Annotated in this window: 50 protein-coding genes and 1 pseudogene (1 of these 51 running past the window's edge); 34 read left to right on the top strand and 17 right to left on the bottom strand. The window is 56.2% G+C overall.

Annotated features, from left to right (window positions below; translation table 11 throughout):
- The 6 genes from hrpB to fhuB form a co-directional block, all read left to right on the top strand.
- Window positions 1-2,116: the 3' portion of an ATP-dependent helicase HrpB gene (hrpB, locus tag EC836_RS21890; protein WP_123337082.1), read on the top strand. Its footprint begins 332 nt before the window's first position; only the last 2,116 of its 2,448 coding nucleotides appear in the window; its start codon lies off the left edge, out of view; the stop codon is at window positions 2,114-2,116.
- 120 nt (window positions 2,117-2,236) lie between these two features.
- On the top strand, window positions 2,237-4,789 hold the full coding sequence (mrcB, locus tag EC836_RS21885; RefSeq protein WP_123337080.1) for a bifunctional glycosyl transferase/transpeptidase: 2,553 nt from the start codon (window positions 2,237-2,239) through the stop codon (window positions 4,787-4,789).
- Window positions 4,790-5,467: 678 nt separating this feature from the next.
- Window positions 5,468-7,669, top strand: coding sequence for a ferrichrome porin FhuA (gene fhuA / locus EC836_RS21880; protein WP_123337078.1), 2,202 nt, complete (start codon window positions 5,468-5,470; stop codon window positions 7,667-7,669).
- A gap of 48 nt (window positions 7,670-7,717) precedes the next feature.
- Window positions 7,718-8,512, top strand: a complete 795-nt coding sequence (gene fhuC, locus EC836_RS21875) for a Fe3+-hydroxamate ABC transporter ATP-binding protein FhuC (RefSeq protein WP_123337076.1) — start codon at window positions 7,718-7,720, stop codon at window positions 8,510-8,512.
- A gap of 9 nt (window positions 8,513-8,521) precedes the next feature.
- The gene (gene fhuD / locus EC836_RS21870; RefSeq protein WP_255416859.1) at window positions 8,522-9,403 is read left to right on the top strand and encodes a Fe(3+)-hydroxamate ABC transporter substrate-binding protein FhuD; all 882 of its coding nucleotides are present in this window, start codon (window positions 8,522-8,524) and stop codon (window positions 9,401-9,403) included.
- A complete protein-coding gene (gene fhuB, locus EC836_RS21865; RefSeq protein ID WP_123337074.1) occupies window positions 9,403-11,379 on the top strand; it encodes a Fe(3+)-hydroxamate ABC transporter permease FhuB in 1,977 nt (658 codons plus the stop codon). The genes fhuD and fhuB overlap by 1 nt, the downstream gene beginning before the upstream one ends.
- 118 nt (window positions 11,380-11,497) lie before the next feature.
- Here fhuB and hemL read toward each other — a convergent pair whose 3' ends face one another.
- Window positions 11,498-12,778, bottom strand: a complete 1,281-nt coding sequence (gene hemL / locus EC836_RS21860; RefSeq protein ID WP_123337072.1) for a glutamate-1-semialdehyde 2,1-aminomutase — start codon at window positions 12,776-12,778, stop codon at window positions 11,498-11,500.
- Window positions 12,779-13,054: 276 nt separating this feature from the next.
- Between hemL and erpA the strand changes: the two genes are divergently transcribed.
- The gene (gene erpA, locus EC836_RS21855; RefSeq protein ID WP_105595431.1) at window positions 13,055-13,399 is read left to right on the top strand and encodes an iron-sulfur cluster insertion protein ErpA; all 345 of its coding nucleotides are present in this window, start codon (window positions 13,055-13,057) and stop codon (window positions 13,397-13,399) included.
- 74 nt (window positions 13,400-13,473) lie between these two features.
- Here the strand turns inward: erpA and EC836_RS21850 are convergent, their stop codons facing one another.
- The 3 genes from EC836_RS21850 to mtnN all read right to left on the bottom strand — a co-directional run bounded on the left by EC836_RS21850 (window position 13,474) and on the right by mtnN (window position 15,361).
- Complete coding sequence (locus EC836_RS21850) at window positions 13,474-13,731, bottom strand: hypothetical protein (RefSeq protein WP_123337070.1); 258 nt, start codon at window positions 13,729-13,731, stop codon at window positions 13,474-13,476.
- Window positions 13,732-13,875: 144 nt separating this feature from the next.
- Window positions 13,876-14,670, bottom strand: a complete 795-nt coding sequence (gene btuF / locus EC836_RS21845) for a vitamin B12 ABC transporter substrate-binding protein BtuF (protein ID WP_123337068.1) — start codon at window positions 14,668-14,670, stop codon at window positions 13,876-13,878.
- Complete coding sequence (mtnN, locus tag EC836_RS21840) at window positions 14,663-15,361, bottom strand: 5'-methylthioadenosine/S-adenosylhomocysteine nucleosidase (protein WP_123337066.1); 699 nt, start codon at window positions 15,359-15,361, stop codon at window positions 14,663-14,665. The genes btuF and mtnN overlap by 8 nt, the downstream gene beginning before the upstream one ends.
- Window positions 15,362-15,450: 89 nt before the next feature.
- Here mtnN and dgt point away from each other — a divergent pair, with 89 nt between their 5' ends.
- Together dgt and degP are read left to right on the top strand one after the other, a co-directional pair.
- Window positions 15,451-16,956 (top strand): dGTPase, encoded by a 1,506-nt coding sequence (gene dgt / locus EC836_RS21835; protein ID WP_123337064.1) that lies wholly within the window; start codon window positions 15,451-15,453, stop codon window positions 16,954-16,956.
- Between the two features lie 146 nt (window positions 16,957-17,102).
- Window positions 17,103-18,551: a serine endoprotease DegP gene (gene degP / locus EC836_RS21830; protein WP_123337062.1), complete on the top strand. Its 1,449-nt coding sequence runs from the start codon at window positions 17,103-17,105 to the stop codon at window positions 18,549-18,551.
- Window positions 18,552-18,650: 99 nt separating this feature from the next.
- On the opposite strand, the gene EC836_RS21825 is transcribed toward degP, so the two are convergent.
- From EC836_RS21825 to map, 4 genes are all read right to left on the bottom strand, one after another.
- The gene (locus EC836_RS21825) at window positions 18,651-19,043 is read right to left on the bottom strand and encodes a DUF3461 family protein (protein WP_123337060.1); all 393 of its coding nucleotides are present in this window, start codon (window positions 19,041-19,043) and stop codon (window positions 18,651-18,653) included.
- 334 nt (window positions 19,044-19,377) lie between these two features.
- Window positions 19,378-20,202: a 2,3,4,5-tetrahydropyridine-2,6-dicarboxylate N-succinyltransferase gene (gene dapD / locus EC836_RS21820; RefSeq protein ID WP_123337058.1), complete on the bottom strand. Its 825-nt coding sequence runs from the start codon at window positions 20,200-20,202 to the stop codon at window positions 19,378-19,380.
- 96 nt (window positions 20,203-20,298) lie between these two features.
- Window positions 20,299-22,956, bottom strand: a complete 2,658-nt coding sequence (gene glnD, locus EC836_RS21815; RefSeq protein ID WP_123337056.1) for a bifunctional uridylyltransferase/uridylyl-removing protein GlnD — start codon at window positions 22,954-22,956, stop codon at window positions 20,299-20,301.
- 86 nt (window positions 22,957-23,042) lie between these two features.
- Complete coding sequence (gene map / locus EC836_RS21810) at window positions 23,043-23,837, bottom strand: type I methionyl aminopeptidase (protein ID WP_123337054.1); 795 nt, start codon at window positions 23,835-23,837, stop codon at window positions 23,043-23,045.
- A 370-nt stretch (window positions 23,838-24,207) separates the two neighbouring features.
- Between map and rpsB the strand changes: the two genes are divergently transcribed.
- From rpsB to EC836_RS21705, 21 genes are all read left to right on the top strand, one after another.
- Entirely contained in the window at window positions 24,208-24,933 is a 726-nt protein-coding gene (gene rpsB, locus EC836_RS21805; protein ID WP_148050401.1) for a 30S ribosomal protein S2, read from the top strand.
- Window positions 24,934-25,253: 320 nt separating this feature from the next.
- Window positions 25,254-26,105: a translation elongation factor Ts gene (gene tsf / locus EC836_RS21800; protein ID WP_123337050.1), complete on the top strand. Its 852-nt coding sequence runs from the start codon at window positions 25,254-25,256 to the stop codon at window positions 26,103-26,105.
- A 156-nt stretch (window positions 26,106-26,261) separates the two neighbouring features.
- Window positions 26,262-26,987, top strand: coding sequence for a UMP kinase (gene pyrH / locus EC836_RS21795; RefSeq protein ID WP_105595442.1), 726 nt, complete (start codon window positions 26,262-26,264; stop codon window positions 26,985-26,987).
- 195 nt (window positions 26,988-27,182) lie between these two features.
- Complete coding sequence (gene frr, locus EC836_RS21790) at window positions 27,183-27,740, top strand: ribosome recycling factor (protein ID WP_123337329.1); 558 nt, start codon at window positions 27,183-27,185, stop codon at window positions 27,738-27,740.
- A gap of 149 nt (window positions 27,741-27,889) precedes the next feature.
- Entirely contained in the window at window positions 27,890-29,095 is a 1,206-nt protein-coding gene (gene ispC / locus EC836_RS21785; RefSeq protein WP_123337048.1) for a 1-deoxy-D-xylulose-5-phosphate reductoisomerase, read from the top strand.
- Window positions 29,096-29,274: 179 nt separating this feature from the next.
- Window positions 29,275-30,027, top strand: a complete 753-nt coding sequence (ispU, locus tag EC836_RS21780; RefSeq protein ID WP_123337046.1) for a (2E,6E)-farnesyl-diphosphate-specific ditrans,polycis-undecaprenyl-diphosphate synthase — start codon at window positions 29,275-29,277, stop codon at window positions 30,025-30,027.
- A gap of 18 nt (window positions 30,028-30,045) precedes the next feature.
- On the top strand, window positions 30,046-30,903 hold the full coding sequence (gene cdsA, locus EC836_RS21775; RefSeq protein ID WP_123337044.1) for a phosphatidate cytidylyltransferase: 858 nt from the start codon (window positions 30,046-30,048) through the stop codon (window positions 30,901-30,903).
- 9 nt (window positions 30,904-30,912) lie between these two features.
- Complete coding sequence (gene rseP / locus EC836_RS21770) at window positions 30,913-32,262, top strand: sigma E protease regulator RseP (RefSeq protein ID WP_123337041.1); 1,350 nt, start codon at window positions 30,913-30,915, stop codon at window positions 32,260-32,262.
- Window positions 32,263-32,358: 96 nt separating this feature from the next.
- Window positions 32,359-34,770, top strand: coding sequence for an outer membrane protein assembly factor BamA (gene bamA / locus EC836_RS21765; RefSeq protein ID WP_123337039.1), 2,412 nt, complete (start codon window positions 32,359-32,361; stop codon window positions 34,768-34,770).
- Between the two features lie 123 nt (window positions 34,771-34,893).
- Window positions 34,894-35,391: a molecular chaperone Skp gene (gene skp, locus EC836_RS21760; protein WP_123337037.1), complete on the top strand. Its 498-nt coding sequence runs from the start codon at window positions 34,894-34,896 to the stop codon at window positions 35,389-35,391.
- Window positions 35,392-35,394: 3 nt separating this feature from the next.
- Window positions 35,395-36,417, top strand: a complete 1,023-nt coding sequence (gene lpxD / locus EC836_RS21755; RefSeq protein ID WP_123337035.1) for a UDP-3-O-(3-hydroxymyristoyl)glucosamine N-acyltransferase — start codon at window positions 35,395-35,397, stop codon at window positions 36,415-36,417.
- Window positions 36,418-36,576: 159 nt separating this feature from the next.
- Window positions 36,577-37,032 carry a 3-hydroxyacyl-ACP dehydratase FabZ gene (fabZ, locus tag EC836_RS21750; protein WP_105595450.1) on the top strand — a complete coding sequence of 152 codons (456 nt, stop codon included), beginning with the start codon at window positions 36,577-36,579 and terminating at the stop codon, window positions 37,030-37,032.
- A gap of 3 nt (window positions 37,033-37,035) precedes the next feature.
- Window positions 37,036-37,824 carry an acyl-ACP--UDP-N-acetylglucosamine O-acyltransferase gene (gene lpxA, locus EC836_RS21745; RefSeq protein WP_123337033.1) on the top strand — a complete coding sequence of 263 codons (789 nt, stop codon included), beginning with the start codon at window positions 37,036-37,038 and terminating at the stop codon, window positions 37,822-37,824.
- Between the two features lie 3 nt (window positions 37,825-37,827).
- On the top strand, window positions 37,828-38,973 hold the full coding sequence (lpxB, locus tag EC836_RS21740) for a lipid-A-disaccharide synthase (RefSeq protein ID WP_123337031.1): 1,146 nt from the start codon (window positions 37,828-37,830) through the stop codon (window positions 38,971-38,973).
- On the top strand, window positions 38,970-39,593 hold the full coding sequence (gene rnhB, locus EC836_RS21735) for a ribonuclease HII (RefSeq protein WP_123337029.1): 624 nt from the start codon (window positions 38,970-38,972) through the stop codon (window positions 39,591-39,593). Before lpxB ends, rnhB begins: the two co-directional genes overlap by 4 nt.
- A gap of 30 nt (window positions 39,594-39,623) precedes the next feature.
- On the top strand, window positions 39,624-43,106 hold the full coding sequence (dnaE, locus tag EC836_RS21730; protein ID WP_123337027.1) for a DNA polymerase III subunit alpha: 3,483 nt from the start codon (window positions 39,624-39,626) through the stop codon (window positions 43,104-43,106).
- Window positions 43,107-43,118: 12 nt separating this feature from the next.
- The gene (gene accA, locus EC836_RS21725; protein WP_123337024.1) at window positions 43,119-44,078 is read left to right on the top strand and encodes an acetyl-CoA carboxylase carboxyl transferase subunit alpha; all 960 of its coding nucleotides are present in this window, start codon (window positions 43,119-43,121) and stop codon (window positions 44,076-44,078) included.
- 105 nt (window positions 44,079-44,183) lie between these two features.
- Window positions 44,184-46,334 (top strand): lysine decarboxylase LdcC, encoded by a 2,151-nt coding sequence (locus EC836_RS21720; protein ID WP_123337022.1) that lies wholly within the window; start codon window positions 44,184-44,186, stop codon window positions 46,332-46,334.
- Between the two features lie 83 nt (window positions 46,335-46,417).
- Entirely contained in the window at window positions 46,418-46,813 is a 396-nt protein-coding gene (locus EC836_RS21715; RefSeq protein ID WP_123337020.1) for a VOC family protein, read from the top strand.
- A 54-nt stretch (window positions 46,814-46,867) separates the two neighbouring features.
- A complete protein-coding gene (gene tilS / locus EC836_RS21710; RefSeq protein ID WP_123337018.1) occupies window positions 46,868-48,169 on the top strand; it encodes a tRNA lysidine(34) synthetase TilS in 1,302 nt (433 codons plus the stop codon).
- A 14-nt stretch (window positions 48,170-48,183) separates the two neighbouring features.
- Window positions 48,184-48,498 carry a cytochrome c gene (locus EC836_RS21705; RefSeq protein WP_123337016.1) on the top strand — a complete coding sequence of 105 codons (315 nt, stop codon included), beginning with the start codon at window positions 48,184-48,186 and terminating at the stop codon, window positions 48,496-48,498.
- A gap of 49 nt (window positions 48,499-48,547) precedes the next feature.
- Here EC836_RS21705 and rof read toward each other — a convergent pair whose 3' ends face one another.
- Window positions 48,548-48,811 (bottom strand): Rho-binding antiterminator, encoded by a 264-nt coding sequence (rof, locus tag EC836_RS21700; RefSeq protein WP_123337014.1) that lies wholly within the window; start codon window positions 48,809-48,811, stop codon window positions 48,548-48,550.
- A complete protein-coding gene (locus EC836_RS21695; RefSeq protein WP_105595462.1) occupies window positions 48,798-48,998 on the bottom strand; it encodes a YaeP family protein in 201 nt (66 codons plus the stop codon). Before EC836_RS21695 ends, rof begins: the two co-directional genes overlap by 14 nt.
- Before the next feature lie 130 nt (window positions 48,999-49,128).
- On the opposite strand from EC836_RS21695, the gene EC836_RS21690 reads away from it, so the two are divergent.
- The 3 genes from EC836_RS21690 to EC836_RS21680 are packed head-to-tail and all read left to right on the top strand — an operon-like array spanning window position 49,129 to window position 50,549.
- Window positions 49,129-49,683: a YaeQ family protein gene (locus EC836_RS21690; RefSeq protein ID WP_123337012.1), complete on the top strand. Its 555-nt coding sequence runs from the start codon at window positions 49,129-49,131 to the stop codon at window positions 49,681-49,683.
- The gene (arfB, locus tag EC836_RS21685) at window positions 49,680-50,096 is read left to right on the top strand and encodes an alternative ribosome rescue aminoacyl-tRNA hydrolase ArfB (RefSeq protein WP_123337010.1); all 417 of its coding nucleotides are present in this window, start codon (window positions 49,680-49,682) and stop codon (window positions 50,094-50,096) included. Before EC836_RS21690 ends, arfB begins: the two co-directional genes overlap by 4 nt.
- 39 nt (window positions 50,097-50,135) lie before the next feature.
- Entirely contained in the window at window positions 50,136-50,549 is a 414-nt protein-coding gene (locus EC836_RS21680; protein ID WP_123337008.1) for a copper resistance protein NlpE N-terminal domain-containing protein, read from the top strand.
- A gap of 84 nt (window positions 50,550-50,633) precedes the next feature.
- On the opposite strand, the gene proS is transcribed toward EC836_RS21680, so the two are convergent.
- From proS to metN, 7 genes and pseudogenes are all read right to left on the bottom strand, one after another.
- Window positions 50,634-52,352, bottom strand: coding sequence for a proline--tRNA ligase (proS, locus tag EC836_RS21675; RefSeq protein ID WP_123337005.1), 1,719 nt, complete (start codon window positions 52,350-52,352; stop codon window positions 50,634-50,636).
- A gap of 91 nt (window positions 52,353-52,443) precedes the next feature.
- A complete protein-coding gene (tsaA, locus tag EC836_RS21670; RefSeq protein WP_148050400.1) occupies window positions 52,444-53,151 on the bottom strand; it encodes a tRNA (N6-threonylcarbamoyladenosine(37)-N6)-methyltransferase TrmO in 708 nt (235 codons plus the stop codon).
- A gap of 21 nt (window positions 53,152-53,172) precedes the next feature.
- Window positions 53,173-53,337 (bottom strand): annotated as a pseudogene (gene rcsF / locus EC836_RS25165) (Rcs stress response system protein RcsF); the annotation flags it as partial.
- Window positions 53,338-53,444: 107 nt separating this feature from the next.
- A complete protein-coding gene (rcsF, locus tag EC836_RS21665) occupies window positions 53,445-53,846 on the bottom strand; it encodes an Rcs stress response system protein RcsF (protein ID WP_123337001.1) in 402 nt (133 codons plus the stop codon).
- Between the two features lie 139 nt (window positions 53,847-53,985).
- Entirely contained in the window at window positions 53,986-54,801 is an 816-nt protein-coding gene (locus EC836_RS21660; protein WP_123336999.1) for a MetQ/NlpA family lipoprotein, read from the bottom strand.
- A gap of 35 nt (window positions 54,802-54,836) precedes the next feature.
- Window positions 54,837-55,490, bottom strand: a complete 654-nt coding sequence (locus EC836_RS21655; RefSeq protein WP_123336997.1) for a methionine ABC transporter permease MetI — start codon at window positions 55,488-55,490, stop codon at window positions 54,837-54,839.
- Window positions 55,483-56,514, bottom strand: a complete 1,032-nt coding sequence (metN, locus tag EC836_RS21650; RefSeq protein WP_123337327.1) for a methionine ABC transporter ATP-binding protein MetN — start codon at window positions 56,512-56,514, stop codon at window positions 55,483-55,485. The genes EC836_RS21655 and metN overlap by 8 nt, the downstream gene beginning before the upstream one ends.
- Window positions 56,515-56,703: 189 nt before the next feature.
- Between metN and gmhB the strand changes: the two genes are divergently transcribed.
- Window positions 56,704-57,264: a D-glycero-beta-D-manno-heptose 1,7-bisphosphate 7-phosphatase gene (gene gmhB, locus EC836_RS21645; protein WP_123336996.1), complete on the top strand. Its 561-nt coding sequence runs from the start codon at window positions 56,704-56,706 to the stop codon at window positions 57,262-57,264.
- The last annotated feature ends 407 nt before the right edge of the window (window positions 57,265-57,671 follow it).

Raw genomic sequence — 57,671 nt, 5'->3', positions numbered from 1 at the left:
TCAGGATCCGATGCTGGACGGCGTGTCGCTGGTGATCCTCGATGAGTTTCACGAACGCAGTCTGCAGGCCGATCTGGCGCTGGCGCTGCTGCTGGACGTGCAGCAGGGGCTGCGTGATGACCTGACCGTGCTGATTATGTCGGCGACGCTGGACAACGCGGCGCTGAGCAGGCAGCTGCCGCAGGCACCGATGATTATTTCTGAAGGGCGATCGTATCCGGTGGATCGCCGTTATCTGCCGCTGGCGGCTCATCAGCGCTTTGAAGAGGCGGTAGCCCGACAGGTGGCCCAGCTGCTGCGCGAAGAGCCGGGATCGCTGCTGCTGTTTCTACCCGGCGTGGCGGAGATCCAGCGGGTGCAAACCCAACTGGTGGAGATGATTGCGGCCGATATCGATCTCTGCCCGCTTTACGGCGCGCTGCCACTGTCAGAGCAGCAACGGGCGATCCTGCCCGCGTCTGAAGGGCGGCGTAAAGTCGTGCTGGCGACAAACATTGCCGAAACCAGCCTGACCATTGAAGGTATCCGCCTGGTGGTCGACAGTGCGCTCGAGCGCACCGCGCTGTTCGATGTGCGTACCGGCCTGACGCGGCTGCAAACCCAGCGCGTCAGCCAGGCGTCGATGACCCAACGCGCCGGTCGTGCCGGGCGACTTGAACCCGGTATCTGCCTGCATCTGCTGGCGAAAGAGCAGGCGGAGCGCGCGGCGGCACACGGCGATCCTGAAATTATGCACAGTGACCTCTCTTCCCTGTGGCTGGATTTGCTGCAGTGGGGCTGCCGCGACGTCGATCAGCTAAGCTGGCTGGATCGCCCTCCGCAGGCGGGTATTGACGCGGCCCAACAGCTGTTACGCCAGTTAGACGTCACCGACGGCGGCGGCCAGCTGACCGCGCGCGGGCGCAAAATTGCCGCGCTGGGCAGCGAACCGCGCTATGGCGCAATGCTGGCGGCCGCGGGCGAAAATGCCGATGCTGTTGCCACGGCGGCACAGCTGGTGGCTATGCTTGAAGAACCCCAGCGGGGCAGCATCGATCTGCGCGACGGCCTTCACCGCCGCCTGCCGCAGTGGCAGCGCCGCGCAAAGCAGCTACAGCAGCGGCTGGGCGTCAGCGGTGGCGGTGTGGATGAGGATCGCCTTGCCCCGCTGCTGGCCGTCGCCTTCCCCGATCGTATCGCCCGGCGTCGCGGCGACGGAGGCCGCTACCAGCTGGCTAACGGCAGCGGCGCGACGCTGGAAAATGATGCGGCGCTGACCCGCTACGAGTGGCTGATTGTCCCTGCGCTGCTGCAAAGCGGTAGCCAGCCCGATGCGCGCATTCTGCAGGCGCTGCCGGTGACGATTGAGTCACTGATCCGTGAAGTCCCGGCGCTGGTGCAGCAGCAAACGGAAGTCGAGTGGGACGAAGAAAAAGGCACGCTGCGTGCCTGGAAGCGTGAGCAGATCGGCCAGCTGGTGCTGAAATCCCAGCCGCTGGCTAAACCCGACGAGCAGGAGCTGCATGCCGCTATGCTGCGCTGGGTGCGAAATAAAGGGCTAAGCGTGCTGAACTGGACGCCGCAGGCCGAGCAGCTGCGCCTGCGCCTGCTGTGTGCCGCGCAGTGGCTGCCGGAGGCCGAGTGGCCCGCTGCCGACGAGTCCACGCTGCTGGCTACGCTTGAACAGTGGCTGCTGCCCGCGATGAGCGGCGTACGCGACGGTAAAGGGCTGAAGCAGCTGGACATGGTGGGCGCGCTCTTACAAATGTTGACATGGTCACAGCGTCAGCAACTGGATACTGTGTTGCCAACTCATTACACTGTGCCCACCGGAAGTCGGCTGCCCGTGCATTATCATGAGGACAAGCCGCCGGTGCTGGCGGTGCGCCTGCAGGAGATGTACGGCGAGGCGCAGAATCCCAGCGTCGCGCAGGGAAGGGTGCCGCTGGTGCTGGAATTACTGTCCCCGGCGCATCGCCCGCTGCAGATCACGCGCGATCTGGCCGCGTTCTGGGCCGGGGCATATCGGGAAGTGCAGAAAGAGATGAAAGGGCGCTATCCGAAGCATCTGTGGCCCGACGATCCCGCCAGCGCGCTACCCACGCGGCGGGTAAAAAAGTTTTCCAACCCGTCATAGATCCGGCCGATGTGCTGGCGTGATGGCCGCGTTATTTCGGAAGGTTCTTCTTCCGCAATGACCAGAGTAAGACGAGAGTAGTCGGCGTTGCCGACGCCTGCCTCAGGAGAAATGAAACGAATGTCTGACGATCGCGAGCCTATCGGGCGCAAAGGTAAGCAGCCCAAGCCAACGCGGAAATCTGCGGGAAAAGGTCGCTACAGGGAAGAAGAGTATGACGATTATGACGATCGGGATGATGACCAGGACGACGAGGAGGTAACCCCGGTGCCACGTAAGGGAAATGGTAAGCCATCGCGTAAAAAACGCGGCTGGCTGCGCTTACTGCTGAAACTGCTGCTGATCTTTATTGTGGCGATGGCCGCCTATGGCGTTTACCTGGATTCACAGATCCGCAGCCGCATTGACGGCAAAGTCTGGCAGCTGCCTGCCACGGTCTATGGCCGTATGGTCAGCCTTGAGCCGGGCATGTCCTACAACAAAAAAGAGATGATCGCTCTGCTGGAAGGCACGCAGTATCGCCAGGTGACGCGCATGACGCGCCCAGGTGAATTCACCGTGCAGGCCAACAGCATTGAGATGATCCGCCGCCCGTTTGATTTCCCCGACAGTAAAGAAGGGCAGATCCGCGCGCGTCTCAGCTTCAGCGGCGACAGCCTGAGCGACATTAAAAACCTCGACAACGGCCGCAGCTTTGGTTTCTTCCGCCTCGATCCGCGGCTGATCACCATGCTGCAGTCGCCGAACGGCGAACAGCGCCTGTTCGTTCCCCGTGCCGGTTTCCCTGACCTGCTGGTGGACACGCTGGTTGCCACCGAGGACCGTCACTTCTATCAGCATGACGGCATCAGCTTCTTCTCGATTGGTCGTGCATTCCTCGCCAACATTACCGCCGGTCGTGCGGTGCAGGGCGGCAGTACGCTGACCCAGCAGCTGGTGAAGAACCTGTTCCTGACCAACGAGCGTTCACTGTGGCGTAAGGCGAACGAAGCCTATATGGCGCTGATCATGGATGCACGCTTCAGCAAGGATCGCATCCTTGAACTGTATCTGAACGAGGTGTACCTCGGCCAGGCGGGCAGCGATCAGATCCGTGGCTTCCCGCTGGCCAGCCTTTACTACTTCGGCCGTCCGGTTGACGAGCTGAGCCTCGATCAGCAGGCGCTGCTGGTTGGCATGGTGAAAGGGGCGTCGCTGTACAACCCGTGGCGTAATCCTAAGCTGGCGCTGGAGCGTCGGAACCTGGTGCTGCGTCTGCTACAGCAGCAGAACGTGATTGACCAGGAACTGTACGACATGCTGAGCGCGCGCCCGCTGGGCGTGCAGCCGAAGGGCGGGGTGATTACGCCGCAGCCTGCCTTTATGCAGATGGTACGTAACGAGCTGCAGGCGAAGCTGGGCGATAAGATCAAAGATCTCTCCGGCGTGAAGATCTTCACCACGCTGGATTCGGTCTCGCAGGATGCTGCGGAGAAATCCGTTGAGGATGGAATTCCGGCACTGCGTAAACAGCGCGGCCTGAACGATCTGGAAACCGCGATGGTGGTGGTCGATCGCTTTAGCGGGGAAGTGCGCGCAATGGTCGGCGGTGCCGATCCGCAGTTTGCCGGGTATAACCGTGCGCTGCAGGCGCGGCGTTCAATCGGTTCCCTGGCGAAACCGGCCACCTATCTGACGGCGCTGAGCCAGCCGGACACCTACCGCCTGAACTCGTGGATTGCCGATAATCCGATCTCGCTTAAGCAGCCTAACGGCCAGGTCTGGCGTCCGCAGAACGACGATCATCGCTTCAGCGGTCAGGTCATGCTGGTGGATGCCCTGACCAACTCGATGAACGTGCCGACGGTCAATCTGGGGATGACGCTGGGCCTGCCGCAGGTGGTAGATACCTGGACGAAGCTGGGCGTGTCGAAAGATCAGCTACAGCCGGTTCCGGCGATGCTGCTGGGCGCGCTGAACCTGACGCCGGTTGAAGTGGCACAGGCCTTCCAGACCATTGCCAGCGGCGGTAATCGCGCTCCGCTTTCGGCGCTGCGTTCGGTGATTGCGGAAGACGGCACCGTACTGTACCAGAGCTTCCCGCAGGCGGAGCGGACGGTCAGCGCGCAGGCGGCCTATCTGACGCTCTACACCATGCAGCAGGTGGCCGATCACGGTACCGCGCGTGCGCTAGGTGCTAAGTATCCGAAAGCGATGCTGGCCGGGAAAACCGGGACCACCAATAACCTGGTCGACAGCTGGTTCGCCGGAATCGACGGTAAAGAAGTGGCGATTACCTGGATCGGCCGCGATAACAACCAGCCAACCAAGCTGTACGGGGCCAGCGGGGCGATGCAGCTGTATCGACGCTATCTGGAAAATCAGGCACCGATGCCGCTCCAGCTGACGCCGCCGGAAGATATTGCCCGGATGAACGTCGATTCCGCCGGTAACTTCGTCTGTGGCAGCGGCAGCAGCAGCTGGCGTTCACTTCCGGTCTGGACCACCGACGCGGATGCGCTCTGCCAGCAGCAACAGCAGCAGATCGATCAGCAGCAGCATATGCTGCAGCAGAACAACAATCCGCAGCAGAATCCACAGGGGCAGCCGCAGACTCAACCGCAGCAGCCTCAGGATCAACAGAAGGACAGCGACGGTGTTGCTGGCTGGATTAAGGATATGTTTGGTCAGTAATTAACCTGCTGATATCACTATTACCGGGAAGATTATCTCCCCGGTAATAGTCAACAGGCAGGGGATTAGGTAAAAATAAAACCCGAATTCGATATTATTATTAATTCGGGTTTTTTATTTTTATGGAGGATTTAAATAATTACTGGTTTGCATTCACTGCTTATTTTGATTCTGCGTGCTTTTTAACCTTCTGATTTACATCCTGTTATAAAAACAGGCTCGCGATAGCTTTTTTTAATTACCGGTTCGAAGAGGATATTGGCGCTGATTAATTCTATTAAAGGGATGTTGCATAAAACATAATTTAATCGCTTCCGGTTTGCTGTTGAGTGCTACGTTATTTTCCGCCATTGCCCTTCAGGCCGCGGATTGAAACGCTGCCTGAACTCCATCGGCAAATAGAACAGGTAAAAACGGAGCTTCATCAGTAAGCATCTTTAATCTATTTCCGACAAGATTATTGATTGGCTATAGATATTATTTTTAACCCTACAAACAATAATCTCCTTTGGGGCTGCGTGGGCAATGCCTGCATGGCCCTTTCTACGTTTCGTCGTGCCGATTTTTTCTTGCAGAACTTGCTTTGTTTCGCATATTATCTAATCGTTATAATAATAATTCTCGTTTAGCTTCACATTTACCACTCACTCAATCACTCTTTGTTCAGAGAAAAGCAATATGGCCCATTCGCGTGATTTTTCAACAAATAATGCAATCATAAACACCCGTAAGCGTCAGCTGGCAATTTTTGTTGCCATGTCGCTAGCGGGAATTGGCAATGCTGTTGCCGCCGGTGAACAGACGATCACCGTAAGTGCTAATGCCGCGAATGGACCGCAGGAAAGTGCATGGGGACCTTCCCCGACGATCGCAGCAGAACATTCTGCGACCGGGACCAAGACAGATACGCCAATTGAAAAAAATCCGCAGTCCGTTTCCGTGGTGACTCGCCAGGAAATGGAGATGCGTCAGGTCCAGTCGGTCAAAAAAGCCTTTGGCTATACGCCGGGCGTGATGGTGGGTAACCGCGGTTCATCGAACGTGATCGATGCGCTGGCGATCCGTGGCTTCAGCGAAACCAACACCAACCAGTATCTGGACGGTATGAAACTGCAGGGGGATAACTACTCCGAGTTTAATATCGACCCTTACTTCCTTGAGCGAGCAGAACTGCTGCGTGGCCCGGCTTCCGTGCTGTACGGCAAAAGCAATCCGGGTGGGGTTGTCGCGCTGGTCAGCAAACGTCCGACCACCGAAACCCTGCGCGAAGTGCAGTTCCAGATGGGCAGCGACAATCTGTATGCGACCGGTTTTGACTTCGGCGGCGCGCTGGATGACAACAACGAATTCTCCTATCGTCTGACCGGCCAGGCCCGCAGCCAGGATGCCCAGCAGGAAATGAACAAAGAGAAGCGCTACACCATTGCGCCTTCGTTCAGCTGGCAGCCCGACGAGAAAACCAACTTCACCTTCCTCAGCTATTTCCAGAACGAGCCGGAAACCGGCTACTACGGCTGGCTGCCGCGTCAGGGAACGGTAGTGCCGATTATTGATTCCAACGGCAATCAGCATAAGCTGCCAACCAACTTTGACGAGGGTGAAGACAGCAACAAAATTTCCCGCAAGCAGCAGATGGTGGGATACAGCTTCGATCACCAGTTCAATGATACCTGGACCGTGCACCAGAACCTGCGCTATGCGAAGGTGACCACCGACTATCGCAGCATCTACGGCAACGGTTTTAACAGCACCACGAACGAAATCACGCGCGGCGTGGCCCTTTCGCAGGAAGAGCTGAATACCTTCACCGTGGATACTCAGGCTCAGGCAAAATTTGCCACCGGCGATGTCGATCACACCCTGCTGATGGGCGTTGATTATCTGCGTATGCGTAACGATATTAACGCCGATTTCGGCTCAGCTGACCCGATTAGCGCGATCAATCCACAGTATGGCAACGACAGCTATACCCTGAACTTCCCGTATAAATATCTGAACAAGCAGGAGCAAACCGGCCTGTATGCTCAGGATCAGATGGAGTGGAATCGCTGGGTGCTGACGCTGGGCGGCCGCTATGATTTCGCCAAAACCTCCGCCTATAACCGTACCGGTAACAGTACCGCTGAGAAAAACGATCAGCAGTTTACCTGGCGCGGCGGCGTGAACTATGTGTTTGACAACGGTATCGCGCCATACTTCAGCTACAGCGAGTCGTTCCTGCCAACGTCAGGGACCACGTTCGATGGCCAGCCGTTCGATCCATCACGCGCCAAGCAGTATGAGGCCGGGGTGAAATTCGTACCGAAAGACCGTCCGATCGTGATTACCGCCGCGGTGTATCAGCTGACCAAGAATAAAAACCTGACCGGCGACCCGGATCATGATTTCTTCAGCGTGCAGAGCGGTGAGATGCGTTCGCGCGGCGTTGAGTTGGAGGCCAAAGCGGCCGTTAATGCCAACATCAACGTGACCGCGTCTTACACTTTCACCGATGCGAAATACACGCATGACACCGATCTGCAGGATCAGCGCCCGGTGCAGGTGCCAAGAAACATGGCTTCCCTGTGGGCTGACTACACCTTCCATGAAACCGCGCTCAGCGGCCTGACCATCGGCAGCGGCGTGCGCTACGTGGGTAACAGCGTCGGTCAGTACAGCACCGGAACCGATATTAATAAAAACTTCAGCGTGGCCTCCTACTCGGTGGTTGACGCTGCGGTGAAATACGATCTGGGTCGCTTTGGCCTGCCGGGTTCTTCCGTGGGTGTGAACGTCAACAACCTGTTCGATCGTGAATACGTTGCCAGCTGCTACCGCGACTACGCCTGCTACTGGGGTGCGGATCGCCAAATCATTGGTACTGCTACCTTCCGTTTCTAAATGTTTAACCGGGCGCGGTTCGCCGCGCCCGCCAATCAGAAGATCGCTATGCAACCTCAGCACGCTACAGAAACGACTTTCTCTCTCGATCACGTCAGTTTTACCGTCCCAGGCCGAACGCTGCTTCAGCCGCTGTCACTCTCCTTTCCCGCCGGAAAAGTCTGTGGGCTGATTGGCCACAACGGCTCCGGAAAATCCACCCTGCTCAAAATGCTGGGTCGCCATCATGCGGCAACGGCGGGGCAGGTGATGCTTAACGATCGTCCGGTGGCGGACTGGCAGAATAAAGCCTTCGCCCGTGAAGTCGCCTATCTGCCGCAGCAACTGCCTGCCGCCGAAGGCATGACGGTGCGCGAGCTGGTGGCGATTGGCCGCTATCCGTGGCACGGTGCGTTAGGTCGCTACGGTATTGAGGATCGCGAACGGGTGGATGAAGCCATTGCGCTGGTCGGCCTGAAGCCGTTTGCACAACGGCTGGTGGACAGCCTTTCCGGCGGCGAACGCCAGCGGGCGTGGATTGCCATGCTGGTGGCACAGAACAGCCGCTGCCTGCTGCTGGATGAACCGACTTCCGCACTGGATATTGCCCATCAGGTTGAAGTGCTGGCGCTGATCCAACGCCTCAGCCGCGAGCGTGGCCTGACGGTGATTGCCGTGCTGCACGATATCAATATGGCTGCCCGCTACTGCGACCATCTGGTGGCGCTGCGCGGCGGTGAAATGATTGCTCAGGGCGATCCCGAGGCAATTATGCACGGTGACGTGCTGCAGGAAATTTACGGTATTCCAATGGGGATATTGCCGCATCCGCAGGGTGGGGCACCGGTAAGCTTTGTTTACTAAGGATTGATTGTGACCCCGGATATCACACGCCGCCGTCTGCTGATGGCGCTCGCCTTTTCTCCGCTGCTCGCCCACCTTCCCGCCGTTGCCCAACTGCCGACCGAAGAGCGCATTATCGCGCTAGAGTGGCTACCGCTGGAGCTGCTGATGGCGCTGGGCGTAACGCCGATGGGTGCCGCCGAGCTGTACAATTACCGCCAGTGGGTCGGCAAGCCGGAGCTTCCGGCTTCGGTGATTGATGTCGGGCTGCGCACCGAACCTAACCTTGAGCTGCTCACTCAGATGCGGCCGTCGCTGATCCTCTATTCTCAGGGCTACGGTCCCGATCCGGCCCGCTTCGAGCGCATCGCGCCGGGAATGGGGTTCTCATTCAACGATGGCAAAGGGAAACCGCTGAGCGCCGCCCGCGACTCGCTGATGGCGCTGGCCAAACGAATCAACCGCGTGCAGCAGGCCGAAGCCCACCTGGCCGAGCTGGATGCGCTGATCCTGCGGGTGAAAACCCGTCTGGCGGCGCGACCGCAGCGCCCGCTGCTGCTGATGTCTATCTTCGACGCACGCCATGCCATTGTGTTCAGCGCAAACGGTTTGTTCCAGCAGGTGATGGACGATCTGGGGCTGGTCAATGCCTGGAAAGGGGAGAGCACCTTCTGGGGCAGCGTGGTGGTCGGCATTGAACGGCTGGCCGATATGCGCGACGTTGAGGTGATTAACTTTGAACACGACAATCAGAACATCATCGACCAGGTGACCTCCGCTTCGCTCTGGCAGTCGCTGCCGTTTGTCCGCGAGGGGCGCTTCCGCCAGGTGCCGCGCGTGTGGTTCTACGGCGCAACGCTGTCGGCCATTCAGCTGATCCACACTCTTGACAGCGCGCTGGGGGAAAACTGATGAAAGCGTATCGTCTGCCCATTTTCCTGCTGCTGCTGCTGTTCGTTTCCGCACTGCTGCTGACCCTCAGTAACTTTAAGCACCATCTGCCAATGGATCAGTGGCTGCTGGCGCTGCGTTCTCCGGATGTCGATAACATCCAGCAGATGGTGTTCCACCACAGCCTGCTGTCACGACTGGCGCTGTCGCTGCTGGTCGGTGCCGGGCTGGGGCTGGTCGGCCTGCTGTTCCAGCAGGTGCTGCGCAACCCGCTGGCAGAGCCGACCACGCTGGGTGTCGCCAGCGGTGCTCAGCTCGGTATTACCGTGGTGACGCTGTGGAGCGTGCCGGGCGGGTTGGTCACGCAGCAGCTGGCGGCGACCATCGGTGCGGTAACCATCGGTCTGCTGGTGTTTGGCGTGGCCTGGGGCAAAAGGATGTCGCCGGTAACGCTGATCCTCGCCGGGCTGGTGCTGTCGCTCTACTGCGGGGCGGTAAATCAGATTTTCGCCATCTTTAATCACGATCAGCTGCAAAACATGTTCCTGTGGAGCACCGGTTCGCTGAATCAGATGGACTGGAGCAACGTCAGCTTTATCTGGCCGCGCCTGCTGGCCGGTGTGGTGCTGACGCTGCTGATGCTGCGGCCGATGACCCTGATGGGACTGGACGACGGCGTAGCGAAAAATCTCGGGCTGGCGCTGTCGCTGGCGCGTTTTGCCGTGCTGGCGATCGCCATCCTAATCAGCGCCTCGCTGGTGAATGCCGCCGGGATTATCGGCTTTATCGGGCTGTTCTCTCCGCTGCTGGCGAAGATGCTCGGCTTCCGTCGCCTGTTCAGCCGTCTGCTGCTGGCGCCGCTGATCGGCGCGCTGCTGCTGTGGCTGGCGGACCAGTGCGTGCTGTGGCTGACCGATCGGCTGGGGGAGATCTCCACCGGGACGGTAACGGCGGTGATCGGTGCGCCGCTGCTGCTGTGGCTGCTGCCGCGCCTGCGGACCGGCGGCAGCGGACCGGCGATGAACTTCGGCGATCGGGTGCCTGCAGAGCGCCAGAACGTGCTGCTCTGGTCGCTGTGCGGCGGTGGAGTGGTACTGGTGCTGGCGGCCATCGCGCTGAGCTTTGGCCGTAATGCCGATGGCTGGGTGTGGGCAACCGGTGACCTCTGGCAGCAGCTGTTGCCGTGGCGCGGCCCAAGGCTGGTTGCCGCGCTGGCTACCGGGATGATGCTCGGCGTGGCGGGCTGTATGGTGCAGCGCCTGACGGGGAATGCGATGGCCAGCCCGGAAGTGCTGGGCATCAGCTCCGGTGCCGCCTTCGGCGTGGTGATTATGCTGTTTATCGTCCCCGGCGACGCATTTGGCTGGCTGCTGCCTGCGGGCACGCTGGGTGCGGCGGTAACGCTGCTGATTATCTCGATTGCTGCCGGGCGCGGTGGCTTCTCACCTGAGCGTATGCTGCTGGCGGGGATGGCACTGAGCACCGCCTTTACCACCATTACGATGCTGCTGCTGGCCAGCGGCGATCCGCGAATGGCCAGCCTGCTGACTTGGATGGCCGGCTCGACCTACAAGATCGATGCCCCACAGGCGCTGCGAACGGTGATGATTGCCGTGGTGCTGATTGCGCTGGTGCCGCTGTGCCGTCGCTGGCTGACCGTGCTGCCGCTGGGCGGTATGACGGCGAAAGCGGTAGGCATGGCGCTGACGCCTTCGCGGCTGGCGCTGCTGCTGCTGGCGGCCTGTCTGACCGCCGCCGCAACGTTAACTATTGGTCCGCTGAGCTTCGTCGGACTGATGGCGCCGCATATGGCACGCATGCTGGGCTTCCGCCGCGCGCTGCCGCAGCAGGTGATGGCCGCACTGCTGGGCGGTGGCCTGATGGTCGCGGCCGACTGGTGCGGTCGCATGCTCTCCTTCCCCGATCAGATCCCCGCAGGGCTGCTGGCGACCTTTATCGGTGCGCCGTACTTTGTGTATCTGCTGCGGAAGTCGTAATGAAAAAGACGAACCCCACCGGAAAAGTGGGGTTCATCGGCAATCTGAACGGGGCGAAAGCCCCGTTTTTTATACTGCGGCGAGGAACGGAATGCTGCCGCACGGTGGGGGAGCGTGATTACAGCTTAGCGAAGCTGCGGCGTGCAGCAGAAACGGTGCGCTCAATGTCTTCTTTGCTGTGAGCCAGCGACATAAAGCCTGCCTCAAACGCTGAAGGTGCAAGATACACCCCTTCTTCCAGCATCAGGTGGAAGAAGCGCTTAAAGCGCTCAACGTCGCATTTCGTCACGTCGGCATAGCTGGTAACGGTTTTGGCGTCGGTAAAGAACAGGCCAAACATGCCGCCGACGTGATTCACCACCAGCGGGATTTTTTCCGCAGCGGCGGCCTTCAGCAGGCCTTCAGCCAGCTGTGTGGTCAGATCGGTCAGCGTGGCATGGGTGCCCGGCTGTGAGATTTCGGTCAGGCAGGCAAATCCTGCCGCCATCGCAATCGGGTTACCGGAAAGCGTGCCCGCCTGATAAACCGGGCCGACCGGAGCCAGCGCATCCATTACCTCGCGACGGCCGCCGAAAGCGCCCACCGGCATGCCGCCGCCGATAATTTTGCCCAGGCAGGTCAGGTCCGGTTCGACGTCGTAGTAGGCCTGTGCTCCGGCCAGCGCCACGCGGAAACCGGTCATCACTTCATCGATAATCAGCAGCGCGCCGAATTCATCGCACAGCGCGCGCAGGCCCGGCAGGAACGCCGGCAGCGGTGGAATGCAGTTCATGTTCCCGGCGACCGGCTCAACGATGATACAGGCGATATCCTCCGGGTACTGCTCAAAGGCGGCACGCACGGTGTCGAGGTCGTTATAGGTGCAGGTCAGCGTATGTTTGGCGAAATCAGCCGGTACGCCCGGGGAGTTCGGCTGGCCGAGGGTCAGCGCGCCGGAACCGGCTTTCACCAGCAGGCAGTCGGCGTGGCCGTGATAGCAGCCCTCAAACTTGATGATTTTATCGCGGTGGGTGAAGCCGCGCGCCAGGCGAATGGCGCTCATCGTCGCTTCGGTCCCCGAGTTAACCATGCGCACCATATCCATGGTTGGCACCAGTTCGGTGACCAGCTGCGCCATTTTCACTTCCATCTCTGTCGGTGCGCCGAAGCTGAGGCCGCGTTCGGCCGCTTCGATCACCGCATTGCGGATGGCGGGGTGGTTGTGGCCCAGCACCATCGGGCCCCAGGATCCCACGTAGTCGATGTAGGCTTTGCCGTCGGCGTCGTACAGATATGCACCGTTGGCGCGTTCAATAAAGAGCGGCACGCCGCCGACGCCGGTAAAGGCTCGCACCGGCGAATTCACGCCGCCGGGGATGATTTGCTGCGCCTGAGCGTACAGGTTTTCAGACTTACTCATGGAACCGCTCCTGATTATTCATTAACAAAACCCGTCTATTCTAAGGGAACACTCGCGCGGAACGAAAGGTCAGAAAAAATTAACTCATCGGCGGCGCTTGTATTCCCCATTAACTGCCCGCACTCTGAGTGCTGAAGAGCAGCAGAAAGGGATGACCGCACGGGGTGGTACAGCCTTAACTTGATTGCTACCCCAGCGTATAAGATAATAGCCATAACAATGGTCGAATAATGACCTGTCAGGCACGTAGCCTGAGTGCATATTGGAGTATTTTAAATGAGCGACGACGTAGCCGTACCCCTGCAGTTTACCGAAGCTGCGGCCAGTAAAGTGAAGAACCTGATTTCCGATGAGAACAACCCGGATCTGAAACTGCGCGTGTATATCACCGGCGGTGGTTGCAGCGGTTTCCAGTACGGCTTCACTTTTGACGATAAAATTAACGACGGCGATATGACCATTGAGAAAGCGGGCGTGGCGCTGGTCGTCGATCCGATGAGCCTGCAGTATCTGGTCGGCGGCGCGGTGGACTATACCGAAGGGCTGGAAGGATCGCGCTTTATCGTCACCAACCCGAATGCGAAAACCACCTGCGGCTGCGGTTCCTCCTTCAGCATCTAATCGCGTCTCTCCTGAGATTACCCAGGCCTGCGCGGTGAGGGTAATCACCCGGCACAGCGGTGCCGGGCAGGGTGCTACCATTCCACGGTAATCAGCCTTCTCTCCCAATCGGTTTGTGTTTTTGGACTGAGAACCGCCTCGGTGATTTTCGGCTGCGCGTCGTTGCGCGTGCCGCAGACGACACCTGGGGTGCGCTGGGTGGACAGCGTGCTGCTGTCAACCAGGCAGGGTGGTGCAATGATGGTGAGTTGCACGCCGATGGTGCCGCTGGTCGCAGCCACACAGGTATGCGCCGCCATTATCAGTCCCAGAGACAGATAAACGGTTTTCATGATCTAATTTTCCTGATGTTTCAATAAGGCCTGTTGGCCAAAAATCAGGTAGCGCGCGCCTGCACGGCTACCGTATTGCTACTTCACACTACTGGCCAAAAAGCGGCATTCAGTGCGTGATTCTTAACTGCATTATGATATTTCTTACTTTACGCCGGGCTGTAGCTGGGCGCAGAGCTGCTGCGCGGCCAGAATGATGCGCGGCCCGGCACGGCTGAACTCGTCGTCGTTGACCGCATAGACCGGCACCTTCAGCTGCGGCTGCCAGAACTGCGCAACCGTCGCTGCCCGGGGAGCATCACCCGGCATGACGATTGCCTGCGGCTGGCGCACCAGCACCTGTTCGCGGCTGACCTGCGGCCAGGGTACGCGGCTGTCGGAAAAAATATTCTCTCCACCGCACAGCCTGAGCACTTCGTTTTGCAGCGTGTTATCCGCAGCGGTAAACAGCGGTTTCATGCCGAACTGCAAAAACACCCGCCTGCGTGGCGACTGGCTATAGCGCTGCTGCAGATCGTCGAACTGCTGCTGAAGTGTGGCTGCGGCCTGCTCGGCCTGCTGCGGATGCGGGCTGAAGTCGGCAAGCTGGCGCAGGGTGGCGACAAGCTGAGCTACAGAGTCTGGGGCCAGCCACAGCACCTTCACGCCCAGCGACTGGAGCTGCTCGATCTGGCGCGGTGAGGTTCCTCCGCGCCAGGCGATGACCATATCGGGCTTCAGGCCCAGCAGCCTTTCGGTATTAATTCCCTGCCAGCTGGCAACGTGCTCAATGGATTTGGCTGCCGCCGGGTAATCCGAATAGTCGCTGACGCCAACCGGCGTAATGCCGGCAGCGAAGGCCAGTTCGGTAAGATTGGGTGCCAGCGTGACTACGCGCGGTGGCGCTGCTGCTGCGGCAAACGTCAGCCACAGCAACAGGGCGGTGAGGCATTTAGCCATTCGCCAGGCGGGCCAGCAGCGTCTCAACCATCAGCGAGGACTGCGTGGCGGCAACGGCCAGGAACTCTTCAAAGCTGAGGTGCGATTCCTGGTCTGCCACGTCGGAGATCGCGCGGACCACCACAAACGGTGTGCCGAACTGATGGCAAACGTGGCCGATTGCCGTGGCTTCCATCTCTACGGCGATTGCCTGCGGGAAGGTGCCGCGGATGCGCGCCAGCGGCTCTGCACCGTTGATAAAGGCGTCGCCGCTGACCACCAGGCCGCGAACCGCATTCAGCTGCAGATCGCTGATGCACTGTTCTGCCGCCGCAATCAGCTTTTCGTCCGCTTTAAACGCTGCCGGACAGCCGGCCATCTGGCCCGGCTCATAGCCGAAGGCGGTGACGTCGGCATCGTGATAGCGCACTTCATCAGATACGACGATATCGCCGACTTTCAGTGACGGGGCCAGGCCACCGGCGGAACCGGTGTTGATGATGAAATCGGGTTTGCACAGTTCCAGCAGCAGCGTGGTGCCCAGCGCGGCGGAGACTTTACCGATGCCGGATTTCAGCAGAGCAACCTCAACGCCATTCAGCGTACCGGTATAGATTTCGCAGCCTGCCAGCGTCAGCGTTTGACGGTTTTCAATCTTGTCACGCAGCAGCGTAACTTCCTGTTCCATTGCACCAATAATGCCTGCTTTCATGGGGATACTCGCTATTTCAGTGGAATTTTTCGTGGTTTTCGGCGCATAGTCTATCATGGCAACATGATGGAAATAACAGGGAACACCGGATGACCGGCATCGACTTTCGCAAAAAAATTAACTGGCAGCGCTGCTATCGTCCTTATGAGGGCGAGAAGGACGAGCATGAAATCCTGCGCATTTTTGAAAGCGATCGCGGGCGCATCATTAACTCGGCGGCCATTCGTCGCCTGCAGCAGAAAACCCAGGTTTTTCCACTGGAGCGCAACGCCGCGGTTCGAACCCGGCTGACGCATTCACTGGAGGTGCAGCAGGTGGGGCGCTATATCGCCAAAGAGGTACTCACCCGGCTGAAGGAGCAGGGGCAGTTGGAGCCGTTAGGGCTGTCGCAGCTGACGGGGCCGTTTGAAAGCATCGTCGAGATGGCCTGTCTGATGCACGATATCGGCAACCCGCCGTTTGGTCATTTCGGAGAATCGGCGATTAACGACTGGTTCCGTCAGCGGCTGGATGCAGGCTGGCAGCTGCAGAGCGCGGCGGACGACCGCTGTGAGGTGGCTGTTTTACGCAGTAAAGAGGATGGCCTGGACCCGCTGCGTGCAAAGATTCGTCAAGATTTATCCCACTTTGAGGGCAATGCACAGGCGATCCGCATGGTGCATACGCTGATGAAAATGAATCTGACGTGGGCGCAGGTTGGCTGTATTTTAAAATATACGCGTCCCGCCTGGTTCACCGGTGATATCCCCGCCAGCCATCGTTATTTGATGAAGAAGCCGGGTTATTATCTCGCGGAAGAAGGTTATGTCGAAAGTTTGCGGCAGGAATTAGATTTAGAGGCGCATTGCCGTTTTCCGCTGACCTATATTATGGAAGCGGCGGATGATATCTCCTACTGCGTTGCCGATCTGGAAGATGCAGTAGAAAAAAACATTTTCACCGTTGAGCAGCTTTACGAACACTTATACCGGCTTTGGCCGACACATCAGTCCGGTGATCTGTTTTCTGAGGTGATTACCGTTGCGCTGGAAAAGTCGCGAACCTCGCCTTCCAGCCGCTGCAACGAAGATCAGTTCTTTATGTATTTACGGGTCAATACCGTCTCCCGCCTGGTGCCACACGCCGCCAGCCGTTTTATCGATAACCTTCCTGCCGTCTATCACGGTGAATTTAATGAAGCGCTGCTGGAGGACGGCAGCCCGCACAGTCTGCTGCTGGATATCTTTAAAAAAGTCGCCTTTAGTCATGTCTTTAACCACCCCGAGGTGGAACAGCTGGAGCTGCAGGGGTATCGGGTGATCAGTGGACTGCTGGATATCTACCGGCCGCTGCTGCTGCTCTCGCAGCAGCAATTTAGCGAGCTGGTGGAAAAAGATTATCTGAAAGGCTATCCCATCGAGACGCGGCTTTTCCATAAACTCTCCACTCGTTTCCGTCAGGCCTATAATGAAGCGGTTGAGCGACTGGATAAAACCCCCGCCGAGACTGAAATCTGGGAATACTATTATCGCGCCCGACTGTTACAGGATTACATTAGCGGAATGACCGACCTGTATGCCTGGGATGAGTACCGCCGTCTGATGGCGGTAGAATAAAAATCCTGATGATGAGTTTTGTAAAGATGGACAATAATTTTTTACTTTTCATCAATATTCAAACATGAACTTCGCGCTAAAAAATTAATCTCAATGACACGACCGCAGCAATGGTTACTTAACTGAATCACTTGAGAATCCAACGAATGAAAAAAACAACGTTAGTACTAAGTGCGCTGGCCTTCAGCATTGGACTGGCAATGAACCCTGTTACCGCCAGTGCCGCTGAAACCGCTTCATCATCTACGTCCACTCAGCAGCTGCCAAGCCTGGCGCCGATGCTGGAAAAAGTCATGCCTTCCGTTGTCAGCATCAATATCGAAGGTAGCACCACCGTACGTACTCCGCGCCTGCCGCAGCAGTTCCAGCAGTTCTTTGGTGACAATTCACCGTTCTGCCAGGACGGTTCCCCGTTCCAGAGCTCACCGATGTGCCAGGGCGGCCAGGGGGGTAGCGGTGGTGCAGGCGGTGATGACACCCAGCAGCAGAAATTCCGCGCGCTCGGATCCGGCGTGGTGATTGATGCCGCTAAAGGCTATGTGGTCACCAACAACCACGTGGTCGACAACGCCACCAAAATTCTGGTTCAGCTGAGTGACGGCCGTAAATATGACGCGAAAGTGATCGGTAAAGATCCGCGTTCTGATATCGCGCTGATCCAGCTGAAAGATGCCAAAAATCTGACCGCAGTGAAAATCGCCGATTCCGACAGTCTGCGCGTGGGGGATTACACCGTGGCTATCGGTAACCCTTATGGCCTGGGTGAAACCGTGACGTCGGGTATCGTGTCTGCGCTGGGCCGCAGCGGCCTGAACGTTGAAAACTATGAAAACTTTATCCAGACCGATGCCGCCATCAACCGGGGTAACTCCGGCGGTGCGCTGGTTAACCTCAACGGTGAGCTGATCGGGATTAATACCGCGATTCTGGCACCGGACGGCGGTAATATCGGTATCGGCTTCGCCATCCCAAGTAATATGGTGAAAAACCTGACCAGCCAGATGGTTGAGTTCGGCCAGGTGAAACGCGGCGAGCTGGGGATTATGGGGACCGAGCTGAACTCCGAGTTGGCGAAGGCGATGAAAGTCGATGCCCAGCGCGGTGCGTTCGTCAGCCAGGTGCTGCCGAAGTCCTCTGCGGCACAGGCCGGGGTGAAAGCCGGTGATGTGATTGTCTCACTGAACAACAAGCCGATTTCCAGCTTCGCTGCGCTGCGTGCGGAAGTCGGATCGCTGCCGGTAGGCACCAAGATGGCGCTGGGGCTGATCCGCGACGGCAAGCCGCTTACGGTGAATGTTGAACTGCAGCAGGGCGCGGGCGTGAAGGTAGATTCCGGCACGATCTATACCGGCGTTGAAGGCGCTGCGCTGAGCAACTACGACAACAAAGACGTTAAGGGCGTGAAGGTTGACAGCGTGAAAGCCGGTTCGGCTGCGGCGCGCATCGGCCTGAAGAAAGACGATGTGATCCTCGGCGTTAACCAGCAGCCGATTGCCAATCTGGGCGAGCTGCGTAAAATCCTGGATGCCAAACCGTCCGTGCTGGCGCTGAATATCCAGCGCGGTGACAGCAGCATTTATCTGTTGATGCAGTAAGTTCCGATCCGCGGTCGGTTATCCGGCCGTGGCTAATGGGTAATAAAAAACGGTGCTATTTAATAGCACCGTTTTTTTAATTCTGCCGAACGGAATAAATTAACGGCCGTTCCGGGTCAGCTTATCCAGGTCCGATTCGATCTCGGCAATCTTATTCGACACGACGCTTTCCAGATGACGCAGATCGTCGAGGATTTTACGCTTCAGATCGACTTCAACCTGATCGCGCTGGCAGATCTGATCCAGTTCATCAATCACATAGCGCAGGTTCGGGCTGATTTCCTGAATTTCTTTGTAACCCTGGCTGGCGTTATCGGCCACCACGGTTTTGCGCTGGCGTGGATATTTGAATTTTACGCTCTTGGCAAAGAACTCGCCTTTGTCCTTACGGAAATAGATTTTCAGGATGTCGTTATTCGCTTCCTGACGCAGGCTGTAGCGATCGATATCTTCAGGCGAAGAAATACCCAGACCTTTTAAATTGTCATACATAGCATCGGTTCCTTATAAGTTAGGTGACGATCCGGCTGCGCGTTGTGACTACTGCGTTATGCAGAGCTGGCCTGCCTCACGTACCGGGTACGTTGTGGTGGCTGCGCGCTTACGCCTTGTCTTCACTTAGCTCGTGTGTTTCAAATGATGGTGTGCCCGAAGGCTGCACCTGAAACAGTCAGGATCGTTTAAAATTAATACTGGAATTAACTGGCGCGGATTATACGCCTGGAATGTGCGCAATATCACTATCTGATGAAAGGCAAAAAAGCGGTTGTGTAACGGAAAAGCGTAAAGAAAAAATTACGGGCCGTCGCAGCGGCCCGCAGATAAATCAGTCGATGGTACGCAGCAGCTCGTTAATACCGACTTTGCCACGGGTTTTCGCGTCAACTTTCTTCACGATAACCGCGCAGTACAGGCTGTAGCGGCCGTCTTTAGACGGCAGGTTGCCGGAAACCACCACGGAGCCGGCAGGCACGCGGCCGTAGTGAACTTCACCAGTTTCGCGGTCATAGATTTTAGTGCTCTGGCCGATGTAAACGCCCATGGAGATGACCGCACCTTCTTCTACGATCACGCCTTCCACGACTTCAGAACGCGCGCCGATGAAGCAGTTATCTTCGATGATGGTTGGGTTAGCCTGCAGCGGCTCCAGAACGCCACCGATGCCCACGCCGCCGGACAGGTGAACGTTTTTACCGATCTGCGCGCATGAACCGACGGTCGCCCAGGTATCCACCATTGAGCCTTCATCCACGTAGGCACCGATGTTGACGTAGGACGGCATCAGCACGGTGTTACGAGCGATGTAGGCACCCTGACGAACGGCCGCTGGCGGAACAACGCGGAAGCCTTCTTTCTTGAAGCGCGCATCGTCGTAGTCAGCGAATTTCATCGGAACTTTGTCGTAGTAACGGCTCTCTGCGCCATCAATTACCTGATTGTCATTGATGCGGAAAGAGAGCAGAACGGCTTTCTTCAGCCACTGATGCGTCACCCACTGGCCGTCAATTTTTTCTGCGACACGCAGGGCACCGCTGTCCAGCAGGGCGATAACCTGGTTAACCGCTTCACGGGTAACGGTGTCAGCATTCGCTGGGGTGATGTCAGCACGGCGCTCAAAGGCCGCTTCAATAACACTCTGTAACTGTTGCATGGTTTCTGCTTTCCTGGTTCTGCCATCCCGTTAAACCGCATAACAATGCGGTTTATAAGGCATTGCGGGGTGGCGAGGTTAAAAAGTAAATCCGGGTCACACTTTATCGTTTGGATTAAGGGCCTCTGTCAACCGTTGTTGCAGCACTTCGCGCATTTCTGCATCTAATGCCCGCCGATCGCTGTTAGCGAGGATAAATAAATCCTCAACCCGCTCGCCGATAGTACTGATCCGTGCGCCGTGCAGTGAAATGTTCAGGTCGGCAAAGACTTCTCCTACGCGGGCGAGTAGCCCTGGCTGATCGAGCGCGATGAGCTCCAGGTAGGTACGGCGATCGGTGTGGGTCGGCAGGAAATTGACCTCGGTATCCACATTAAAGTGCCTCAGCCGCGCCGACTGCCGACGGGCACGCGGCGGCTGCCAGCTGCTCTGGGTAATCGCCTGTTCCAGCGCGTGACGGGTCAGTTCATGCCGATCCGCCGAAAGCGGACTGCCGTCCGGCTCCAGCACGATAAAGGTATCCATCGCCATGCCGTCGCGGCTGGTAAAAATTTGCGCATCGTGAACGCTCAGATTGCGGCGATCCAGCTCACCGGCAACGGCGGCAAACAGATAGGGGCGGTCCGGGCTCCAGATAAAGATTTCGGTACCGCCACGCGTCGCCTGCGGGCTGACGAGGATCAGTGGCTGATCGAGATCGTGCTTCATCAGGTGGCGTGCGTGCCAGGCCAGCTGGTTTGGTGTATGGCGCAGGAAGTAATCCGCGCGGCAGCGACCCCAGATCTGATGCAGCGCTTCTTCGTTAATATTATCCATCCGCAGCAGGGCCAGCGCCTGCAGGCGATGGTGACGCACCCGCTCGCGCAGGTCGGGACTGTTTTCCATGCCCCGGCGCAGCTGTTTCTCGGTGGCGAAGAACAGCTCGCGCAGCAGGCTCTGCTTCCAGCTGTTCCACAGGGTTTCATTGGTGGCGCAGATATCGGCCACGGTCAGGCAGACCAGGTAACGCAGCCGGTTTTCGTTCTGCATGATCTCGGCAAACTGCTGGATCACCGTCGGGTCCTGAATATCCCGGCGCTGGGCGGTGACCGACATCAGCAGGTGATGGCGGACCAGCCACGCGACCAGCTGGGTTTCCCGCGAGTTCAGGCCGTGCATCTCGGCAAACTCCAGCGCATCCTGCGCGCCGAGAATCGAATGGTCGCCGCCGCGCCCTTTGGCAATATCGTGGAACAGGGCGGCCATCAGCAGCAGCTCCAGCTGCGGCAGGCGCGGCCACAGCTCCACGCAGAGCGGATGAAGTGAGCGGGTTTCTTCACTGGCAAAGCTTTCCAGCTTTTGCAGCACGCGAATGGTGTGTTCATCAACCGTATAGGCGTGGAACAGATCGAACTGCATCTGGCCGACAATATTGCTCCACTGCGGCATATAGGCCCACAGCACGCTGTGGCGATGCATGGGCACCAGCGCCCGGCTGACGGCTCCCGGATGGCGCAGAATCGACATAAACAGCTCGCGCGCAAGCGGAATGGTACACAGCGGCTGTTTCAGGTTCCGCCGCGCGTGGCGAAGGTGGCGCAGGGTGGTCGAGTAAATTCCGGTAATTTTTGGCGTGCGCACCATGGTGTAAAACATGCGCATAATCGCTTCCGGCTCGCGGTTGAACAGGGTTTCATCACGCAGATCGATCAGCGAACCGCGCAGCTGGAAATTATCGTCAATCGGCCGCGGCTTTTCATCGGTCGGCAGGGCCAGAATCGCTTCATCAAACAGCTGCAGAAGCATTTGGTTCAGCTCGCCGACTCGACGGGTAACGCGGAAGAAATCCTTCATCATGCGCTCAACCGGCTCATTGCCTTCGCCCTGATAGTTCAGACGGCGGGCAACGTTAAGCTGGCGATCGAACAGCAGGCGGTTGTCGTAGCGGGTCAACGTCAGGTGCAGGGCGAAGCGGATCCGCCACAGAAAGCTCTGGCACTCGTTAAGCTCATTGCGTTCGGCCTGGGTCAGAAAGCCAAAGCCGACCATTTCATCCAGCGAGGTTGCGCCGAAGTGGCGGCGGGCAACCCACAGCAGGGTATGGATATCACGCAGGCCACCGGGGCTGCTTTTAATATCTGGCTCGAGGTTGTAGCTGGTGCCGTGATAGCGCTTATGGCGATCCTGCTGTTCGCCAATTTTCGCCGCAAAGAAGCGGTCGGAGGGCCAGAAACCATCACTGAAGACGTTTTTCTGCATTTCGAGGAACAAGGCCAGATCGCCGGTCAGCATGCGCGACTCGATCAGGTTGGTCGCCACGGTCAGGTCTGACAACCCTTCCAGCAAACACTCCTCCAGCGTACGTACGCTGTGGCCGACCTCAAGCCGGAGGTCCCACATCAGCGTCAGCAACTCGCTGGTACGTTGAGCATCGGCATCGGAAAGCGGTTTACGGCTGAGGATCAGCACATCAATATCGGAAAGGGGGTGGAGTTCTCCGCGCCCGTAGCCGCCTACCGCCACCAGGGCGATACCGTCTTTTTCCGGGAAGCCGAAGAAGCGCCACAGACGGCGCAGCAGCCGGTCAATGAACAGCGTGCGTGCGGCAATCAGGCTTTCGGCATCCCGTCCTGCATCGAAGGCGCCGGCCAGGTGTTGCTGAAAATTATCCAGATGATTCTTCAGGAATTCTCGAGTGATTTCAGCATCTTCCCAGAGTATGGGCGATTTGGTTAATATTTTCAGCGTGCTGGCATCGGTCACATCTTTATTCATTTCACCGCTCCGGACAGATACTGCAGACATTAAAAAGCCGGCGGATGCCGGCTTCAGACTCACTGTAAGGGTCGATTTTACGGCGATTAGCCTTCGTGCGTCAGAACGGACGGAAGGGTTTCATCTTTACGCAGCGTCATAATTTCGCAGCCGTTTTCCGTTACTACAATAGTGTGTTCATACTGTGCGGACAAGCTGCGATCTTTGGTTTTTACCGTCCAGCCATCTTTCATCGTGCGGATGCGGTAGTCACCGACGTTCACCATCGGTTCAATGGTAAACGCCATGCCGGCCTGCAGCACCACGCCGCCGTCATCGGCATCGTAGTGCAGAACCTGGGGTTCCTCATGGAAGCCCTTACCGATACCGTGGCCGCAGTATTCGCGCACCACGGAGAACTGTTCGGCTTCGACAAATTTCTGAATTTCACGGCCGATAGCGCGCAGGCGAATGCCCGGCTTAACCATGCGCAGCGCGAGGTACAGGCTCTCCTGGGTGACGCGGCACAGGCGCTCGCCCTGGATAGTCGATTTACCGACGATAAACATGGTGGAAGTATCACCGTGATATTCATCCTTGATGACCGTCACGTCGATATTGACCACGTCACCGTCTTTGAGGATTTTCTCATCGCTTGGAATACCGTGGCACACCACTTCGTTCACGGAAATACACACCGATTTCGGGAAGCCGTGGTAGCCGAGGCAGGCAGATACGGCCTGCTGCTTGTTGACGATATGGTCGTGGCACAGGCGATCCAGCTCCCCGGTGCTGACGCCGGGTTTAACGTGAGGTTCGATCATCTCAAGAACTTCGGCGGCGAGGCGACCGGCCACGCGCATTTTTTCGATTTCTTCAGGTGTTTTGATTGAAATTGCCATTTACTGCGTCCGTATTTGTCGTCATTTACGACAAGAATAAAAAAAGTGCTGCAATGGTAACAGCCCGTCCGGACGCTGCCAATTGTCGTTTATGGCGATGCCCGTCCTGCACCGCTTTAGCCTGTGAAATGCGGGTTAACCAGGCAACAATTATTGGCGTCTGCGGCGGGTTTATGGTATAAAGCGCGCCGACGATTCTTTGTTCGGTGGATTTTTTCCCCAGTGAAGAACGCGAAAATCTCACATTGTGTAAATAACACACACGTATCGACACCTTACTCCGGGGTGCCCAAAAGCGTTAAAACTTTTGTGGTCGGTTGTATGGGATACGTGGAGGCCTAACCCCAATCAAACTATTTTAGAGGTAATCATGGCAACTGTTTCCATGCGCGACATGCTCAAGGCCGGTGTACACTTCGGTCACCAGACCCGTTACTGGAACCCGAAAATGAAGCCATTCATCTTCGGCGCTCGTAACAAAGTTCACATCATCAACCTTGAGAAAACTGTACCAATGTTCAACGAAGCTCTGGCTGAGTTGACCAAGATCTCTTCCCGTAAAGGTAAGATCCTGTTCGTTGGTACTAAGCGCGCTGCAAGCGAAGCGGTAAAAGAGCACGCTCTGAGCTGCGACCAGTTCTTCGTTAACCACCGCTGGTTGGGTGGCATGCTGACTAACTGGAAAACCGTTCGTCAGTCAATCAAACGTCTGAAAGATCTGGAAACTCAGTCTCAGGACGGTACCTTCGACAAACTGACTAAGAAAGAAGCGTTGATGCGCAACCGTGAACTGGCCAAGCTGGAAAACAGCCTGGGCGGTATTAAAGACATGGGTGGCCTGCCAGACGCACTGTTTGTTGTTGATGCTGATCATGAACACATCGCTATCAAAGAAGCAAACAACCTGGGTATCCCAGTCTTTGCTATCGTTGATACTAACTCTGATCCAGACGGCGTTGACTTCATTATCCCAGGTAATGACGATGCAATCCGTGCTGTGAGCCTGTACCTGACTGCAGTGGCTACCACTGTACGTGAAGGTCGCTCTCAGGACCTGGCTCAGCAGGCAGAAGAAACCTTCGCCGAAGCTGAGTAATAAGGCTTGCTCTTAACAGAGCCCCTTAATACCCGATAGATTTCACTTTACAGGAAGGCGGCAACTGAACGCGTCCGCAGAAGCTTACATCAGTAAGCGACTGTGGTGAGAGAAGGCAGCCAACACGCCTGTAGAGTGAAGGATGAAGGGTAAATCAGATGTGAATCTGTAAGGGGCCTCATGGCCCCTTTATTTTTTCGACTTCGCTTTGCCGCTTGTCACAATCGGCGAGGCAGAATGTATCTCCCGAGAAATAGACATGTGATGTGGACTTGCCAAGTGGTGAGCTACACAGATGCTAACTAACCGAGGATTAGAGAATGGCTGACATTACCGCTGCTCTGGTAAAAGAACTGCGCGAGCGCACTGGCGCTGGCATGATGGATTGTAAGAAAGCACTGACCGAAGCGAGCGGCGACATCGAGCTGGCGATCGAGAACATGCGTAAATCTGGCGCGATCAAAGCCGCTAAGAAAGCAGGCAACGTTGCTGCTGACGGCGTGATCAAAACCAAAATCGACGGCAACTACAGCGTGATTCTGGAAGTTAACTGCCAGACCGACTTCGTTGCTAAAGATGCAGGTTTCCAGGCGTTCGCAGACAAAGTGCTGGATGCCGCTGTTGCTGGCAAAATCACTGACATCGAAGTGCTGAAAGCACAGTTCGAAGAAGAGCGTGTTGCGCTGGTTGCTAAAATCGGTGAGAACATCAACATCCGTCGCGTATCTTCCCTGGAAGGCGAAGTGCTGGGTAGCTACCTGCACGGCGCACGTATCGGCGTTCTGATCGCGGCTAAAGGCGCAGACGAAGAGCTGGTTAAGCAGCTGGCAATGCACGTTGCAGCAAGCAAGCCAGAATTCGTTAAGCCAGAAGACGTGTCTGCTGACGTTGTAGAGAAAGAGTACAAAGTTCAGCTGGACATCGCCATGCAGTCCGGTAAGCCGAAAGAAATCGCAGAGAAAATGGTTGAAGGCCGCATGAAGAAATTCACCGGCGAAGTTTCTCTGACCGGCCAGCCTTTCGTTATCGACCCAAGCAAAACCGTGGGTCAGGTACTGAAAGAGCAGAACGCTGACGTTGTTAACTTCATCCGCTTTGAAGTGGGCGAAGGTATTGAGAAAGTTGAGACTGATTTCGCAGCAGAAGTTGCTGCCATGTCTCAGCAGTCTTAATTTCGATAAAGGAACCGCCAAACGGCGGTTCTTTTTTGCCTGCCTCTGGTGCAGCGCAATTTCAGTCTCATCCCAATAGCATTTTTCTCCTGCTTCCAGGATGATACCGCACAGTTTACACCCCTTTTTTCGATGATTGCTTCCAGGAAAAACACCATGGCGACTAATGCAAAACCCGTATATCAACGTATCCTGCTGAAACTGAGTGGCGAAGCACTGCAAGGCGCAGAAGGCTTTGGTATTGATGCCAGCGTTCTGGATCGTATGGCTCAGGAAGTGAAAGAGCTGGTTGAACTGGGCATTCAGGTGGGTGTGGTCATCGGTGGGGGGAACCTGTTCCGTGGCGCAGGCCTGGCACAGGCCGGCATGAATCGCGTTGTTGGCGACCATATGGGCATGCTGGCGACCGTGATGAACGGCCTGGCGATGCGTGATGCCCTGCACCGCGCCTATGTGAATGCCCGCCTGATGTCGGCAATTCCGCTGAACGGCGTTTGCGACAACTACAGCTGGGCGGAAGCCATTAGCCTGCTGCGTAACAACCGCGTGGTGATTTTCTCTGCCGGTACCGGCAACCCGTTCTTTACCACTGACTCCGCAGCCTGCCTGCGCGGCATCGAAATCGAAGCCGACGTGGTACTGAAGGCCACCAAAGTGGATGGCGTTTACTCTGCCGATCCGGTGAAGAACCCGGATGCCACGCTGTATGAACAGCTGACCTACACCGAGGTGCTGGATCAGGAACTGAAAGTGATGGACCTGGCCGCCTTTACCCTGGCGCGCGATCACCAGTTGCCTATCCGCGTGTTCAATATGAACAAACCTGGCGCACTGCGTCGCGTGGTGATGGGCGAAAAAGAAGGCACGCTGATTACGCATTAATATCAGTCTGCATTTAAAATGGTTAAGATAGGGTATATTCTGCCAGTCAGGGTTATCCTTCATACTCTACATAATTCGAGTTGCGGCAGGGCCGCGAGTCACCTGCAGCTTGAGTTATGAGGCGTATACCTATATTTGAACGGCGTCCGGCACGGCCGGATGCTGGTGGATCAAACAGAATCCAAGGGTTTCAACGTGATTAACGACATCAAGAAAGATGCAGAAGTACGCATGGAAAAATGCGTAGAAGCATTCAAAAACCACATCAGTAAAATTCGTACTGGCCGCGCATCTCCGTCTATTCTCGACGGTATCATGGTCGACTACTACGGTTCTGCGACTCCGCTGCGCCAGCTGGCGAGCGTCACAGTAGAAGACTCCCGTACGCTGAAAATCAACGTGTTTGACCGTTCAATCAGCAGCGCCGTTGAAAAAGCGATTATGGCTTCTGACCTCGGTCTGAACCCAATGTCGGCGGGCACCGATATCCGTGTTCCACTGCCTGCACTGACCGAAGAGCGTCGTAAAGATCTGATTAAAATTGTTCGCGGTGAAGCAGAGCAGGGCCGTGTGTCCGTGCGTAACGTGCGTCGCGATGCCAACGATAAAGTGAAAGCGTTGCTGAAAGACAAAGAAATCAGTGAAGATGATGACCGTCGTTCACAGGAAGACATCCAGAAAATGACCGACGTCGGCATTAAGAAAATTGATGCTGCGCTGGCAGAGAAAGAAGCGGAGCTGATGGAATTCTGATTTCATCATGATCCGATGAAACGCCGTACAGATCGCCTTTCCCATGAACGGCCGATCTGGCGGCGTTTTGCATTTACTCAATCCCTAAAAGGGCGGCTTTGCCTTTCCCTGGTTGCCGCCTGTGCCGGGTTACTACACAGAGCAGCCTCATGAAGCAATTGACCATTCTCGGTTCTACCGGTTCAATCGGCACCAGTACGCTGGCCGTCATTCGTGCTAATCCTCATCTGTTTTCCGTCAGGGCGCTGGTAGCCGGGCGTAACGTAGAACTGATGGTTGAACAGTGCCTGGAGTTTCGCCCCGCTTATGCTGCGATATCAGACGAGCAGGCGGCGGTCGACCTGCGCCTGCGCCTGCAGAGCCTGAACGTAAAAACGGAAGTCCTGAGCGGTGAACAGGCGGCCTGCGATCTGGCCGCGCTGGATGACGTCGATCAGGTTATGGCGGCGATTGTCGGCGCGGCGGGATTACTGCCAACCCTGGCAGCCATTCGTGCCGGTAAGCAGGTGCTGCTGGCGAACAAAGAAGCGCTGGTAACCTGTGGACGCCTGTTCCTTGACGCCGTCAGCGCGTCAAAAGCCCAGCTGTTGCCGATCGACAGCGAACACAATGCCATTTTTCAGAGTTTGCCTGCTTCCTTACAGCAGCAGTTAGGGTACGCTTCTCTCGAGGAAAATGGCATCGAAAGCATTATCCTCACGGGGTCGGGTGGCCCGTTCCGTGAGACACCGCTGGCTGAACTCAGCCGGGTCACGCCAGATCAGGCGTGTGCGCATCCGAACTGGTCAATGGGGCGAAAAATCTCCGTTGATTCGGCCACCATGATGAACAAAGGCCTGGAGTATATTGAAGCCCGCTGGCTGTTTAACGCCACGGATGCGCAGATGGAAGTCATTCTGCATCCGCAGTCCGTTATCCACTCAATGGTTCGCTACCGCGACGGCAGCGTGATTGCGCAGCTGGGATCGCCGGATATGCGTACGCCCATCGCCCATGCGATGGCGTGGCCGGAACGTGTTAATTCAGGCGCTCAGCCGCTGGATTTCACCCGCATGAAGGCGCTGACCTTCGCGGAACCGGACTACGCGCGATATCCGTGCCTGAAGCTGGCCATTGATGCCAGTCTTGCCGGACAGGCGGCGACCACCGCGCTGAATGCGGCCAATGAAATTGCCGTTGCGGCGTTTCTGGCCTCGCAAATCCGCTTTACCGATATTGCAGCATTAAATGTTGCGGTACTGGAAAAACTGTCAAGCCAGGAGCCGCAGAGCGTCGAGGCGGTACTCGCTATCGATGGTGAAGCGCGTGCTCTGGCGACGTCCCTGGTACCTCGTTTTTCTGTCCATTCGGCGTAACGCGATTTCGCGCGCCGCCATTTGTGGGCACCGGGAGGAGATGATATAGTCTCCGCCCACCGAACAGAGGTACGGCGTGATAAAGCGGATAAGCTAGCCCTTTTTGCACGAATTTCGTGCTGTGCGGGTGAAATATTCCCAGGCCGTTGTATTTCTGAACAAGGAAATCATTACGCGTTATGTCGTCCGAAAATTTATTACAAACCGATGACCAGGCGGGGCTGACACCTCGTCACGTGGCCATCATTATGGATGGCAATGGCCGCTGGGCTAAAAACCAGGGTAAGCTGCGCATTTCCGGCCATAAGGCGGGTGTTAAATCCGTGCGCCGCGCCGTTAGTTTCGCCGTCAGCAACAAGCTGGACGCGCTGACGCTGTATGCTTTCAGCAGCGAAAACTGGAATCGTCCGCAGCAGGAAGTTCTGGCGCTGATGGAACTGTTTGTCTGGGCACTCGACAGCGAAGTAAAAAGTCTCCACAAGCACAATGTCAGACTGAGAATTATTGGTGACATCAGCCGCTTTAATTCCCGTCTGCAGGAACGTATTCGCCGCGCTGAGGAACTTACTCAACAAAATAATGGACTAACGCTCAACATAGCCGCGAATTATGGCGGTCGTTGGGATATTATCCACGGAGTCAGAAAATTGGCAGAGCAGGTCCAGGAAGGTCTTCTTCGCCCCGATCAGATCGGGGAAGAGACGCTGGAACCCTATCTTTGCCTCAATGAACTGGCTCCTGTGGATTTAGTAATAAGGACTGGGGGAGAGCATCGCATCAGTAACTTCCTGCTGTGGCAAGTCGCCTACGCGGAGTTCTGGTTTACTGATACTCTCTGGCCTGATTTTGATGAACAAGTTTTTGAAGGTGCACTGAATGCGTTTGCACAACGAGAGCGCCGATTTGGCGGCGCAGCACCCGGCAGCGTATAGGCGCACTGGGGGTAATCTTTGCTGAAGTCTCGCCTGATTACCGCATTTATTTTGATTCCAATCGTGATTGCGGCACTGTTTCTGCTGCCACCGTTAGGATTTGAGATCGTCATTTTAGTGATTAGCATGCTGGCTGCCTGGGAATGGGGGCAGTTTTGCGGCTTTGCTTCGCGTTCGCAGCGGATCTGGCTGGCGCTGCTTTGCGGTTTGCTACTGGTCTTTATGCTCATCACTCTCCCGGCTTACCAACATCTGGTTCAACTGCCGCAGGTGAGCGGTGCGCTCTGGCTGGCATTGGGCTGGTGGGTCGCTGCGCTGCTGCTGGTGCTGTTCTATCCGGGTTCCGCCGCGCTGTGGCGTCATTCGAAGCCGCTGCGGTTGATATTCGGTCTGCTCACCATCGTGCCGTTCTTCTGGGGTATGCTGGCGCTGCGTCAATATCACTACGAAGCTGACCATTTTGCCGGAGCCTGGTGGCTGCTGTACGTGATGCTGCTGGTGTGGGGTGCTGATTCCGGCGCTTACATGTTTGGCAAGCTGTTTGGCAAGCACAAGCTGGCGCCGAAGGTTTCCCCAGGTAAAACCTGGGAAGGCTTTCTCGGCGGACTGGTGACCTCCGCACTGCTTTCGTGGCTGTTCAGCGCGTTTGCCCCGCTTGAGGTTTCACTGGGTACGCTGCTGGTCTGCTCGATTGCGGCAGCGCTGGCGTCGGTGCTGGGCGATTTGACCGAGAGTATGTTCAAGCGTGAAGCGGGCATTAAGGACAGCGGTAATCTCATTCCCGGCCACGGTGGTATCCTTGACCGTATTGATAGTCTGACCGCGGCGGTTCCTGTTTTTGCCTGTCTTTTACTGCTGGTGTTTGGGACTCTGTAGGGAAACATTATGTTGAGCGTACTCTGGAGTCTTGCCGCTTTTATCGTTGCGCTGGGGATTTTAATCACCGTGCACGAGTTTGGTCACTTTTGGGTGGCCCGCCGCTGCGGCGTCAAAGTCGAACGTTTCTCAGTCGGTTTTGGTAAAGCCCTGTGGCGTCGTCGTGATAAGCAGGGGACAGAGTACGTTATTGCCCTGATCCCGCTCGGCGGCTACGTCAAGATGCTCGATGAGCGTGTTGAAAGCGTGCCGCCTGAACTTCGCCATCAGTCCTTCAACAACAAAACCGTTCTCCAACGCGCTGCCATTATTGGCGCCGGGCCACTGGCCAATTTCATCTTTGCTATCATTGCCTACTGGCTGGTGTTTATCATCGGCGTTCCCGGCGTGCGTCCGGTTATTGGCGAAATAACCACCAACTCGCCTGCCGCAACGGCGCAAATTACACCCGGGATGGAACTTAAAGCCGTTGACGGTATCGAAACGCCTGATTGGGATGCAGTGCGTATGGCACTCGTTGCGAAGATCGGTGATGAAAGTACCACCGTCAGCGTAGCGCCGTTTGGTAGTGAACAAACGAGTGACAAACGCATCGATCTGCGCAACTGGCAGTTCGAACCCGATAAGCAGGATCCGGTTGCGGCTCTGGGTATCCAGCCCCGCGGACCCCAGATAGAAACGACGCTGGCGCAGGTGCAGAAGAACTCGGCGGCAAGCAAGGCGGGTTTGCAAGCGGGCGACAGGATCGTTAAAGTCAGTGGTCAGCCGCTGGACCAGTGGCAGGATTTTGTGACGACGGTGCGCGATAATCCGGGAACGGCAATCGCGCTGCAGGTTGAGCGTCAGGGTGGCTCGGTTGATTTAACGCTGACGCCGGACGTCAATCCCCGTAACAAGGCAGAAGGGTTTGCCGGGGTTGTCCCACGGGTGATCCCACTGCCTGATGAGTACAGAACGGTACGCCAGTATGGACCGTTTGCCGCAATCGGCGAAGCCAGCGCAAAAACCTGGCAGCTGATGAAGTTAACGGTAAGCATGCTGGGTAAACTGATTGTCGGTGATGTGAAGCTGAACAATCTCAGCGGGCCGATTTCTATCGCCCAAGGGGCTGGGATGTCTGCGGAATACGGCTTGATTTATTATCTGATGTTCCTCGCTCTGATTAGCGTGAACCTTGGGATAATCAACCTGTTCCCACTGCCGGTGTTAGATGGTGGACATTTGTTGTTCCTGGCGATCGAAAAGATCAAAGGGAAGCCGGTGTCCGAGCGAGTTCAGGACTTCAGTTATCGTATCGGCTCTATTTTGCTGGTGCTGTTAATGGGGCTTGCACTATTCAATGATTTCTCGCGCCTCTAGGAGCTCAGGAATTAGCCAGCGAAGGCCACAACAGGCCGGCGTGAGGCGAAATCCCCTTAGGCGATGAGAACCAGTTAGGAAGAATGCATAACAACGATGGCGATGAAAAAGTTGCTCATAGCGTCGCTGCTGCTTAGCAGCGCTACCGTATACGGTGCAGACGGATTCGTAGTGAAGGATATTCATTTCGAAGGCCTGCAGCGAGTCGCCGTCGGTGCGGCATTGCTCAGTATGCCAGTCCGCGTGGGAGACACTGTCTCCGATGAAGATCTCAGTAATACCATTCGCTCTCTTTTTGCGACCGGGAATTTTGAAGACGTTCAGGTCCTGCGCGACGGCAATACGCTGATTGTTCAGGTTAAAGAGCGTCCGACGATTGCCAGCATCACTTTCTCCGGTAACAAAGCGGTGAAAGAGGACATGCTGAAGCAAAATCTCGAAGCTTCAGGTGTGCGTGTGGGTGAAGCACTGGATCGCACCACCATTTCCTCGATTGAAAAGGGACTGGAAGACTTCTACTACAGCGTCGGTAAATACAGCGCCAGCGTGAAGGCGGTAGTTACGCCGCTGCCGCGCAACCGTGTTGACCTGAAGCTGGTGTTTACCGAAGGTGTTTCTGCGCAAATCCAGCAGATCAACATCGTGGGTAATAAAGCCTACAGCTCAGAAGAGCTGATCTCCCGCTTCCAGCTGCGTGACGAAGTGCCGTGGTGGAACGTGGTGGGTGACCGTAAATACCAGAAGCAAAAACTGGCCGGTGACCTTGAGACCCTGCGCAGCTTCTATCTGGATCGCGGCTATGCCCGTTTCAACATCGACTCCACCCAGGTCAGCCTGACGCCGGATAAAAAAGGCATCTACATTACCGTTAACATCACCGAAGGCGATCAGTACAAGCTTTCTGGCGTGACGGTAAGCGGTAACCTGGCGGGGCACTCGGCCGAGATCGAAGGGCTGACTAAAATCACCCCGGGTGAACTCTATAACGGCGCGAAAGTGACCCGCATGGAAGACGATATCAAGAAGCTTCTGGGGCGCTATGGCTATGCCTATCCGCGCGTTCAGACTCAGCCTGAAATCGACGACAGCAATAAAACCGTTAAGCTGCATGTGAATGTGGACGCGGGCAACCGTTACTACGTGCGTAAAGTCCGCTTCGAGGGTAACGACACCTCGAAAGATTCCGTACTGCGTCGCGAAATGCGTCAGATGGAAGGCGCATGGCTGGGCAGCGATCTGGTTGAGCAGGGCAAAGAGCGTCTGAATCGCCTTGGCTACTTCGAAACCGTCGATACCGACACGCAGCGTGTTCCCGGCTCGTCGGACCAGGTAGACGTCGTCTACAAGGTGAAAGAACGTAACACCGGTACGCTGAACTTCGGTATCGGCTACGGTACAGAAAGCGGCGTGAGCTTCCAGGTGGGTGTGACCCAGGATAACTGGCTGGGCACCGGTAATACCGTCGGTATTAGTGGAACCAAAAACGATTATCAGACCTACGCTGAATTCTCGATGACCGACCCGTACTTCACGGTCGACGGTGTCAGCCTGGGTGGTCGTCTGTTCTATAACGACTTTAAAGCCGATGACGCCGACCTGTCCGACTATACCAATAAGAGCTATGGTTTAGACGGTACGCTGGGCTTCCCGGTGAACGAGAACAACACCCTGCGCGTGGGTCTTGGCTATGTGCATAACAGCCTGTCGAACATGCAGCCGCAGGTCACCATGTGGCGCTACCTGCGCTCCGTTGGGAAAAACCCAACGCTGGATGGCGACGAAGACTACTCGGCTGATGACTTCACCTTTAACTATGGTTGGACGTACAACACCCTGGACCGCGGTTTCTTCCCGACGGCCGGTAACCGTACGAACCTGAATGGTAAGGTGACGATTCCGGGTTCCGACAACGCCTTCTACAAAGCGACGCTGGATACACAGCAGTATCTGCCGCTAAACCAGGACCGCACCTGGGTGATGTTGGGCCGTGGTCGTGTAGGCTATGGTGACGGACTGAGCGGCAAAGAACTGCCGTTCTACGAGAACTTCTATGCCGGTGGTTCCAGCACCGTACGTGGCTTCCGCTCCAATAACATTGGTCCGAAAGCGGCTTACCTGAACAATGGTTCTTCAGACTGCTCCGGCACCGACGTGAACAAGGTGTGTAATTCAGACGATGCCGTCGGTGGTAACGCCATGGCCGTCGCCAGCCTTGAGCTGATTACGCCAACGCCATTTATCAGTGAGAAGTACTCTAACTCGGTACGTACTTCACTGTTTGTGGATGCGGGTACGGTCTGGGATACTAAGTGGGAAAACACGGCTGAGACACGTGCGGCCGGTATTCCTGACTACAGCGATCCAAGCAACATTCGTATGTCTGCCGGTTTAGCGTTGCAGTGGATGTCACCGTTAGGTCCACTGGTGTTCTCCTACGCTCAGCCGTTCAAAAAGTATGATGGAGATAAAGCCGAACAGTTCCAGTTTAACATTGGTAAAACCTGGTAATTCGGTGTAGCAGGGAAGTACGCAAAAGAGTATCGCGCAGTTAAGTGATGGCCTGCTCAAGCGGGCCACACCATGCGCAACACATGTGTCCATGACACAAACGTTGATGGTAAGGAGTTTATAGTGAAAAAGTTGTTGTGTGCCGCAGGTCTGGGTATTGCTATGGCGGTTTCCGCTGGAGCCCAGGCAGCTGACAAAATCGCAGTGGTGAACGTTTCCAGCATTTTCCAACAGTTACCAGCGCGTGCGACCGTTGCGAAGCAGCTTGAGAATGAATTCAAAGGCCGTGCGACCGAACTGCAGGGTATGGAACGCGATCTGCAAACTAAAATGCAGCGTCTGCAGCGTGACGGTTCTACCATGAAAGCCAGCGATCGTAGCCGCATGGAAAAAGACGTAATGGCGCAGCGTGAAACCTTCTCAACCAAAGCTCAGGCTTTCGAGCAGGATAACCGTCGCCGTCAGGCTGAAGAACGTAACAAAATTCTGACCCGCATCCAGGATGCTGTTCAGAAAGTTGCGGATAGCGAAGGCTATGATGTGGTTATCGACCAGAATGCGGTAGCCTACTCGGCTAAAGCGAAAGACATCACTGCAGATGTCCTGAAACAGGTTAAATAATACATGTCTTCAATTCGACTGGCTGATTTAGCCCAGCAGTTGGATGCAGAATTGCACGGAGATGGCGATATCGTCATCTCCGGCATCGCTTCTATGCAATCCGCTCAAACCGGTCAGATCACTTTCCTCGCCAACAGCCGTTATCGTGAACAGCTAGCTTCCTGCCAGGCGTCAGCCGTGGTGCTGTCGGAAGCCGATCGCGAATGCTTTGCTGGCGCGGTTCTGGTAGTGAAAAACCCTTATCTGACCTACGCCCGTATGGCACAGCTGCTGGATACCACACCGCAGCCTGCCGCTAATATTTCGCCTGCTGCAGTGATCGACCCGACTGCCACGCTGGGTAAAAATGTCTCGATTGGCGCTAATGCGGTGATCGAATCCGACGTCGTGCTGGGTGATAACGTGGTTATCGGCCCTGGCTGCTTCGTGGGGAAAAAGGCACGATTGGGCGCCGGCAGCCGCCTGTGGGCCAATGTGACCGTTTATCATGAAGTGCAGATCGGCAGTGATTGCCTGATCCAGTCAGGTACCGTTATTGGTGCCGACGGCTTCGGCTATGCCAACGATCGCGGCAACTGGGTGAAAATTCCTCAGCTTGGCACGGTCATTATTGGCGACCGCGTTGAGATTGGCGCCTGTACCACCATCGATCGTGGTGCGCTGGATAACACTCAAATCGGGAATGGTGTTATCATAGATAACCAGTGCCAGATCGCACACAATGTTGTGATCGGTGACAACACTGCCGTTGCAGGCGGCGTGATTATGGCTGGCAGTCTAAAAATCGGTCGTTACTGCATGATCGGTGGTGCCAGCGTAATTAATGGTCATATGGAAATTTGTGACAAAGTAACCGTCACGGGAATGGGAATGGTGATGCGACCAATCACCGAACCTGGGGTATACTCTTCCGGGATTCCACTGCAGCCCAACAAAACCTGGCGCAAAACTGCAGCGCTGGTGATGAATATCGACGAACTCAGCAAACGCCTGAAGGCCGTCGAACGTAAGGTTGATAAAGACTGAGCGACGATTCATCACTTACGCTGCCCAGCTTTCATAAATAAAACATGCTAAGCAGGGAAAGCCAAGCGCACGGAAATGATTTGCGGCCTGCTAACGATCACCGATTGTTGCAGGCCGTGTTATTGATGCCATCAGAATGTTTAGGACAGGAAGAGTATTTTGACTACTGAAACTCATACTCTGAAGATTGAAGAGATTATTGAATTATTACCGCACCGCTACCCGTTTCTGCTGGTCGATCGCGTACTTGAGTTTGAAGAGCACAAGTATCTGCGTGCGGTGAAGAACGTCTCGGTTAACGAACCGTTTTTCCAGGGCCATTTCCCTGGTAAGCCGATTTTCCCGGGTGTGTTGATCCTGGAAGCGATGGCTCAGGCCACGGGAATTCTGGCGTTCAAAAGCGTAGGGAAACTGGAACCTGGTGAGCTGTACTACTTCGCCGGAATCGACGAAGCGCGCTTCAAGCGCCCGGTCGTGCCTGGTGACCAGATGATCATGGAAGTGACCTTCGAGAAAACCCGCCGTGGGTTGACGCGCTTTAAGGGCGTGGCGACCGTTGACGGTAAAATTGTCTGCGAAGCAACAATGATGTGTGCCCGCAGCCGGGAGGCTTAATTCGTGATTGATAGCACCGCCGTAATTCACCCAAGTTCGATCGTTGAAGACGGCGCCGTCATTGGCGCTGGCGTTCAGATTGGTCCTTTTTGCGTCGTAGGCGCGAACGTATCAATCGGCGAAGGCACGATCCTCAAGTCGCACGTCGTGGTAAATGGCCATACCCGTATCGGTAAGGACAACACCATTTACCAGTTTGCCTCCATCGGTGAGGTAAACCAGGATCTGAAATACGCTGGTGAACCGACCCGCGTTGAGATTGGCGATCGTAACCGCATTCGCGAGAGCGTAACGATCCATCGCGGAACTGCTCAGGCAGAAGGTTTGACCAAACTGGGTGATGACAACCTGCTGATGGTTAATGCGCATATTGCGCATGACTGCGTCGTTGGTAATCGCTGTATTCTGGCGAACAATGCCACGCTGGCAGGCCACGTTACCGTCGATGACTTTGCGATTATCGGTGGTATGACAGCGGTGCATCAGTTCTGCATCATTGGTGCGCACGTTATGGTGGGCGGCTGTTCCGGTGTGGCGCAGGACGTTCCTCCTTACGTTATCGCTCAGGGCAACCACGCGACGCCGTTTGGCATTAACCTTGTCGGCCTGCAGCGCCGTGGCTTCAGTAAAGATGCCCTGCATGCGATTCGTAACGCCTATAAGCTGCTGTACCGCAGCGGCAAGACGCTGGATGAAGTGAAGCCAGAGATTGCCGAGATTGCGAAAGCGCACCCTGAAGTTCAGCCTTTCTACGACTTCTTCGCGCGATCGACCCGGGGCCTGATTCGTTAACTCATGCCTAAGCATCCCTTAACGATTGCCCTTGTCGCCGGAGAAACCTCCGGCGATATTCTTGGTGCCGGTCTGATCCGTGCGCTGAAGGAAAAGCATCCTGACGCCCGTTTCGTTGGCGTAGCGGGCCCGCTGATGCAGGCCGAAGGCTGCGAAGCGTGGTATGAGATGGAAGAGTTAGCCGTGATGGGTATCGTTGAGGTACTCGGACGGCTGCGACGCATCCTGCATATCCGGCGGGATTTGACCGCCCGGTTTACCGAGCTGAAGCCTGATGTCTTTGTCGGTATCGATGCGCCCGATTTTAATATCACGCTGGAAGAGCGGCTGAAGCAGCGCGGTATCCGAACGATCCATTACGTCAGCCCGTCAGTCTGGGCGTGGCGTCAAAAGCGGGTATTCAAAATAGGCCGGGCAACCGATCTGGTGCTGGCCTTCCTGCCGTTTGAAAAAGCCTTTTACGACCGCTTTAACGTTCCCTGCCGCTTTATTGGCCATACCATGGCCGACGCGATGCCCATTGAGCCCGATAAGCTGGCCGCGCGGCAGGAGCTGGGCATTGCGCCCGATGCGCTTTGCCTGGCTCTTCTGCCGGGCAGCCGTAATGCCGAAGTCGAAATGCTCAGCGCTGATTTTCTGCGCACCGCCATGCTGCTGCGCCAAAAGTATCCGCAGCTGGAAGTGGTTGTCCCGCTGGTCAACCCGCGGCGCCGCGAGCAGTTTGAAAAGATTAAAGCTGACGTGGCCCCGGATCTGACCATGCATTTGCTGGATGGTAAAGGCCGTACCGCGATGGTGGCCAGCGATGCCGCACTGCTGGCTTCCGGCACCGCCGCGCTGGAGTGTATGCTGGCGAAATGCCCGATGGTCGTGGGCTATCGCATGAAGCCGTTCACCTTCTGGCTGGCGAAACGTCTGGTGAAAACCGACTATGTTTCACTGCCTAACCTGCTGGCCGGGCGTGAACTGGTGCAAGAGCTGTTGCAGGACGAGTGTGAACCGCAGAAACTGGCCGCAGCGCTGGAGCCACTGCTGTTTAACGGCGAAGACCGTCAACGGCTACTGGCGACCTTTGCCGAACTGCATCATCAAATCCGCTGGAATGCGGATGAACAGGCTGCGGCCGCCGTACTGGAGCTGTGTCCATGAGTGATTTTATTTATCCCAACGCGGCGCTAATTGCCGGCGTTGATGAAGTGGGCCGTGGCCCGCTGGTCGGCGCCGTGGTGACCGCCGCGGTGATCCTCGATCCTGCGAACCCGATCCAGGGCCTGGCCGATTCGAAAAAGCTGTCGGAAAAGCGGCGACTGGCGCTGTACGATGAAATCGTTGAAAAAGCGCTGAGCTGGAGCCTGGGGCGGGCTGAGCCGGAAGAGATCGACCAGATTAACATTCTGCACGCCACTATGCTGGCGATGCAGCGCGCTGTGGCCGGTCTGCACATCACGCCTGACTTCGTGCTGATCGATGGCAACCGCTGCCCGGCGCTGGCGATGCCCAGTCAGGCCGTAGTCAAAGGGGATAGCCTGGTGCGTGAAATCAGTGCGGCCTCCATTATCGCCAAGGTCACGCGCGACCGTGAAATGGCCGAGCTGGATTTGCTGTATCCTGAATACGGTTTTGCCCAGCACAAAGGCTATCCAACCGCCTTGCATATGGAAAAACTGACCCAGCACGGTGTAACGCCGCATCATCGCCGCAGTTTTGCCCCGGTGCGCAATGCGCTACTGGACGCCGAAATTGCCGCGACGCGCTCCCGTTCGCTGTAATCTTCTCCCTCAGTTTTAACGGAATCCCAGATGGCCGAACCTCGTTTTATTCATTTACGCGTTCACAGCGACTACTCCATGATCGATGGACTGGCGAAGACGGGCCCGTTGGTGAAAAATGCGGCGAAGATGGGCATGCCGGCGATTGGCATCACCGATTTCACCAACCTGTGCGGGCTGGTCAAATTTTACGGGACCGCGCACGGCCAGGGCATGAAGCCGATTATTGGCGCAGACTTTAACGTTGCCAGTCCGCTGATGGGCGATGAGCTCAGCCAGCTGACCGTCCTTGCCGCAGACAATGAAGGCTATCAAAACCTTACCCTGTTGATTTCCCGCGCCTACCAGCGCGGCTATGGCCCTGCGGGCCCGACCATCGACCGCGACTGGCTGATGGAACATCAGCAGGGCATTATCCTGCTCTCAGGCGGGCGACGCGGCGACGTTGGCCAGATGCTGCTGCGCGGTAACCCCACCGGCGTGGCCGAGTGCCTGAGTTTTTACCAGACCCATTTTCCCGATCGCTACTATCTGGAACTGATCCGCACCGGTCGACCGGATGAAGAAAGCTATCTGCACGCGGCGGTCGATCTGGCGATTGCTGAAGGGATTCCGGTGGTGGCAACGAATGAAGTCTGCTTCCTGCAGGAAGATGACTTTGATGCCCATGAGATCCGCGTCGCGATCCACGATGGCTTTACCCTCGACGATCCCAAACGTCCTAAAAACTACAGTCCGCAGCAGTATATGCGAACGGAAGAGGAGATGTGCGAGCTGTTCTCGGACATCCCGGAAGCGCTGGAAAACAGCGTGGAAATTGCCCGCCGCTGTAACGTAACCATTCGCCTCGGCGAGTACTTCCTGCCGCAGTTCCCGACCGGTGAAATGAGCACCGAAGATTTCCTGGTAATGAAATCGAAAGAGGGGCTGGAAGAGCGTCTGGAATTCCTGTTCCCCGACGAGCAGCAACGCATTGAACGCCGCCCGGAATATGACGATCGTCTGGAGATTGAACTCAACGTTATCAACCAGATGGGCTTCCCGGGCTACTTCCTTATCGTGATGGAGTTCATCCAGTGGTCGAAGGATAACGACGTGCCGGTGGGGCCGGGCCGCGGTTCCGGTGCCGGTTCACTGGTCGCCTATGCGCTGAAGATTACCGACCTCGATCCGCTGGAGTTTGACCTGCTATTCGAACGCTTCCTCAACCCGGAACGCGTTTCGATGCCCGACTTCGACGTTGACTTCTGTATGGAGAAACGCGACCTGGTCATCGATCACGTGGCCGAGATGTACGGGCGTGAAGCGGTATCGCAGATCATTACCTTTGGTACGATGGCGGCGAAAGCGGTTATCCGCGATGTGGGGCGCGTGCTCGGGCATCCGTACGGTTTCGTCGATCGTATCTCCAAACTGGTGCCGCCCGATCCCGGCATGACGCTGGAAAAAGCCTTTGCCGCAGAACCTCAGCTGCCGGAAATCTACGAGGCGGATGAAGAGGTTAAAGCGCTGATTGATATGGCGCGCAAGCTTGAAGGCGTCACGCGTAACGCCGGTAAGCACGCCGGGGGCGTCGTTATTGCGCCCACCAAAATTACCGACTTTGCGCCGCTCTATTGCGATGAAAACGGCAATCATCCCGTTACTCAGTATGATAAGAATGACGTGGAGTACGCGGGGCTGGTCAAATTCGACTTCCTCGGCCTGCGAACCCTGACGATCATCGACTGGGCGCTGGGGATGATCAACGCCCGGCGTGAAAAAGAGGGACTGGAGCCGATAGACATCGCGGCCATCCCGCTTGAAGACCAGAAAAGCTTCGACATGCTGCAGCGCTCGGAAACCACCGCGGTCTTCCAGCTGGAATCACGCGGTATGAAGGATCTGATCAAGCGCCTGAAGCCCGACTGCTTCGAAGATATGATCGCCCTAGTGGCGCTGTTCCGCCCGGGTCCGTTGCAGTCCGGCATGGTTGATAACTTTATTGACCGTAAGCACGGACGTGAAGCGATCTCGTACCCGGATATTGAGTGGCAGCACGAGTCGCTGAAGCCGGTGCTGGAACCGACCTACGGTATCATCCTCTATCAGGAACAGGTGATGCAGATTGCCCAGGTACTGGCGGGATACAGCCTGGGCGGCGCGGACATGCTGCGTCGCGCAATGGGTAAAAAGAACCCGGTCGAAATGGCCAAGCAGCGCGGCGGCTTTGAAGACGGCGCGAAATCACGCGGCGTTGACGGCGAACTGGCGATTAAGATCTTTGACCTGGTGGAGAAATTCGCCGGGTACGGCTTTAACAAATCGCACTCCGCGGCCTATGCGCTGGTCTCCTATCAGACTCTGTGGCTGAAGGCGCACTATCCGGCCGAGTTTATGGCCGCGGTAATGACCGCCGATATGGACAACACCGAGAAGGTCGTTGGCCTGGTCGATGAATGCTGGCGTATGGGCCTGAAGGTACTGCCGCCGGATATTAACTCCGGGCTGTATCAGTTCCATGTTAATGGCGATGGCGAAATCGTTTACGGCATCGGGGCGATTAAAGGCGTGGGCGAAGGCCCGATCGAAGCGATTCTTGAAGCGCGTAACGAAGGCGGATACTTCCGCGAGCTGTTTGACCTCTGCGCCCGTACCGACACCAAAAAGCTGAACAAGCGGGTGCTGGAAAAACTGATTATGTCCGGCGCGTTCGACCGCCTTGGGCCACATCGCGCGGCGTTGATGAGTGCACTGCCCGATGCGCTGAAGGCCGCCGATCAGCACGCCAAAGCGGAAGCGATTGGCCAGGCGGATATGTTTGGCGTGCTGGCGGAAGCCCCAGAACAGGTAGAGAAGTCCTATTCTGACGTCACGCCGTGGCCAGAACAGATCCAGCTGGATGGCGAAAGAGAAACTTTAGGGCTTTACTTAACCGGTCACCCGATCAACCAGTATTTAAAAGAAATTGAGCGCTATGTCGGTGGACTGCGCCTGAAAGACATGCACCCGACCGACCGTGGCAAAATGACCACTGCGGCCGGTCTGGTGGTGGCGGCCCGCGTAATGGTAACAAAACGCGGTAACCGGATTGGTATCTGTACACTTGACGACCGTTCGGGTCGTCTGGAAGTGATGTTATTTACAGATGCGCTAGATAAATTCCAGCATATGCTGGAAAAAGACCGTATCCTGATCGTCAGCGGGCAGGTCAGCTTTGATGACTTCAACGGCGGGCTTAAAATGATGGCCCGAGATATGATGGATATCGACGAAGCACGCGAAAAATATGCGCGTGGGCTTGCTATATCGCTGACGGACAGGCAAATTGATGACCAGCTTTTGAACCGTCTCCGTCAATCCCTGGAACCCCATCGTTCGGGGACAATTCCGGTACATCTCTACTATCAGAGAGAGGATGCGCGGGCGAAGTTGCGCTTTGGCGCAACCTGGCGCGTGTCGCCCAGCGATCGTTTGTTAAACGATCTGCGGTCGTTGATAGGATCGGAGCAGGTGGAACTGGAGTTTGACTAAAACAGGATTATTATGAGTCTTAATTACCTGGATTTTGAACAGCCAATCGCAGAACTTGAAGCGAAAATCGATTCACTGAAATCGGTTGGCCGTCAGGATGAAAAACTGGATATTAATCTGGATGAAGAAGTTCAGCGTCTGCGCGATAAAAGCGTAGAACTGACGCGTAAAATCTTCTCCGATTTAGGTGCATGGCAGATCGCGCAGCTTGCGCGCCATCCGCTGCGTCCTTATACGCTGGATTATGTTCGTAACGTTTTCACCGATTTTGATGAGCTGGCGGGCGACCGTGCCTATGCCGATGATAAAGCCATTGTTGGTGGTATCGCTCGTCTGGAAGGCCGTCCGGTGATGATCATTGGTCATCAGAAAGGGCGCGAAACCAAAGAGAAAATTCGCCGTAACTTCGGCATGCCGGCACCGGAAGGTTACCGTAAAGCGCTGCGTCTGATGGAGATGGCCGAGCGTTTTAATATGCCTATCGTCACCTTTATCGACACCCCTGGCGCTTATCCTGGCGTGGGTGCGGAAGAGCGCGGTCAGTCTGAAGCCATCGCCCGTAACCTGCGTGAGATGTCTGGCCTGACCGTGCCGGTCATCTGTACGGTGATTGGTGAAGGTGGCTCAGGCGGAGCACTGGCTATCGGCGTGGGCGATAAAGTGAACATGCTGCAGTACAGCACCTATTCGGTGATTTCACCGGAAGGCTGTGCGTCGATTCTGTGGAAAAGCGCCGACAAAGCGCCGCTGGCTGCGGAAGCGATGGGGATTATTGCCCCGCGTCTGAAAGAGCTGAACCTGATCGACAGCGTGATCCCGGAACCGCTGGGTGGCGCACACCGCAACCCGCTGGCGATTGCCGCTTCTCTGAAAGCGCAGCTGCTTGCCGATCTCGGCGAACTTGATGCGCTCAGCAAAGAGGAACTGCTGGATCGTCGCTATCAGCGCCTGATGAACTACGGCTACGCCTGATAACATCACGCTCTAAGCACTCAGAAGGGCCAGACAATGTCTGGCCCTTTTTATTTTCAATCCGCTATGCTTAATCCCCTGGAGTATTGTGACCAGGAGGCCACCTTGAACATTATCGCGATCGTAGAACCGCACAACGTTTTTTATAAAGATGAACCGATCCGACAGCTGGATGCCGCGCTGAAATTACAGGGCTTCCAGACCATCTACCCGCACGACGCTGCGGACTTGCTGAAGCTGATTGAGCACAATCCGCGAATTAGCGGCGTGATTTTTGACTGGGACGAGCACAGCTTCGAGCTGTGCAGCGAAATCAATCAGCTGAACGAGTACCTGCCGCTGTACGCCTTTATCAACACCCATTCGACGATGGACGTCAGCATCAACGAGATGCGTATGGCGATCTGGTTCTTCGAGTATGCCCTCAACGCGGCGGAAGACATTGCCCAGCGGATACGGCAGTACACCGATGAATACCTGGAAAACATCACCCCGCCGCTGACCCGCGCGCTGTTCACCTACGTGAAAGAGGGCAAGTACACTTTCTGCACCCCCGGACACATGGCCGGAACGGCCTTCCAGAAAAGCCCGGTGGGTTGTCTGTTTTACGATTTCTTTGGTGCCAACACCCTCAAAGCGGATATTTCCATCTCGGTGACCGAGCTGGGATCGCTGCTCGACCATACCGGCCCGCATCTTGAAGCCGAAGAGTATGTTGCCCGCACCTTTGGTGCCGAGCAGAGCTACATGGTCACCAACGGCACTTCGACCTCAAACAAAATCGTCGGGATGTATGCAGCACCTGCCGGAAGCACCGTGCTGGTTGACCGCAACTGCCATAAGTCACTGACCCATCTGCTGATGATGAGCGACGTTATCCCGCTCTGGCTGAAGCCGACGCGCAACGCGCTGGGGATCCTCGGTGGCATTCCCAAGCGGGAGTTCACCAGAGAGAGCATTGAACAAAAGGTGGCCCTGACGCCGCGCGCCAGCTGGCCGGTTCATGCGGTGATCACTAACTCGACCTACGACGGGCTGCTGTACAACACGCAGTATATTAAAGAGACGCTGGACGTTCCCTCCATTCACTTTGACTCCGCCTGGGTGCCGTATACCAATTTCCACCCCATTTACAGCGGGCTGAGCGGCATGAGCGGTGAGCGCACGGCGGGGAAAGTGATCTATGAAACACAGTCAACCCACAAGCTGCTGGCCGCGTTCTCGCAGGCGTCGCTGATCCACATTAAGGGAGACTACGACGAACAGACCTTTAATGAGGTCTATATGATGCACACCACCACGTCGCCTAACTATTCGATCGTCGCCTCCATTGAAACGGCGGCGGCCATGCTGCGCGGTAATCCCGGCAAGCGGTTGATTAATCGTTCCGTTGAACGCGCTTTGCATTTCCGCCGCGAGATACAGCGCCTGCGCGAGGAGTCCGACGGCTGGTTCTTTGATATCTGGCAGCCGGAAGGTATCGATGAACCGGAATGCTGGCCGATCCAGCCGGGTGAGGAGGACTGGCACGGTTTTCGCGATGCGGATGCGGATCATATGTACCTCGATCCGATCAAGGTGACGATCCTCACTCCCGGAATGAGCGAGCTTGGCGAGATGGCGGAGGAGGGGATCCCGGCGGCGCTGGTAGCGAAATTCCTCGATCAGCGCGGCATCGTCGTGGAGAAAACCGGGCCTTACAATCTGCTGTTCCTGTTCAGCATCGGCATTGATAAAACCAAGGCAATGAGCGTGCTGCGCGGGCTGACGGAATTCAAACGGGCTTACGATCTTAACCTGCGGGTCAAGAATATGCTGCCGGATCTGTACGCGGAGGATCCTGATTTTTATCGCAATATGCGTATTCAGGATCTGGCAAAGGGGATCCACTCGCTGATTTGCCAGCATGATTTACCGCGTCTGATGCTGCAGGCGTTCGCGGTTCTCCCGGAGATGAAGCTTACCCCGCACCAGATGTTCCAGCAGCAGGTGAAGGGCAATGTGGAAACCGTGGATATCAGCGAGCTGGTGGGGCGTATTTCGGCCAATATGATCCTGCCGTATCCGCCGGGCGTGCCGGTGGTAATGCCGGGTGAGATGATCACCGCTGAAAGCCGCGCGGTGCTCGATTTTCTGCTGATGCTGTGTTCGGTAGGGGAGCGTTATCCCGGCTTCGAAACCGATATACATGGAGCCACCCTCACCGAGGACGGACAGTATCGGGTGCGCGTGCTGAAAGATAATGTGGCGGTTTAGGCCGCTTTACGGAATCTGACCCGTTGCGGTCAGGCCCGTCGCTGCGTAAGGTACGGCTAAACAGTATTGATTCAGGTGGCAGCATGTCCGGTTTACAGTTAAAGCAGGTGCATCATATTGCGATTATCGCGCGCGACTATCCGCTCAGCCGGGCGTTTTACTGCGATATTCTGGGCTTCACGCTGACCGCAGAGGTGTATCGTGAAGCGCGGGATTCCTGGAAGGGCGATCTGGCACTGAACGGCAGTTATGTGATTGAGCTGTTTTCGTTCCCCGATCCGCCGTCGCGGCCTTCGCGCCCGGAAGCCTGCGGTCTGCGCCATCTGGCGTTCAGCGTGGACGACATTGATGCCGCCACGCAGTATCTGAGCGAACGCGGCGTGACCTGTGAGGATATTCGCGTCGACCCGCTGACCGGCAAGCGTTTTACTTTCTTCAGCGATCCTGACGGTTTGCCCCTGGAGCTGTATCAGGCTTAAAATAGGATCCTCTAAACCCGGCGTACCGTGCCGGGTGTTTTCTTCAGGATTTCCATGTCAGATCTTGCTCATCTTGAACGCGCCCTCACTACAGAGCAGCCCGTCCTGCTGGCCTACAGCGGCGGACTGGACTCAACCGTGCTGCTTCATCAGCTGGTGCTGCTCCGCGAGCAGTGGCCGTCGCTGCGGCTGCGGGCGTTGCATGTCCATCACGGACTCAGCCCGCTGGCGGACGGTTGGGTCGCGCACTGCCGCCGCCTGTGCGCGGAGTGGCAGGTGCCGCTGGAGGTGGTAAAAGTGGCGGTTGATGCACGTCATGGCGGCATTGAGTCGGCGGCGAGAAACGCCCGCTATCAGGCTATCGCACAGCACATCGACCCGTTGGAAACGCTACTGACCGCACAGCACCGGGACGATCAGTGTGAAACCCTGCTGCTGGCGCTGAAGCGCGGCAGCGGCCCGGCGGGCCTGGCAGCCATGTCGGCGGTGCAGATGCGCGGTGACAATCCGCATCTGCGCCCGCTGCTGGATTTCAGTCGTCAGCAGCTGGAGGCGTGGGCCGCACGCTATCGACTGAGCTGGATTGAAGACGAGAGCAACCAGGATCCGCGTTACGATCGTAACTTCCTGCGCTTAGAGGTACTGCCGCTGCTAAGCAATCGCTGGCAGCACTTTTCCGCCGCCGCTGCGCGCAGTGCAGCGCTGTGCGGCGAACAGGAACAGCTGCTGGATGAGCTGCTCGCCGAGTCGCTGGATGCGCTGATCGCCGACGACGGCAGCCTGGGCTTTACGCCGCTGCTGAGCATGAGCCCGGTTCGCCGCGCGGCGCTGCTGCGGCGCTGGATTGCGCAGCAAAACGGTACGATGCCTTCGCGGGAAGGGCTGGAGCGCCTGTGGCAGGAGGTGGTGCTGAGCCGGGAGGACGCCACCCCGTGCCTGCGGCTGGGGACGTCTGAGGTTCGTCGTTTCCGCGATCGCCTGTGGTGGCTGACCCCATCAGAACCGCTGGCTGATACGCAGCTTGACTGGGCGTCACCCTGGCTGCCGCTGCCGCTGCCGGGTGAACTGGGGCAGCTGAAGGTGGATGATGACGGTGTATTGCTGCGTCAGCCACTGGCGTCGGAGAGGGTCAGCGTGCGTTTTCAGGCGCGGGGTACGTTTCATATCGTAGGCCGGGCGGGGAGCCGCCCGCTGAAAAAGCTCTGGCAGGAAGCCGCTATTCCGCCCTGGCAGCGTGAACGCATTCCACTGCTGTTTTATGGCGAACAGCTGATTGCCGCTCTGGGGGTATTTGTGACCCGTGAAGGCGCGCCATCTTCAATGGAAACAGCCTGGCGGATACGCTGGCAACAATGAATTCAGGGAGTGCTATGTTGAAAAAAAGCCTGACGGCCGCGATCTTTCTGTTAACCAGCCTGCCGGTCATCGCGGCGGGCGACAGCAGCGCCGGGCAGCAAAAGTCCGCAGCCTGCATGGCCTGCCACGGCGCAGACGGTAAAGCCTCTGCGCCAATCTACCCTCATCTGGCCGGCCAGAATGAGGCGTATCTCGGGCTGGCGCTACATGCCTATAAAAGTGGTGCGCGCAGTGGCGGGCAGGCGGAGGTGATGAAGGCGTTTGTTGCCGGGCTCAGTGACGAAGATATCGAGGATTTAGCGGCGTACTATGCGGGTCTGAAGCCCTGACGGGGCAGGGGCGACGTGTTTCCGCCCCTGTGACTGATTGGCGTGTGGGTTAATCTGACTCGCTCACCGTGACGGTGCCAAGGTCGGGATGGCTGAAACTGGCGATATGATCGAGGCGCAGGTCACTGGATTCACCAGCGATCTCCACCGTCAGGTACTCAACGTTTTTCCGCGACAGAATGTCTTTCGCTTTGGCTTTCAGCTGCTCGCCGGTTTTCAGCGTCAGCGCCAGCGTCCAGTGTTTTTGGCAGGCGAGTTCCAGGCTGTCGTAGTCATCGCAGTTGATCGGTTTGTAGGCTTCATTCGTCAACATAGTCGCTCACCAATAAGTTAGCGGCAGCAAAGGCTGCCTGTTCCCTGATGGAAGAGTTTAGCTCAGGATTCCCGGCTATTTCATCGAGTGCTTTCAATACGCAGGCCAGAGCATCCGGCACGTATCCCAGATCGCCACTGCCGATCTCGGCATATTTACGGCGAACTAATTCACAATAGTTTTGCACTTGCACCTCCTTCAGAGTGTTTCTCTGACTAACATCGACTATAGCACAGGCTTTTATCGGAAATCAGCCGGAAACGGGTGAATTGCTGCGCCATCGGTTACAATGGCCGGCAACTAAGATAAGGATCCTTATGGCACTGAAAGCAACGATTTACAAAGCCACGGTTAACGTCGCGGATATGGACCGCAATGTCTTTATTGACCAGGTGCTGACGCTGGCGCGTCACCCGTCTGAAACCGAAGAACGCCTGATGCTGCGTCTGCTGGCGTGGATGGTACATGCACATGAACGTTTAACCTTCACCCGCGGCCTGAGCGCCGAGGATGAACCTGAAATCTGGCAGCTTAACGATCATAACGGCATCGACCTGTGGGTTGAGCTGGGGCTGCCAGAAGAGCGGCGCATTAAAAAAGCCTGCAGCCGCTCGCAGCACGTCTGGCTTTATGCCTATAACTGGCGCGCAGCACAGCCGTGGTGGCAGCAGAACCAGAACAAACTGGCGCAGCAGGATAATCTGTCCATTCGCTACCTGAACGATGAACAGCTCAGCGCGCTGACTCAGCTGGCTTCGCGTTCAATGCAGCTGCAGGCGACCATTCAGGACGGCACAATCTGGCTTTCTGATGACAGCAACCACCTTGAAATTCAGTTCGAGACGTGGTTGGATGCAGGTAAGAAGCCATGATTATTCTTTCACGTAATGTCACCATCCCCGATGCCGAAATCGATATTACCGCGATTCGCGCGCAGGGGGCGGGTGGGCAGCACGTGAACAAAAGCTCTACGGCCATTCATCTGCGGTTTGATATCCGGGCCTCCAGTCTGCCCGAGTTTTATCAGTCGCGTATGCTGGCCGCCAGCCATCATTTGATTACCCCTGAAGGCATCGTGATTATCAAGGCGCAGGAGTATCGCAGCCAGGACATGAACCGTGAGGCGGCATTAAAAAGGCTGGAGAATTTAATCCTCGAACTGACGGTTGTTGAAAAGGTCCGCCGTAATACGCGCCCGACGCTGGCATCGAAAAAGCGCAGGCTGGAGAGTAAAGCGCGTAAATCGTCGACCAAATCGCTGCGCGGTAAGGTGCGCAGCGACTAACGAACCCCGGGTTGACTTACTCAGGCAGCAGGAGATGTGATGAAAACGGTTTTATTAAGCTTCGGTGCCGCACTGGTACTGGCCACGCTGATCGGCTGTAATAACCACCAGCCCTCGCAGCAGTATGCGGCACTGGAACCGATGCGCCAGAGCTACAGCGGGCTGATACCCTGTGGGCATCACTGCCGCGACAGCGAATCATCGCTTTTCCTGGCCGCCGATGGCAGCTACGTGCTGGAGCAGCGGGAAGTCGGAGCCACGGGAATGCGCTTTGCGCAGTATGGAAAGTGGGCGCGTACGGCAGATACGCTGACGCTGGTGGCGATGAACGGTGAGAAACAGCTTTTCCGGCCAACGGAAGAGGGGCTTGAGGTGTTATCGGTTCGGGGAACGCCGGTAAACGATAAGCAGCGCTATCATCTGACCGCCCGTTCACAGCAGCCTGCCAGCTAAGCGCATTAAAGACTCTTTTCCCCGCCTGAAATAAAACGGCCACCGCAGTAGCGATGGCCGTTTCTCGTCAACAAATCGGGTAAATTACTTCGCCAGTTCGGCAACCAGGAAGTCGACGATCTCGTTGGTTTTGATCATACGCTTCTCGCCTTCACGACGGGATTTGTACTCAATCTCTTCGCTGTCGAGGTTACGATCGCCAATCACGATGGTATGCGGCACGCCAATCAGTTCCATATCGGCAAACATCACGCCCGGGCGCTCTTTACGATCGTCCAGAATCACATCAATGCCTTTGGCACGCAGCGTGCCGTACAGCTCTTCCGCCAGCTCTTTCACGCGGAATGATTTCTGCATGTTCATTGGCAGGATTGCGACCTGGAACGGTGCCAGTGCAGCCGGCCAGATGATGCCGCGTTCGTCGTGGTTCTGCTCAATCGCAGCCGCCACGACGCGGGTGATACCGATACCGTAGCAGCCCATGGTCATAATCTGGTTACGGCCATCTTCACCCTGCACGGAGGCTTTCATCGCTTCCGAGTACTTGGTACCAAGCTGGAAGATATGACCGACTTCGATGCCGCGTTTGATCTGCAGCGTTCCTTTCCCGTCCGGGCTGGCGTCGCCTTCCACCACGTTGCGGATATCCGCGACGCGCGGCAGCGGCAGATCGCGCTCCCAGTTAACACCCGAGAAGTGTTTATGATCGATATTCGCACCGGCGCTGAAGTCGCTCATCGCGGCAACGGTACGGTCGGCAACGACGGGCATTGGCAGGCCAACCGGACCCAGTGAACCCGGGCCGGCGTTAACCAGCGCACGGATATCCTCTTCGGTCGCGAAGGTCAGCGGTGCCGCAACGATATCAATTTTCTCCGCTTTGACTTCGTTCAGCTCGTGGTCGCCGCGCACCAGCAGGGCAACCAGCGTGTGGCCGCTCTCTTCGGTCGCTTTCACCATCAGCGTTTTCACGGTTTTCTCAACCGGCAGGTTAAACTGCTCAACCAGCTCGGCGATGGTTTTGGCATTTGGCGTATCGAACTGCGCCATGGCCTGAGTTGGCGCTGCACGGCCACCGGCTGGCGCGACCGCTTCCGCTTTTTCCATATTGGCCGCGTAGTCTGACTCGGTGGAGAACACCACATCGTCTTCGCCGCTTTGTGCCAGCACCTGGAACTCATGGGAAGCGCTGCCGCCGATTGAACCGGTATCGGCATCCACCGCGCGGAAGTTCAGCCCCATACGGGTGAAGCTCTGGCTGTAGGCGCGATACATCGCGTCGTAGGTTTCCTGCAGTGATTCCTGCGTGGTGTGGAAGGAGTACGCGTCTTTCATGATGAATTCACGCGAACGCATCACGCCGAAGCGCGGGCGAACTTCATCACGGAATTTCGTCTGGATCTGGAAGACATTCAGCGGCAGTTGCTTATAGGAGCTGAGCTCGTTGCGGATCAGATCGGTGACCACTTCCTCATGCGTTGGGCCGAGAACAAACGGACGATCGCCGCGATCGACAAAGCGCAGCAGTTCCGGGCCGTACTGCTCCCAGCGACCGCTCTCCTGCCAGAGATCGGCAGGCTGGACCACCGGCATTGAGATCTCAATGGCACCGGCGTTGTTCATCTCTTCGCGCACGATGTTTTCAACTTTTTTCAGCACGCGCAGACCGGTCGGTAACCAGGTATAGAGGCCGGATGCCAGTTTGCGGATCATCCCGGCGCGCAGCATCAGCTGGTGGCTGATCACTTCAGCGTCGGCAGGTGTCTCCTTCTGAGTGGAGAGCAGGTATTGAGTAGTACGCATGAGTTACGATTCCATATGAACGGAAGAGAGTCAAAAAACGTGGCGGCTAGTGTACCAGCGTGTCGGGTGAGTCAAAAGATGCCGGATCAAATTAACGTGGGTCGACAGCGATAACTTCTGTACCTGCAAGGGTGATACGCCAGCGAACGTTAAAATCCAGCAGCCAGGCGGCATATTCCCGGTCCGGCTCCTCGCCTTTACGATAGGCAGGTCGCGGATCCTGCGCGAGCACCTGAGAAATAAAACGCTCAAGATGCGGATAGCGGGGCAGATGCTGCGTTAACTGTTCATATGCCGCTGGCGTAAAGAACACGGGCATATCGGCTGCGGGCGCCTGCTGGGCAAAACCCGCACGGGCATCGGGCAGAGCTTCTGCAAATGGCAGGTAGGGTTTGATGTCGACAATCGGCGTGCCGTCAACCAGATCGAGGCTGCCCAGCTGCAGAATGACCTGCTGCTGTTCACAGCGAATGCCTTTCAGTTCCACAAGAGACATGCCGACCGGATTCGGGCGAAAGGTGGATCGGGTCGCAAATACGCCCATACGCGCATTACCGCCTAAACGCGGTGGGCGTACGGTCGGGCGCCAGCCGCCTTCCATGGTTTGATGGAATATAAACAGCAGCCAGAGATGGCTGAATGCCTCAAGGCCTCTCACCGCTTCCGGCTGGTTATAGGGGGCGATAAGACGGAGTTCCCCGCCGCCGTCCTCGATCAGACCGGGCTGTCTGGGAACGGCAAATTTCTCCTTCCAGGGGGAATGAATCGTACCAATTTGCTGGAAGGAGAATGACGACATTGACTTAGCGACTCTTATGGCTGAACTCTGACATGTGGCCTCGCGGTAGCAACCGGGCAAGCCACTCAATACTTCGCAGCGTTGCATCAGCAGGGCATGACCTGACAGTGCAGCAGCGCGTTTTTGCATTTGCTGGCGAACCTTGGCCAGATTAGACGAGAAATCTTTCGCCTGAGCCTGGCAATCATCACCTGAAACGCCTCACGGCGCAAGAAACGCCTGGCGTTCAGCGCTTCAACGATTTCACTCTGCGTTTAGCGATACGTTACGGCATGGTGGACCAGTAACGATTGTTAATTGGAAACTTTCAGTGCGGATCCCTGACAGATTGCCTGGCGGTAGCAGCCCTGCGCCGAACTCACAATTTCACATTTGTGCAGCAGTACTGCATTGGCCTTCATACCCGATGCGCGGACCTGCAGGCGTTTGCGTGCCGTCGCAATATTCGGCGGGGAATCCTGGGTACTGCTTTGACAGTCGTCACCGTACACTTCGCCGAGATCGCGGAAAGGCTTACTGACTAGTTCAGCGGCATCGGTATACAGCTTCACCGGGGCAGGGTGTGCAACGGGTTTCGTGCGGGCAGGCTCCGTTTGCGCTGGCTTGTCGATTGGCGTGATGGGCTGATAAGGTTTCTGCAGCAGCGAACAGCCTGTCAGCGACAGGGCGAGCAAACAGAGAGGCAAAACACGCATGGGAAATCCTCATGTTCGGTAAAAGTGGCGTTATTGAAGCAAGCCGAAGCAGAAATAACAAGAGGAGAGCGGGATATGCAGAACGAGAGTCATTTATTCGTAAAACAGGCAGGCCGCTGGCGCGGCCTGCAACCGGGGATTACCAGCCTTTAACCGCACCGCCGTTAAAGGTTTTGTTCGCCGCTTCGTTCACTTCGTCAGACTGATAGGCCTGCACGAATTTCTTCACGTTTTCTGCGTCTTTGTTGTCTTCGCGAGCCACGATCAGGTTAACGTACGGTGAGTTCTTATCTTCTACGAAGATACCGTCCTTCGCCGGGGTCAGGCCAATCTGGCTGGCGTAAGTGGTGTTAATCACCGCCAGAGCGATCTGCTGATCGTCCAGAGAGCGCGGCAGCTGTGGCGCTTCCAGCTCAACCAACTTGATGTTTTTCGGGTTCTCAACCACATCCAGTGAGGTTGGCAGCAGGCCAACGCCATCTTTCAGTTTAATCAGGCCCACTTTCTGCAGCAGTAGCAGTGAACGGCCGAGGTTGGTTGGATCGTTAGGAATGGCAACCTGTGCCCCTTCCTGCAGCTCATCCAGCGATTTGATTTTTTTCGAATAACCGGCAATCGGATAAACGAAGGAGTTGCCAACGGAAACCAGCTTATAGCCGCGATCTTTGATCTGCTGATCGAGGTATGGCTTATGCTGGAAGGCATTGACGTCAATGTCGCCTTTGCTCAGCGCTTCGTTAGGCAGCACATAATCGTTGAACGTGACCAGCTCAACGTCCAGACCGTATTTATCTTTCGCCACTTTCTGTGCCACTTCAGCAACCTGCTGCTCGGCACCGACAATCACACCGACCTTGATGTGGTTTGGATCTTTTTCTTTCTGATCGCAGCCAACCAGAGCCAGAGTACCAATCAGTGCGCCTACGGCAGCAAACGTTTTAAAATTAAAAGACATGTCCCTTCCTTAAATAACGAATATTACTGTTGTGTTTACTTATGAGTGACCGCGCGAACAATGCGATCGCCGCCAAACTGAATCAAATACACCAGAACAACCAGCAGGACTAAAACGGTATTCATCACCGTGGCGTTATAGCCAATATAGCCATACTGATAGCCAATCTGGCCCAGACCGCCCGCGCCGACGGCACCGCCCATCGCAGAGTAGCCGACCAGGGTAATCAGAGTAATAGTAGCTGCATTCACCAGACCCGGCAGCGCTTCCGGCAGCAGAACCTTGCAGATGATCTGCAGCGGGGTGGCGCCCATCGCGCGCGAGGCTTCAATCAGACCGGTTGGCAGTTCCAGCAGGGTGTTTTCTACCATACGGGCAATAAACGGGGCCGCACCAATGGTCAGCGGGACAATCGCCGCTTGCAGACCGATGGAGGTGCCGACAATCATACGGGTGAAAGGAATCATCCACACCAGCAGGATAATGAACGGAATTGAACGGAAGATGTTAACCACCGCTGACAGAACGCGATAAAGTTTAGCGTTTGCCACAATCTGTCCGGGACGAGTCACGTAAAGCAGCACGCCGACCGGCAGACCGATAACAAAACCAAAAAAGCCGGAGACAAAGGTCATCATCAGGGTTTCCCAGATGCCGCGGCCCATTAACCACATCATTGGCTCAGACATAACCTAACACCTCTACCTTTACATGATTTTGCTGCAGAAACGCTATAGCTGCCTGAGTATCGTCGGCGCTACCATGGATTTCCGCCAGCATAATGCCGAACTTGACGCCACCTGCGTAATCCATCTGCGCGCTGATAATGTTGTTGTTCACATTAAAGCGACGAGCGGATTCAGACAGCAGCGGCGCATCGACCGACTGGCCGGTAAATTCCAGGCGCAGTAAAGGAACGGTACTCTCACTGGCTTCCGGCGACAGGCGCTGAAGGTAATCTTCAGGGATGTCCAGATGCAGGGTGGACTGGATAAACTGCTGAGCCAGTGGCGTCTTCGGATGCGAGAAAACCTCACTCACCGTATCCTGTTCGATCAGCTTACCGTCACTGATCACCGCCACGCAGTCACAGATGCGTTTAACCACATCCATTTCATGAGTGATCAGCAGAATGGTGATGCCAAGGCGGCGGTTAATATCCTTCAGCAATTCGAGAATCGAACGCGTGGTTGCCGGGTCGAGGGCGCTGGTGGCCTCATCGCACAACAGCACCTTCGGATTGCTGGCCAGCGCGCGAGCAATCGCCACGCGCTGCTTCTGACCGCCGGAAAGGTTGGCGGGCCATGAATCATGCTTATCGGCCAGGCCGACCAGCTCCAGTAGCTCAGTTACGCGTTTCTTTATTTCGGTCTTCGACAGACTGCCCAGCTCCAGCGGCAGCGCGACGTTGCCTGCAACCGTACGCGAGTTCAGCAGATTAAAGTGCTGGAAGATCATGCCAATCTGGCGGCGTGCCAGCGTCAGCTGTCCAGAGGAAAGCGTAGTGAGATCCTGATTATCGACCAGCACTTTACCGGAGGTCGGGCGCTCCAGCAGATTTACACAGCGAATAAGGGTACTTTTACCGGCACCGGAAGCACCGATAACCCCGTAAATTTGTCCGGCAGGCACGTGTAGGCTGACATCGGACAGCGCTGTAATCGTGCGTGAACCCTGCTGGAACACTTTGGTGATATTTGAAAGTTTTATCATTGCTTTATTTATTATCGTGATGGGGTTGTCCGTGGCGTTCATTCTTATGGATCCGGCGGTGAAGCCGAACGCAAGTGGATGTTAAGGCATCCAGACGTCTAAATCAATCTAAGTCATTCAAACTGGCATTCTCTCTTCTATAGCAATCGTGAGATACTCTAGGGCAAATTTTTTAGCAGGAGTGACTACGTGGCTACCAATGTCCCGGCAATTTTTCTCGATCGTGATGGCACCATCAATATCGATCACGGTTATGTTTCAGAAAGCGACAACTTTGAGTTTATCGATGGCGTGATTGAAGCCATGGCGGAACTGAAGAAGATGGGCTTTGCGCTGGTGCTGGTGACGAACCAGTCCGGCATTGCACGCGGTATGTTTAGCGAAGAGCAGTTTATGCACCTTACCGAGTGGATGGACTGGTCGCTGGCCGATCGTGATGTCGATCTTGATGGCATCTACTTCTGCCCTCATCATCCGGAAGCCGTAGTAGAAGAACTGCGTCAAAACTGTGACTGCCGTAAACCGCAGCCGGGAATGCTGTTGACCGCACAGCAGGAATTGCACATCGATATGGCCGCTTCCTATATGGTTGGCGACAAGATAGAAGACATGATGGCAGGTGCAGCGGCTGGAGTGGGCAAAAAAGTACTGGTACGTACCGGCAAGCCAGTGACCGTCGAGGGTGAAAAAGCGGCAGATTGGGTGCTAAATAGCCTTGCAGAACTGCCTGCACGTATCAAACAGGGCTAAAAAGCAGCGTTTCGCACGAAGTTTAAGCAAGCAGATAAAAACTTTAGATTTCTGCTTGCGTTCCCGCTCCGCCTCCCTATAATGCGCAACCACTGAGACGGCACAACGACTGACAGGTCAGCCACTCAGAGGTTCAGGAAGTCTCTGAATCGCCGGAAAAAACTTCTCAAAAAGAAGTTGACTCCGAAGGAGAAGAGCGTAATATACGCCTCCTCGCAGCAGGAAGCCTCGGCACTGACTGCACTGCTCTTTAACAATTTATCAGACAATCTGTGTGGGCACTCGCAGGATTGATATCAACGTCTCCGGACGTAAAAAATATCAAGTCTCACGAGTGAACACATAATGAAATTCATTATGACGTTTTACAGATGAGCATCGCTGAACGTGTTTCAGCAAATCGAACT

The organism is Erwinia sp. JUb26 (genome assembly GCF_003751505.1).
Lineage (GTDB): Bacteria > Pseudomonadota > Gammaproteobacteria > Enterobacterales > Enterobacteriaceae > Erwinia.
Note: the sequence above shows the minus strand (reverse complement) of the source record. Positions and strands in the feature narration are given on the sequence as shown.

Excerpts from the sequence above, each read along its gene's own strand:
- rof (WP_123337014.1), bottom strand. The coding sequence starts at position 48,811 with ATGTTGACGAATGAAGCCTACAAACCGATCAACTGCGATGACTACGAC.
- EC836_RS21680 (WP_123337008.1), top strand. The coding sequence starts at position 50,136 with ATGAAAACGGTTTTATTAAGCTTCGGTGCCGCACTGGTACTGGCCACG.
- rcsF (WP_123337001.1), bottom strand. The coding sequence starts at position 53,846 with ATGCGTGTTTTGCCTCTCTGTTTGCTCGCCCTGTCGCTGACAGGCTGT.
- EC836_RS21850 (WP_123337070.1), bottom strand. The coding sequence starts at position 13,731 with ATGAAAACCGTTTATCTGTCTCTGGGACTGATAATGGCGGCGCATACC.
- arfB (WP_123337010.1), top strand. The coding sequence starts at position 49,680 with ATGATTATTCTTTCACGTAATGTCACCATCCCCGATGCCGAAATCGAT.
- mrcB (WP_123337080.1), top strand. The coding sequence starts at position 2,237 with ATGTCTGACGATCGCGAGCCTATCGGGCGCAAAGGTAAGCAGCCCAAG.
- degP (WP_123337062.1), top strand. The coding sequence starts at position 17,103 with ATGAAAAAAACAACGTTAGTACTAAGTGCGCTGGCCTTCAGCATTGGA.
- accA (WP_123337024.1), top strand. The coding sequence starts at position 43,119 with ATGAGTCTTAATTACCTGGATTTTGAACAGCCAATCGCAGAACTTGAA.
- mtnN (WP_123337066.1), bottom strand. The coding sequence starts at position 15,361 with ATGAAAGCAGGCATTATTGGTGCAATGGAACAGGAAGTTACGCTGCTG.
- fhuC (WP_123337076.1), top strand. The coding sequence starts at position 7,718 with ATGCAACCTCAGCACGCTACAGAAACGACTTTCTCTCTCGATCACGTC.
- dapD (WP_123337058.1), bottom strand. The coding sequence starts at position 20,202 with ATGCAACAGTTACAGAGTGTTATTGAAGCGGCCTTTGAGCGCCGTGCT.
- metN (WP_123337327.1), bottom strand. The coding sequence starts at position 56,514 with ATGATAAAACTTTCAAATATCACCAAAGTGTTCCAGCAGGGTTCACGC.
- rseP (WP_123337041.1), top strand. The coding sequence starts at position 30,913 with ATGTTGAGCGTACTCTGGAGTCTTGCCGCTTTTATCGTTGCGCTGGGG.
- ispC (WP_123337048.1), top strand. The coding sequence starts at position 27,890 with ATGAAGCAATTGACCATTCTCGGTTCTACCGGTTCAATCGGCACCAGT.
- lpxD (WP_123337035.1), top strand. The coding sequence starts at position 35,395 with ATGTCTTCAATTCGACTGGCTGATTTAGCCCAGCAGTTGGATGCAGAA.
- fhuB (WP_123337074.1), top strand. The coding sequence starts at position 9,403 with ATGAAAGCGTATCGTCTGCCCATTTTCCTGCTGCTGCTGCTGTTCGTT.
- fhuA (WP_123337078.1), top strand. The coding sequence starts at position 5,468 with ATGGCCCATTCGCGTGATTTTTCAACAAATAATGCAATCATAAACACC.
- tsf (WP_123337050.1), top strand. The coding sequence starts at position 25,254 with ATGGCTGACATTACCGCTGCTCTGGTAAAAGAACTGCGCGAGCGCACT.
- proS (WP_123337005.1), bottom strand. The coding sequence starts at position 52,352 with ATGCGTACTACTCAATACCTGCTCTCCACTCAGAAGGAGACACCTGCC.
- rpsB (WP_148050401.1), top strand. The coding sequence starts at position 24,208 with ATGGCAACTGTTTCCATGCGCGACATGCTCAAGGCCGGTGTACACTTC.
- EC836_RS21825 (WP_123337060.1), bottom strand. The coding sequence starts at position 19,043 with ATGTATGACAATTTAAAAGGTCTGGGTATTTCTTCGCCTGAAGATATC.
- EC836_RS21705 (WP_123337016.1), top strand. The coding sequence starts at position 48,184 with ATGTTGAAAAAAAGCCTGACGGCCGCGATCTTTCTGTTAACCAGCCTG.
- hemL (WP_123337072.1), bottom strand. The coding sequence starts at position 12,778 with ATGAGTAAGTCTGAAAACCTGTACGCTCAGGCGCAGCAAATCATCCCC.
- btuF (WP_123337068.1), bottom strand. The coding sequence starts at position 14,670 with ATGGCTAAATGCCTCACCGCCCTGTTGCTGTGGCTGACGTTTGCCGCA.
- tilS (WP_123337018.1), top strand. The coding sequence starts at position 46,868 with ATGTCAGATCTTGCTCATCTTGAACGCGCCCTCACTACAGAGCAGCCC.
- lpxB (WP_123337031.1), top strand. The coding sequence starts at position 37,828 with ATGCCTAAGCATCCCTTAACGATTGCCCTTGTCGCCGGAGAAACCTCC.
- dgt (WP_123337064.1), top strand. The coding sequence starts at position 15,451 with ATGACCGGCATCGACTTTCGCAAAAAAATTAACTGGCAGCGCTGCTAT.
- EC836_RS21660 (WP_123336999.1), bottom strand. The coding sequence starts at position 54,801 with ATGTCTTTTAATTTTAAAACGTTTGCTGCCGTAGGCGCACTGATTGGT.
- EC836_RS21690 (WP_123337012.1), top strand. The coding sequence starts at position 49,129 with ATGGCACTGAAAGCAACGATTTACAAAGCCACGGTTAACGTCGCGGAT.
- EC836_RS21655 (WP_123336997.1), bottom strand. The coding sequence starts at position 55,490 with ATGTCTGAGCCAATGATGTGGTTAATGGGCCGCGGCATCTGGGAAACC.
- bamA (WP_123337039.1), top strand. The coding sequence starts at position 32,359 with ATGGCGATGAAAAAGTTGCTCATAGCGTCGCTGCTGCTTAGCAGCGCT.
- tsaA (WP_148050400.1), bottom strand. The coding sequence starts at position 53,151 with ATGTCGTCATTCTCCTTCCAGCAAATTGGTACGATTCATTCCCCCTGG.
- EC836_RS21715 (WP_123337020.1), top strand. The coding sequence starts at position 46,418 with ATGTCCGGTTTACAGTTAAAGCAGGTGCATCATATTGCGATTATCGCG.
- pyrH (WP_105595442.1), top strand. The coding sequence starts at position 26,262 with ATGGCGACTAATGCAAAACCCGTATATCAACGTATCCTGCTGAAACTG.
- glnD (WP_123337056.1), bottom strand. The coding sequence starts at position 22,956 with ATGAATAAAGATGTGACCGATGCCAGCACGCTGAAAATATTAACCAAA.
- rnhB (WP_123337029.1), top strand. The coding sequence starts at position 38,970 with ATGAGTGATTTTATTTATCCCAACGCGGCGCTAATTGCCGGCGTTGAT.
- dnaE (WP_123337027.1), top strand. The coding sequence starts at position 39,624 with ATGGCCGAACCTCGTTTTATTCATTTACGCGTTCACAGCGACTACTCC.
- ispU (WP_123337046.1), top strand. The coding sequence starts at position 29,275 with ATGTCGTCCGAAAATTTATTACAAACCGATGACCAGGCGGGGCTGACA.
- map (WP_123337054.1), bottom strand. The coding sequence starts at position 23,837 with ATGGCAATTTCAATCAAAACACCTGAAGAAATCGAAAAAATGCGCGTG.
- erpA (WP_105595431.1), top strand. The coding sequence starts at position 13,055 with ATGAGCGACGACGTAGCCGTACCCCTGCAGTTTACCGAAGCTGCGGCC.